This is a genomic window from Reichenbachiella sp. (assembly GCF_039944555.1).
In the GTDB taxonomy this organism is placed as follows: Bacteria; Bacteroidota; Bacteroidia; order Cytophagales; family Cyclobacteriaceae; genus Reichenbachiella.
In genome coordinates this window covers 980,415-1,038,085 of the sequence record NZ_JBDUYN010000007.1, presented here as the reverse complement: position 1 = coordinate 1,038,085, position 57,671 = coordinate 980,415, and the positions used below count along the sequence as shown (strand labels likewise).

The window sequence follows — 57,671 nt, the reverse complement described above, 5'->3', positions numbered from 1 at the left end:
ACTTTATCCGACTTTTTAATAAATTCTTCTTCCTTTTTCTTCCAAAAAGAGGGGTGGATTAGTACTTTGCCTAACGCACTTTTCAAGTGGGGGTAGTGCTTCATGATTTCAGGCAAGTTTTCATGAAGATCCAGAACAATCGGTAGTTTATTTTTTTTGTTGAGGTCGAAAAGAGGTTGTGCCAGATACATGTTGTGAAGATGCAACACGTCGATCTTGTTGTCTCTAACAAAGCTCCCAAGTTTGGGTTTCATTATCAAGTGATATAGAGAAATTGAGTAAGCGAGGGCAGATAACTGATACATCCAGGAAGGTAAATAGTGACGGTGTACATGAATCCCTTTGTATAATTGATGACGCGGCTCATTTTTTTTATAGGTTACACAAAACAGATGGACTTCCATGCCCAAATTGATCAGATGCAATGCCTGATTTTCAATCCGTGGATGAGTAGGGTACTCCCCATGAAAAACCATTCCTAGTACTGTCTTATTCGCCATTTATGATTTTGTTGTCAACAAAGTTTCTATCCGTTTATAAACTCGCTTAGAACTATGGTTATCCGGGTATTTGTGGAATCTGGCTTTTACTTTTTGTCTCAGTTCAGAGTCTTTGCTTGGATCATCCAAATATCGGTTGATTTGAAATAGAAAGTCCTGGAAGTCATATACTTTGGGGCCGGGAGTCACTTCCTCATAGTCGAAATTAAATCCACGAAACTCATTGTACCATTCCAAATCATAAGGTAAAAAGATACTTGGACCATCCTTAATGAGCCAATCTATGTATGAACTACTGTAGTCAGTAATGAGAATATCCATTACAGGCATGAGTTCATTCAGCTCCTCTACTAAGTTTCCATCACACACTCTAAGCCATTCATTCTCCTCCAATTTATGCTTTGCTAGTTCATTTTTATGCATGCGCATAAGCATAACAGCGTTTTTGGAAGCAAGGAATTCAATAAGACTTGGCTGGTCAAAATCTTCGAAAGGAAATAATCTGGTTTTGCCGCTGTCCCTGAAAGTTGGAGCATATACCAGTACACGCTTTCCTTGTATAAATGGAATTTCGTCCATGATAGCTTTGTTTTTCACAAAAGCAAGGTCATTTCTTGGAAATCCGGTTACCCAGGTATTTTCAATCCTTGTTCTATAGCACCTGCTTATGATTTCACGTTCCTCCTCTGACATCACGATGAACCCGTCGAAATCATCCAGCATTTTATCTTTTGCCTTTTCAGTAGCATGATGGCTATCGATGCCAATTTTCTTGAGTGGAGTGCCGTGCCAAAGATTGATGAGTGGCTTACCTGTATTGGTTATTTTAAATGGAGTAATATCATAAGGACCATGCGTAATTACATAAGCCTTAGCCGTAAGGCAATAGTAGAGGGCCTTAAAAGAATATGCGTACAGAAAATGATTTGGGTGTTGCTCAATTTGCGATTTGTAACGTGAATAGTTGCGGGTAATAAAATAACCCTTAAGAGCAGTATTTGAAGCTTTCATGTAAAGAAATAGGGCCTTGCTATTCCCATTTATGTTAGTTCCTGCCGAACTACCAAGAATGATATGTGGTTTGGTTCCTTTGTAGAAAATTGAGGCGGTAATCTGAAGTGACCTTAAGAATAGACCATATACTTTGAGCGCTTTTTTTACTAATGCCATATTGGGGAAATTGCGAACAAAACTAAAATAATTTTGCCTTCCTTGAGTCTATGTGAGTTCGTTTTGTTCGTACAGCACCTTTTGAGAATTGATCATTCTAAATAGTTGATGAAATATGGCTCCGATATTTTTCATACTCATCTAAAAATTCCTCATTACTGATTTCATCAAGGATAGTATATCTCCCAACCCTGATCGATTTTCCAAGCTCAAATATTTCTGAAAGCTGATTTTCAATTTTTGCATTTAGATCATTCGGCAATAATGGAATGTCAGTTTTTTTGGCATATTCGAGATGTACCTTCTTAAGTTTTTTCTGAAGAAACAGACAAAAAAGACTCAAGGTACCCACCTGAATACCATGTAATAAATCTTCTGAATAGCCAAGATGATCGATAGCATGACTCAGTAGATGCTCGCTTCCACTACATGGCCGACTGGTGCCTGCCAATGACATGGCCAGCCCAGAATTGACCTGTCCATATATAATTTGGCGAATGAACGCTTTATTTTGAAAATTAGTGTCAGAAAAATTAATTAATCCACTGGCAGAACTACGGGATAGTTCATAGGCAATATCATTAATTGGTTCTCTTTGTTTTTTGTTGGCAATAACCCAGTCGTGGGTGGCAGAAATATTGGACAATATATCACCAGCTGCAGCTCTCATGAATTTTATGGGTGCACGATTGACGACGTCCAGATCAATGATAACACCCATCGGCATGGTAGCCGGTAAACTTTCTGTTTTACCCTGCTCATTTGTTAATACTGCTATTGGAGAGATGAGTCCATCATTGGATATTATGGTAGGAATAGAAAGGTGGTTAATGCTTGTCAACAAACTAAGGCGCTTTACCGTATCCAAAACTTTGCCACCGCCTACGGCTATTAAAAGGTCAAATCTATGTGATTGAATTATGTTGCGCAGTCTCTGAACTTCTTGTGTTGAGTTATTTTGAACAACCTCATGCTTACACTCCCTTTTATCAAAATTGGCAATCAATCTCTGAGATATTTGCTCAGAAAAAGAACTACCCGACAACACTAATATGCTTCCAAACGACAGATTGTGTTGTCGTAATATTGCGCCTATTTGGTCGAGAATGTTTTCGTCGACCTTAAAAATAATGGGTAAATGAGCCAGTTGCTTAAAAATCATAATGAATCTAGAAATTCAGAAAGCGTATCGGCCACGAAGGCTGGTTTATTGTTTGGGCTCGATTGATAGTTTTCTTTGGTAGTGGCACCACTAAAAACAAGTAATGTATCAATTTTCATCAGGTTGCCCAAGGCAATGTCCGTGTAAAGCCTATCACCAGCGAAAAGACATCTTTTTTGATCAATATTATGGATTACCTTATGCAAGTAATTGGCCATTAATAAGGAGGGTTTGCCGAAATGATCTTTGAAATCCTTTTGAGTAACAGCTTTGATCAACGTAGCTATAGATCCGCAGTCCGGAATGGGCCCTAATTCTGAAGGACATGCTAAGTCTACATGTGTGACATAGTAAGGAACTCCGCCATTGATCAGCTCACAAGCGCGCTGCAGTTTTTCGTACGTAACTTCTTTGTCAAAACCTATCAGTACAAAATTGGATTCATCGTAGTTATGCACAATTCCGTATGCATTACTTAGCTCCTCAATCAGGGCTTCAGTACCAACAATGTATCCTTTGCTACCCACATTTTTGGTAAGGTGTTCTCCAGCAACGATTGAAGGAGAAATAATTTGATCAATAGTTGTTTTAAGGCCTAACTTATTAAGCTTATGCAAATAGTCATATCTGCTTACGCTTGTGTTGTTAGATAAATAAAAGACTTCTCCTTTGTCCTCAACGAATGAATTTAGCTGGTTTACAATATTTCTGATCGGCTTACCATCTAAGTAAACAGTACCATCCAGGTCTAATATAAGGACGTCGTAATTTAAAGGCATACTTACATCAATGAGTTGGCTTTGGCTAAATCAGAGTGGTCATCTATTTCTACCCATTTTTTGTTTCCAATATCAAATGTAGTCACTTGGGTCGACAGATCGTGCACCAATGTATCGATAGCCACCTCCGTCCAATGGTTAAGCTCTCCGCTTTCAATAGTCTTACTTACGATATCATTAAGCTTTCGCTTGTGGACTGCATCGAAGGAATAAATATCAATGGAAACACAAGTATCAGGTTTGTTTTGGTACTTTTTGGAAATACCTCTTATCGCTTGGTCTTTTACTTCTACTTTCATTGATTCATCAAAGAAATTAGTCGTATCAACTGCGATTTTGGAATGTTCTGTTTCCAACATGGCATGGACGATCTCTTCATCATATACGCAATCAGCGTTAATAATTACCAAGCCATTTGAATCCTCAATTTCCGACAAGGCAAGGTGAAGTGAATACATGTTATTTGTAGTGGCGTAATTCTCGTTTACAATTAATTGACAACTATGCCCTTGTTCTTTAAGATGTTGATCAATCTGCTTATGTCTGTAGCCTACCACCACGTGTGTCTTACAGTCTTGTGAGCTACTTTTAATCTGACGCAATAGCCTATTGATGATGGTATCACCTTTTACGGAAACCATGGTTTTAGGTATTTTATCAGTTATTGGTCTCAACCTGGAACCTACGCCAGCAGCCAGTATGATTACGTCTTTCATGTGAGCGTTTAATATTGTTTTTATGCAATCGACAATTTCATCATGCGATATTCTTTATATTTTTCGAGATAGCCAAAGAAATACACTTACCATCTTCCGAATACTGTATTATTATTGGAGATAATACCTGGTTATTGGGGAATTAATCTCTTATCAACCAAGTAATTAAATGTCTCATTCTCCGCGGATCGCGTCCAGGGGTTTGCTGTGGAAGCCCAAAAGCTGTGATAAATCCTGCTGCCAATGTGCCTAGTCTTGTAATGGCAAATATATCCCAGCTAATTGCAATTAGTTGTACCATTCTGAACAATCAAGAAAGTTTGAAACTTAGCTTCATTATATTTAAGTATATGGATTTAAGCATTGTAATCCCGACTCTCAACGAAGCCGCATATATCGTAAAAACCGTTGATGAAATTTACAAAAAAAGATCAGAACAATTATCTATGGAAATTATTTTGATTGACGCTGGAAGCGCTGATCAAACCGTTTCAAAAGTCAAGGATAAAGTAGACATAATTCTTGAGGATGACAGTTTTAGAGGTGCCAAGTATAAATCCTTAAATAAAGGAGGTGAATTGGCTAAAGGGGATGCCATATTATTTTTAGATGCTGACTCATTGGTTCCCCCAAATTTTGACCTGAATATTAGAGATGGTTTAAAAAAAACTGAAATTTTAGGAGGAGCATTTGAGTTTCAAATGGACGGAAATGGATTAATCTATCGAATAATTGAATGGATCAATAGAATTCGGTATCGCATAGATCACAAATACTTTGGTGATCAGGGTATTTTTTGTACAAAGAAGGTATTTAGTCAGTTGAATGGCTATCCAGAACAACCCATTATGGAGGCTGCTTACTTCTGCAGGAAATTGAGAGGACAGGGGAAGTTGGTGTTGCTTCATTCATGTCTGCTCACATCTTCACGGCGATTTCAGCGCGGAAATGTTTTGCGTGTACTACTATTGGATACCTGGATCTGGATTCAATTCAGTCTGGGATTATCTATTCGCAGATATGCACGGAGTTATTGGCTTGAAAATGAGCAAAGAAGTTAAAGATTTGAATATTTATTTTTGAAAGCTTTTGAAAATTGTAGTAATTGAGGAAGGTATAAAAGAATTTACAATGACCGAGTCTATCTCGGTCATTAACCAATGATTTAATTATGTGTGAATGAGTGAGGAAACGATCAAAGAGGTGTTCGATATTATTGTCAATATGGAAGTAGTTAAAGCTCAGAAAGAATTGCTACAATTTGACGATGCAGACGCCAGCGCGTCGATCGTGGATGCCCTTAATATTGTAACCGTTGCACTGGAGGACAAACAGTCTGAAATTGATAATTTAAAAGAAACCAATAGTGAACTACTTCTTTCTTTGCAGGAGGTTAGTAGATATCAGTCTGCGCTTGATATTTCCTCAATAGTCAGCATATCTGATGGCAACGGCATCATCACTTATGTGAATGACATGTTTTGTGAAATTTCAGGCTATACTAAAGCTGAACTTATTGGTCAAAATCATAGTATTTTGAAATCAGATCAACACAAGCGAGTCTTTTGGGATGGAATGTGGCAAATAATCAGCCAGGGTAATATTTGGCAAAATGAGATTATGAATCTCAACAAAGAGGGGATAGGTTACTGGGTGGATACATCTATTGTTCCATTTTTTAATAGCCAGGGAGAAATAGTCAGTTATTTGTCAATGGGACATGATATCACCAAACGAAAACTGCAGGAAGAGGAGGCTAAAGAGTACCATCTTCAGCTTGAAAGTATCAATAAGAATTTAGAGTATTTTGCGCATACCGTTTCACATGACTTAAAATCACCACTAAATAATGCGAAAGGTCTAGTCTCAATTATTGAAAATTCATTGGGTGATGAACAACCTGATGAAGTACGCGAATATTTGGGATTACTTAATCAGACCAATGACAAAATGCGTTCCTTAATCGATGGAATTCTACAATATTCTAAGGCAAGTGGAAGAGAAGCCAAGTTAGAACGCATTAACCTTGAGCCATTCATCAATGAAGTAGCAGATACCTTAACCGCTAAGGGAGACGCAAAGATCGTATTTAAAAATGAGCTGCCGGAAATCAGTTACAATAACACAGTTCTCAAACAGGTAATATCTAATCTAATGAGTAACGCACTCAAGTTCAATGATAAAAATCAGTGCGTGATAGAATTTTCCAGCACAATGGATGATCATTATTATCATATCTCCATATCGGATAATGGGCCAGGTGTTGCCAAGGAGCACCAGGAAAACATGTTCAAATTGTTCAATAAGGTGAATCAGGATAAAACCAAGGACAGTTCAGGTGTAGGTCTGGCTACTGTGAAAAAGATAATAAACGAAGCTGGAGGAAATATCTGGGTCGACTCTACTCAAGGTTTCGGAACTAAATTCACATTTACTGTTAGAATCAAACCAAAGACTCAATGGTAAAGCATCACATCATCTATCCAAAATCGACGAGTACCACCGCCAGTTTGATAATCGACCCAACCAATCATTAATTCTTCAAAGACGGGAAAAACCCACTTACCTCCAAGATCATTTCCAAGGCAGCCTTGCCCTTTTTTTATTACAATCAGGTCTTTGACGAGTTCATCGTTGAGCCAAAATTTCATGGTTTCGTTTGTACCATCAAACAGCCATCCGACTTTCACCCATTGCCTCTCAGGCATGGCAGTTGTTGAATGATGCCAGCAGTCGGTGTTTTTTCCTTGGGTATCATAATTAGCCATGAGTTGTTTGTGGTGCTGCCCACCATAGCGAACCTCACTTTTATAGCCTTTGCCACTTACTGAGCCTCCGGCCTGAACCATAGTCCAGTGAATGCCATCAGGCGATGCTTCATCCAGCCAAATGTAAAAAGATCCCGAAATTCGATTGTATACGAATGGAAATAATGGATTGCCGATCAATTTAATAAATGCCCGATTGTCGAATCCTTCGTTCGATTCAAAATAAACGGATAATTCTCCGCTGTGACTTCTTGCCGAATCAACTCTAATGATTCCTTGGCCATCAATAGTCCAAGGACCTCGCGGAGCAAAGCCTACATCATAATATTCGAAACTGTCGTGAAAGATCACGTCGCCTTCTTCTTTACAAGTGGTAAATGTGACAAGTACCAAAAACACAAGAACGAGAGATGAAACTTTAAAACTAAAAATTTGAGTTTTAAATATTGAGCTTTGAATTTCGGATGAGGAGATCATCCCTTCTTACTCGCATTAAAAAGCTTTTGTTTCTCTTCCTTGCTCAGACTCTCATATCCCGACTGGGATATTTTGTCCAGTATCTTATCTATTTCTGCTTGATCTGCAATATTGTTAGCAGTGGATTGGTTACCACCTGAATACGAGGAAGTTGAAGAAGCTCTTGTTTTCTTCTGACTGGACACTTTCATTTTAGGTTGACGAACAAAAAAGCTCATGAAAAATCTCATTATACTATCGATCCAGGCACCCCAGTCAGTGCCAGACTGCAATTGCTTGATATAGAAAACACCAATAAACCCACCTCCCAGATGAGCTAGATTTCCTCCTATATTAGGCCCATTTAGACCAATTAAAGAAGTTGCTAAAACGAAAAGAGCGATGTACTTGATTTTCACAGGCCCAAAAAATAGCAGAAAAAAGGTGTAATTCGGAATCAGAGTAGCTGCGGCAAGCACTACCGCATAAACGGCTCCTGACGCCCCTACCATTGTAGCTCTATGGTCTGTAAGTCCAGGCACAATATTGTAAGCTAATAGATACAGTGTGGCGCCTGTGATTGCTCCAAGTACATAGATGTTAATCAGTTTCTGATTACCTAAGTATTCGACAATCAATTTCCCAAACCAGTACAAAAAGAGCATATTAAATAGGATATGCATAATCCCATTTAAACTATGAGAAAAGGCATAGGTAATAATCGTCCATGGCCTGAAGATGAATTCAGAAAACTGTGAGGGAATTGAAAACTGTCTTTGGACAAAAGAATTTATTCCTGAAAGAGCGTCTATATTACCAAAGAGATTGAGTATCACAAGCACCAAAAAAACCACCACATTGATGATAATGATCTGTGGAAGGGCATTATTGGGTCTCTGCCAGGCGTCTTTAAACTCATGTAACAAATTGTCCATCATATTCTTACTACAAATAACGTATTAATAAAAATTACCGCGCTGTCTTTGCCAATATTTTAAGATAATGAATGCAATTAACATTCCACTCAGGTGGGTGAAGTGAGCCACATTGTCTCCGCCCGTTCGATTAATTTCTGAATAAAGTTCGTAAGCGCCATAGAAAAACACTAAATATTTTGCCTTAATTGGTATTGGGGGAAACAGCAGCATCAGTTCAGTATTAGGAAAGAGCATAGCAAACGCAAGCAGGATACCGAATACAGCACCGGATGCTCCTATCATGGGAATACTTGTCAAATCTTTATAGATAGCATTTACAATCTCAATGGCTTGGCTCGTATAACTGGGATTATCTGCCTGATCATAGTATTCGTCTGCAAAATCTCCAACTTTCACCATATCAAATCTCCTTGACTTATAGTTGTGTGTGTAGATGTAGAAATCGTCAGGATTTGGATTTGCAATAAAGGTTTCTGTGTCTCCACTCAAGTCGCCTTTTCCTATGGTGTCTACAACGCCATAAAGAACACCTGCACCAATACCAGTAATCAGATAAAAGGTAAGGAAGCGCTTAGAACCCCAGATTCGTTCGAGCATCGGGCCGAACACCAATACGGCGAACATATTGCTAAACAGATGCCACATTCCACCATGCAGCCACATGTAAGTGATGTATTGAAATATGTAAAAGTGGTCTGAGAAAATATAATGCACTCCGAAAATAGGAGCAAAACTCACTTTTAGGATGTATTCCAGGAACAACAGTATTCCATTAATAATAAGAATATTCTTGACAATTGGTGTCAGTTGAAACATGTGCTATTGATTAAAAAACTCTGCAATTTTTTCAAGGCCCAATATAATAAATGTTGGGGTGCCATTTGGCGTATAGTTAGGTTGTTGGCAAGCGAACAGTCGGTCGATCAAAGTTCTTAGTTCTATACTGTCATTTGAAATTTTTGTTTTGCTGGCAGATCTTTTTGCGATCGACCTGGCCATATTTTCTTGAGTACTGAGCGAGAGCTCAGATTTGTTGTATTTGAACTGCTCTAAAAGTCCTTCAAATAGTTCCTTTTCATTGATGTTTTTGATATCTGCGGGGATTCCGTTGATAGCCACAGCATTTTTCCCAAACTCCTCAAATTCAAACCCAATGGCACCTATTTCTTCCTTCAATTCCATAACTAAAATGAAGTCCGTAGCACTCATTTCAAAAGTTACCGGAAACAAACTTCGCTGTGATGCACCAGATTTTTTGTGGAGGGTTTCCAGATACTTTTCGTAAAGAATGCGTTCATGAGCTAAAATCACATCTACGACCATTACCCCGGTCTTCACTTGCTTGAGTACATATTTCTCATGCATCAGCACGGGCTTAATATTGGTCTCTTCCAGATTTAGATCAGCAGATTGTTGAGCATTGACTTCACTCTGGAAAATCATTTGACTGCTGAGTCCGGCCAACTCTTCACGTCTAATTTCAGCTGGAGATGGTTTTGATTCATCAATGGCCTGTTCGTACATTTCATCCCAGCGTGTACTCTTTCCCTGTTTGTCCAGAGATTTGAAACTGCCATAGTTCCCTTCCGATCGGGTAGGGGCATTGAAATGCGAATTGTCGATAGCGAGATTTTTGAAATTGACATCTGAGCCAAAATCCAAACTAGGGGTTACGTTGTGTGTACCCAGTGCTTGTTTAACAGCGGCCTTCACAATTCCATAGACACTTCGTTCATCATCAAATTTTACTTCAGTTTTTGTGGGATGGACATTGATATCAATATGAATAGGATCCATCTCAATGAACAGCGCATAAAAAGGAAACTGACCCTCCTGAATCATGCCTTCATAGGCCCCTTGAACGGCGTGATTGAGATAGCTGCTTTTAATAAACCGATTATTGATGAAGAAAAATTGCTCACCACGTGTTTTCTTGCATAATTCAGGGATGCCAATGTACCCCTGTACTTTCAGCCAATGAGTTTCTTCCTCGCAGGTAATGAGTTGCTTTTGATAGTTTTTGCCGAATAGCGTAACGATACGCTGGCTCAATTTACCCGCCTGGAGTTGATAAATTTCTTTGTCATTTTGAGTTAACGTAAATGAAATGGTAGGATTTGACAGGGCCACTCGATGAAATTCATCCAGAATGTGCCGCATCTCAACCGGGTTACTCTTTAGGAAATTACGTCGTGCAGGTACATTGTAGAAAAGATTTTTTACTGATATAGAAGTACCTTGGCTAATCGACACAGGTTCCTGTTTCTTAATTTCAGAGGCTTCTATATGAATGAAAGTTCCCAATTCGGACTCGGCAGTTTTGGATTTGAGCTCGACTCGTGCCACCGCAGCAATCGAAGCCAATGCTTCACCTCTGAAACCCATGGTTTTGATTTTGAACAGATCTTCTGAGGAAGCAATCTTAGATGTGGCATGCCGTTCAAAGCACATACGTGCGTCCGTCTCTGACATACCTAAGCCATTATCAATGACCTGAATAAGAACCTTCCCGGCATCACTAATGTTCAGCTGGATACTTGCACTGCCAGCGTCAACACTATTTTCGAGCAATTCTTTTACCACAGACGCAGGTCTTTGCACTACTTCACCTGCGGCTATTTGGTTGGCGATAGCATCTGGTAGCAGATTGATGATGTCGGGCATTAATCTCTGGGTTTATTTCTTCCTTTTAGTCTAAAATAAAAGTAAAGAGGGGAAAGTATCAGATAAATGTAGAACACATCATTACCATAAAATATCCAACCTACAAAGGTGGTCAACATCGCTGCGGCGATTAGCATTTGGACAATAGACGTCTGACTGGATTTTCTTTCTCTTTTGCGGAAAGCTGCACTTATACTGGACGCATGGCCACCTGATAAACTTTGTTTCCCTTTGTTAGTCCTTGCAGCTTTCAATTTACCTTCAATCTCCTCTTTGATAGGATCATAATAGCGAGGTTCGTAATGAAACTGACTAAACTTGTTCGTACGAATCAATGAAGGGAATTTCATAGCGTCATGTTCTTTATTCTCAACAAATCAAATCATAAATTACCATTTATCGAAAAAATGGCACTCTTTATGTAAGCTATTCGTTGGTTAATTATAATATGAATAATTTTCGACTTGACTACTTGTATCCTCCTGTAGCAAATACTTTGATTATTCTGTATGCAAACTTACTTAGTTTCTCATTTATTACGGACAAACGTGGGTAGAGTTGGTCTTATTTTAAGTCTATTTCTGATCAACCCATGCGCATGGGCAGCTGATGTACCACTCTCAAATACTATAGAGAAAGACAGTCTTTTTTCTCGATGGATGAAAAGCAAGCAAACGCTTCCAACCCTCATTTATCGACTAGGTGATTTTAATGACTTACATGACCGCGTTGAGGTTGAGAGTATGATTCGTACCTATGGAATAGGTGGAGTCATTGTTCCAAATGGAGATCAGGAAGAGGTGAAGCAGTGGATTTCGCAAAATCAAAAAAGGCGAACTGAGCCATTACTGCATATTGTAGAAATAACTAATATTTTTGAATTACCATTTGACAACCTCCAGGTGTTTCCCGGTCGATTTTCTATAGAATGCCTGACAGATGAAGATTTGGTTTTTAAGCTTGGACTGGCTCATGCTGATCATTTACGCAAAATGGGAATTGGTCTAATTCAATTTTCCGAATTACCCAATTACTACACGAATCATGAAATAAAAAAAGTGGTTAATTATCTGAATGGCCTATCTGCCGGAAATATTTCTCACTATCTGACTGGTCAAAACCCGATTGGTTTGGCAAACGGCGTAGGCACTGGTATTCAAATGACTATCCAAATTGTAGATGTAAATAAGGTTGCAGAAAATGGAATACTCGCTAAGAAAACTTTTAAGAATTATAGAAAAAAGAATAACGATGGTCAGATTCTCATTGATCAATCCAGGCAGATTGAAACAACTATCGCTCAGATCGAAAGAGGGGCGGGTCTAATTACTGTTTCTAAGGAATCGAAACCACAAGAATTGATTAATGCTCTATTACTCAAAGACATTCAAAATAAAGGAAGTTTTAAACGACATGTAAAGGACTATTATCAATTGTTGAATCATGTAGAAATGCAATTGAAAATGCCTACTGACGAAGCTACATCATGGGAAAACGTAAGCAGAAAATTCAGTAATACGGACATTACGTTGGTTCAAGACAAGAATCATTTGGTTCCCATAATTAATTTAGAAAACAAAAAAATATTAACGATATCAGATAATAAAGCAGTTTTTGAACTAACGGTGGATAAATATAAAACGGCAACGCATTTGCCATTGTCGGTATTGGATAGCCCAATTGATTCCCTATTCACTATGCTTCCTTCTGAGGCAATAATTTTAATCGATTTGACCTCGTTTGAGAATGAGGCAGATTTTATTCAGGCTCAGAGCATATGTGATTCACTCAATACCAGAAGCCCGATAATTACATTTTACAGTCAGAATGGAAGTTTTATCAATAATAGTCAATTCACTACGCTAATATGGAGCCCGGAAATTTCTTCGAAAAATCTTGCCGTAATGGTGGAAATGACTTTTGGAGCCCGACCAATAATTGGGGCCTTGCCGGGATATCTCCAGAATAACGGTTCTCGTAAAGGAATCTTCAGGAAGGCCATTAATAGGTTAACTTATCTAAGTGACGATGAGTTGACAGTAGATGACAAAGTACTAAGTCGAATTGACTCGCTGGTGGAAGGCGCTATTGCGGAGAAAGCGATGCCTGGCTGCCAGATCATGATGGTTAAAGATGGGAAGGTGGTATACGATAAGAGTTTTGGATATCTTACCTATGATAGTTTATCGTCTGTGAGATGGGATCATTTGTACGATGTCGCTTCTCTTACGAAAACAGTGGCTACGGTACCAGCTGTTATGGAAAGGATGTCTGAAGGAAAAATTTCTCTGCAAAGCCATTTGGGTGATTATCTGTCTGCTTACCATTCAACTGATAATACAAATCTTACAATAGAAAATATTCTAACTCATCAGTCGGGTTTGAAGTCTTACATTCCTTTTTGGCGGTATGCTAAATATGCTGCTGATAGTGCAGTTTTTCTCTATAAGAAGAAGAAATGGCGGAGAAAATATAGCTACCATTCAATCAATTGGAATGATTCTATCCAATCATGGATTGCGGATTCAAAGTACAACAGCCTTTCAAACAATGATGGGAGCTATAGATATTTATATAGTGACCTGGGTTTTATGGTTATGAAAGAGGTCGTTGAAGATGATTGTACCTGTCACTTTGATCAATCAGTCCGTGAGCTGATCTATAAGCCTCTTGGTATGGACTACACAACTTTTAATCCACTTGAAAGATTTCAGAGCACACAGATTGCTCCAACCGAACAGGATATTGGCTTCAGGTCAACTTTACTTCAAGGTGTTGTGCATGACAAAAATGCAGCACTTCTTGGTGGAGTTAGCGGGCACGCAGGGCTCTTTTCGAATGCCAATGACTTGGCTAAGTACATGCAAATGCTACTTCAGAATGGATATTATGGCGGTGTGCAGTTCTTCCCTGATTCCATTGTTCAAGTATTCACTTCAAAGAAAAATCTGGATGACAGGAGAGCTTTGGGTTGGGATAAACCCGATTTCTCCGTCGGTAATGCTTCCAGGTATGCTTCAGAACGGTCATTTGGCCATTCGGGATTTACAGGTACTCTGATTTGGGCGGACCCTGAATACGATTTAATTTATATTTTCCTTTCAAACAGGATATACCCCGATCCTCAGAATTATAAACTAATAGAAAGCAATACACGTACTAAAATTCACGACCTGATGTATGAGTCATTTTTAAAATCAGGAAAGGAAGCGAACCAAGGGATTTGATTTAATGTTGAGGTTCTTTGTTGTTGTTATAGTCAACAAGTCTAATTTTGCGCCTAATCAACCAAGACCTTAAACACGATTAAAATATTGAGCAATAGATGAATATAGGAGTAGTTTGTTATCCGACCTATGGTGGATCGGGAGTTGTGGCAACAGAGCTCGGAAAGGCAATGGCACTGGAAGGTCATAAAGTCCACTTTATTACCTATTCGCAACCCACCCGACTAGATTTTTTTAATGAAAATCTTTTTTACCATGAAGTAGATATTAAACCCTATCCTCTGTTTCAATACCCACCTTATGAAATCGCTTTGGCAAGTAAAATGGTTGATGTTGCCAAGCGAGAAGAATTGGATCTGTTTCATGTGCATTATGCAGTCCCACATGCTTCTGCAGCCTACATGGCAAGAGAAATTTTAAAAGCTGAGAATTTGCACGTGCCTTTTATAACAACGCTGCACGGTACGGATATTACCATTGTAGGTAAAGATGCCTCTCTTGAGCCGGTAGTTACTTTCTCGATCAATCAATCTGATGGGATCACAGCAGTGTCAAATGATTTAAAAAAGGATACCTATAATCATTTCAAGGTATCCAAAGAGATTCAGGTCATTCCCAATTTCATAGACCTGGATCGATTTAAAAAACAAAAGAAAGACCATTTTAAAAAAGCCATTTGTCCGAATGATGAGAAGCTTATTGTTCATACCTCAAACTTCAGGAAGGTAAAGCGGGTGGAAGACGTGGTTAAGGTATTTAATGAAATTAGAAAAACGGTCCCAGCCAAACTTCTTTTGGTAGGAGACGGACCGGAACGATCGGCTATTGAGAAGTTGGCTGAACAGTCCTGCAGTATTGACGACGTAAGGTTTTTAGGAAAGCTAGAAGCCGTAGAAGAAGTGTTAAGCGTATCAGATTTGTTTTTGATGACATCGGAAAAGGAAAGCTTTGGTTTGGCGGCTTTAGAAGCTATGGCCTGCGAGGTGCCGCTGATATCGACTAACGCCGGTGGACTGCCTGAATTGAATCAAGACGAGGTCACAGGTTTTATATGTGACGTTGGAGATATTAAAACTATGGCCGACAAAGCCCTTCTAATCTTAGATAAGGACAACTTGCCAAAATTCAAAAAGGCTGCGTTGAAAAGAGCGCAAGAATTTGAGCTTTCCAATATACTCCCCATGTATGAAAATATGTATAGAAAAGTTGTAGAGGAGTTCCGAGAGAAAATATCTGTGAAACGCTAAGATTCCTTCAATATCCTCCCTTTTAAGTACTTAGCCTTTACCAAGAAGTAAATTATCTGGAACTTTAATCTAAAAGTCGGTTTTTGCAATTCATTTTATTATGACTTAACATTGCAAACGAATCCAGTCTATAGCTCAGCTAAGGTTTCAGTCTTGCTGGAAAAGATTTAGCTAGAGCATTTATGGTATTTGCCTGCAGCAACGTACGATTAAAGTAATCCTGACATCTTTTAGCGCAATTCATGATCTAAGTTAATTATGATCACCGCTCAGTCTGTTTATTTATACACCTAGTTTCAAGTAATTGAATTAATTAAGCTTAAAGTTGCTAATTCATCAAGCAATAACAGTAGCCCAATAGAGATGATGTTGTTACATAATTAATTAAATCTTTTAATATTAAAACTATGAAAAAATAACCCTATCATTTGTTTTTTCTTTGATAATGAGCCCCATATTTTCACAGGGATTCATTGAAAGTTTGGACCAAAATGCCATTGCCTTTATTACAGGGAAACCTACTAAGGTAATACCGGCATCCGGTGAAGAGTTTGAAGGAAAGTTAGTTGCTGCTGGTGTGATCAATGGCTACCTCAACAAGATTACTATTAAGAAAGAAGACGGAACTAAGATTAAACTCGAACCAGAAAATGTCAAAAGGTTGTCGGTGAAGATCAGTAAACTTGCCAAATTATCAATGATGGCAGAGTCCACGCAAAGCATCAAAACAGTTGCTAATTCAAATTTTAGCGAAATAGCGAATCGGGAATATATCATTTTTGAATCTGGTCTTAGGGATAAAAAGAAAGATAAGCCAAGGCTAATGCAATTGCTCAATCCTGGTTTCGATAGTAAAATCAAGGTATTTGCGGATCCCAATGCCAAAGAGACCAGGGGCATAGGTGTAGCAGGAGTCAAATTGACAGGTGGTGTGGATAAGTCCTATATGTTTGTGGTCAATGGTGAGAAGGCTGTGAAAGTCAAAAAAGGCAATTATTAAGAGTAATTTTGACGAGTTATATCTGGGATGCCCAAAGATGGTTGAAACATTTTCTGGTGAGAAAACAAAATGGAATGATGTGGCTGGACATGTTTTTGTCTATGATCAGGTTTGCGAATAGTTAACTTTGATTATTAATTATGCATTTTCAATGAATTTATTCTAGTTTGAGGCTTTGGTGATTACTAGAGCCTCATTCACATTTAATGAGACATTTCAGGTTCATAGCTCATTAGCAGTTATGATTTAACCCGATTTCTTAATCGTAACAGAGAATTGATAATTGGAGCTTCGTGATTTTGCCTGATTTTGCTCATAACATTTAAAATGAATTGCTCGTTATTGCAATTGTTTTAGGTTTATGGATATGTTTGCATTTCAATACTTGGTTTAAATCGATAGTCTACTTGTTTCATGGAAAACAAAGCAAAAAATTCAGGGTCAGGAAGGGTATTTAATAACCCTCTCTTAGAAAAACTCACCAGAACGCATATTTCATTGCCTCTGATTGCATTTTCTATTGTGTCCACTTATTTGATTTACACCGGAGCAACGGAATATGGATTGACGGCAATTACCCTCATCCTCTTATTTTTGGCAGGTGCGTTGGCATTCACGTTTGTGGAATACTTGATGCACAGATTTCTGTTTCATATGCCAGAAACAACTCCTGCCAGAAAAAAAGTGGTCTATACCATGCATGGTGTACATCATGACCATCCTAAAGACAAAGACAGGTTGGCCATGCCGGTACCGTTAAGTCTGACGATTTCATTTGTTTTCTTTTTGGTCTTTAGATTAATCATAGGGAATTTAGTTTGGGGCTTTTTACCAGGCTTTCTTATGGGATACGCAGGTTATCTTTGGATTCATTTTATGATTCATGCATTTCAGCCTCCTAAAAACTTCTTCAAGTTCTTCTGGGTACATCATGGTATCCATCACTACAAACAACCTGAACGTGCATTTGGTGTAACAACCCCAATATGGGATTTGATATTCCGAACTATGCCACTTAAGTAGATTTAATATTCAAAGTTTGAACTTCTTTCGGAATAACTTACTTATGGTATGTAAGGAGAGAGAATTGGCATCTAATTAATCTTAGAGTTATCCTTTTTGGGTTTTTTGGCTTTGGGCTCGAGCAATAGTTTGAATGTTGAGTCCCTAATAAAGAGAATCATATCCTGCACTAGAGTAGCTAATATAGGTTTTCGTCCCGGCATTTTCTCAAGCTTATTTTTTCTTCCTGTGAAGGCTCATTAAATTTATTAAAATAATACCAACATTAAATGATTTATCCAGTTTAATGTTAAGTGTTTACTTGAACTGAAGCAGCATGATAGGCTATAGATTTACTGAATTCATTCCCGACAAAAAGGAGTCAAGTGACACTTTCGATAATTTATGGAGTATATTCAGAGAACTACTTCTTATTACTTCTGGTGACCCCAATGAGGCGTTGAGCTGGCTGACCAACTTGGATAAACAGTACAATATTTCGAGTGAAAACTATGGAATAGGAGACTTCATAGAGGAGCTTAAGGAAAAAGGCTATCTCGACGAGGAGCAAAATACAGGGAAGCTGAAAATTACTGCCAAGACAGAGAATGACTTTCGAAAAAGTGCTTTGGAAGAGATATTTGGAAAATTACGAAAGTCAGGAAAGGGAGATCACAATACCTTTATATCAGGAAGAGGAGAGGAGAAGGGTGTAGATATCAGGGATTTTCAATTTGGGGATTCTCCGGATCATATTTCTATAACCGATAGCTTAAGAAATGCTCAGATCAATCATGGATTTGGTGAATTCATGTTGACTGAAGATGACCTTGAGGTAGTAGATAATGAATTCAAAACACAGACCTCAACTGTACTGATGATCGATATCAGCCATTCCATGATTTTATATGGTGAAGATCGAATTACTCCTGCCAAAAAGGTGGCTATGGCACTTTCTGAGTTGATCTTGAGCAAATACAAAAAAGACACGCTCGATGTGATTGTCTTTGGTAATGATGCCTGGCAAATCAGCATCAAAGATTTGCCTTATCTTAGTGTGGGACCCTATCATACTAATACTGTGGCAGGACTTGAGTTAGCTATGGATATTTTGCGCAAGCAAAAAAACCAGAACAAGCAAATTTTTATGATTACTGACGGTAAACCAACTTGCATGAAAGTTGGAATTAAATATTATAAAAACAGCTTTGGTCTTGATCCTAAAATATTGAAAAAAACGATGAATTTGGGCGCAGCCTGTCGCAGATTGAACATCCCAATAACTACTTTTATGATTGCCTCGGATCCATATTTAAAACAGTTTGTTAAAGAATTCACAGCCGTGAACAATGGCAACGCTTATTACAGCGATCTTCAGGGATTAGGGCACTTGGTATTTGAAGACTTTAAGAAAAATAGAAGAAAGAATTTATAAATGACAAAAGCATACGGAGACCTAACTGCCGAGGAGAAATTGTCTGTGACCACACTAGGTCAACTCCAATCCATCGGTTATCAACCGCGATCGATAAAAGACGAACTCAGAAATAACTTGATTACCTCTATTCAGGAAGGAAATCAGGTTTTTGAGGGTATTTGGGGATATGAGGATACAGTGATTCCAGACATTGAAAGAGCTATTCTTTCCCGGCACAATATTAATTTGTTGGGATTGCGGGGACAGGCTAAGACGAAAATCGCACGCTTGATGGTAGGCCTGCTCGATGAATGGATACCGGTAGTTACTGGTAGTGATTTAAGTGATGACCCTATGTCGCCACTTTCTAAGTATGCCATAGATTTAATTAAGGAAAAGGGAGACGAAACTCCAGTAAGCTGGCTGAGCCGAGAGGACCGTTTCACCGAAAAACTGGCCACACCGGATGTGTCTATTGCTGATTTAATAGGAGACGTAGACCCTATCAAGGCTGCTACCTTGAAATTGCCATACTCCGATGAAAGAGTCATTCATTATGGCCTGGTTCCACGGTCTCATCGAGGTATTTTTGTTATCAACGAGTTGCCGGATTTACAACCACGTATACAAGTAGCACTTTTTAATATTCTCCAGGAAGGAGATATTCAGATTCGAGGATTCAGACTCAGGTTACCATTGGATATACAGTTTGTATTCACAGCCAATCCTGAAGACTACACCAACAGAGGTAGTATTGTGACCCCTCTAAAAGATAGATTGGGCAGTCAGATCATCACGCACTACCCCAAGACAGTTGAAATCGGTTTGAAGATCACGCAGCAAGAAGCTGCATTAGCAAAAAATAGTTCAGGTGATATTGTAATAAACGAGCTGGCCAAGCTACTCATAGAACAAATTGCCATAGAGGCCAGAAGTAGCGAATATGTGGATGTGAAAAGTGGCGTTTCTGCGAGACTGACGATTTCATCTTACGAAAATCTGGTAAGTGCAGTAGAACGTCGAATGTTGAAAAATAAAGAGGTGAAAGGACATGTTCGTATCGCGGACTTTATTGGCATTATACCTTCGATCACAGGAAAGATTGAGTTGGTGTATGAAGGTGAACAAGAAGGGGCTGGAATAGTCGCCCAGAATTTGATCGGTAAGGCCGTTCGAAGCTTGTTTGTTGATTATTTCACTGACCCTGATCAGGTTAGGAAAAATCGCGAGATGCGAGATCCATTCAAGCCGATTGCTGATTGGTTTGGTAATGGCAATATGATTGACTTGCTCCATGATTATTCGAATAAAGAATATCAAAAGGAACTGAATAAAGTGCCTGGTTTATCGGAGTTGGTTAAAGAGCAGATTAAAGAGAACAAGGACGAAGATTTTAGGTTGTTCCTAATGGAATTTGTCCTGTTCGGATTGGTTGAATATAGTTATCTGAGCAAGCATCCTCTGGAGAATGGTATGCGAATAGATGATTTGCTCGGTAGTATGATATCCGGATTTACTGATCCGGATGATGAAATCAACGATATGCAGTAACGGAACTGAAATAGGCTCGTCCTATAGGAAATAGTAAAATATGTCTGAAATAATAAAAACCAGAGAAATTGCCAGAAAGTATGTGATGGGAGCGGAGACCATTCACGCACTAAAGTCTATCAGTATTTCCATTGACAAAGGGGAGTATGTAGCATTTATGGGGCCTTCTGGTTCTGGTAAGTCTACTCTGATGAACATTATAGGCTGTTTAGATACGCCAAGTTTGGGTACCTATATACTCAACAATCATGATGTTTCTGATTTAGATGAAAATGAACTTGCAGAAATCAGAAATAAAGAGATTGGTTTTGTGTTTCAAACATTCAATCTGTTGCCTCGTTCTACAGCGTTAGAAAATGTGGCCCTTCCTCTGGTATATGCGGGTATGGGTAAATCGGATCGCGAAGAACGAGCCCATGAAGTATTAAAAGGCGTAGGCTTGGGAGACCGGGCTACCCATAGACCCAATGAGCTCTCTGGAGGGCAAAGACAGCGCGTTGCGATTGCCAGGGCGTTGGTGAATAATCCGAGTATCATTTTGGCCGATGAACCCACAGGTAATCTGGATTCCAAAACCTCATATGATATCATGGAACTATTTGAACAGTTGCATTCACAGGGAAATACCATCATTATGGTGACTCACGAAGAGGATATAGCACAATATGCCCATCGAGTCATCCGCCTTCGCGATGGCATGATAGAAAGCGATGAAGTGAACCAGGAAGTAAAAAGAGTGGCCTCGAGCGTGAGCGCTTGATTTTGGTTGGCGGATACTGCTTTAATCGTTTTAATAATGCGTCATTAGGCCGTTCTTTCCTACAATTCGTCTACAAATTGTGTAATCAGCCTGAAGTAATCTTCAAACTCGGTCAATGGCAATGTTTCTGATTTGTCGTAGATATCGTGGTAGGCTTGGATGCCTCCGAGGGTATAGATGAAAAAACAGGGTACCTTCTTCATGTGAAACATACAATGATCACTGTTACATGCTTCACCTCTTATTTTTACTTGTGCTAACAAGTTCTTTTCAGAATTAATACGAACCAGACGATCAAACTCTTCTTTATAAAGCTTCCCGTTTACAACTTGTATTCCTTCATCACCGGTACCTGAAATATCAAAATTCACTAGAAACTTGATTCTAGAGAGCTCAAACAATGGATTTTCAACGAAGTGTTTGGCTCCGAGTAGACCAAGTTCTTCTCCTCCAAAAGCTATGAATACGGTATTGTATTTGGGTTTATTTGATTGATAATGTTTCGCTAGGTTCAGTAGCATCGCTACACCGCTTGCATTGTCGTTAGCACCAGGAAACAGGGCTTCTGAACCCATCATGCCGAGGTGATCGTAGTGAGCGATTAATACGATCAACGAATCTGATTTTTCACCCTCCAGATAACCAATCACATTTTGAGATTTGTACTGTTCGAAGTATTTGTTTTCAACATGCACTGTTACCTTTTCAATATTCCTGGTACTACTGTCATTGTCCACAATAAATGACGGTTTCGTAAAACGCGTAGTTGAGCCTCCCCAGGTTAGTTTATCATTCGTTAAAATAATGGAACCAGAAGCTGGGTTATCCGGGTGATATTTAATGAAATTGATTACTTCGGTAATTCGCTTTTGTTGTTCATTCGTATAGTCTTTTCTATTGAACGTAGGAATGACAAGAAACTGCCCTTCAGAACTTCTCAATTTGCCTGACAATAAGTGTTGGTTGAGCATATCCTCAATGGGAAGGGTTACAGTATTAAATTCACCCTTGACACCCGGTGACCCTGCTTCGATTAAGTAATCAATTCCGGCAGATTTTTTTGTTCCATTCAACGCTAAGTTCATGGCTGATGGAAAGGTATTGACCGATGTTGTGAACTTTTGAAAATAATTTTTCTTGAAAGATTTAAGCCCTAGTTTTCTAAATTCGGCCCCGATATATTTTGCTGCAATTTGGTCTCCTTGCCCAACATAGCCTCTTCCTTTGAATTCATCAGAAGCCAAAGTCTTCACCACATTTTTGGCGTAGTTGAGGTCCTGGCTAATAGACAGGTGAGAAACAAGGATAGCAATAAGGACGGCCGGAATTTTTCTTTTCATATTAAGGCTATTGAGATACTTTCCAATTTGGAAATAGTTTATTGCTTGAGATTAAAATTGATGGTGGAAACTTATCTGTAATTGATCTTTACTCCAATTGTTCGTCGTTTGCTTCATAGCACCGAGCTGAACTCTTAGTCCTTTTCTAATGATATAGCCAATTGCCGCGTAGAATCTATTCCGATCAAATAGCTCCACCTGGTTTTCATTACCGATATCTCGTTGTCCGTTAATGAAGAGTTCATTGTACAATGAAAGGTATATTGTTCTGTCCTCCATGTCAGCGTTATTTAAAGGAATGTTCAGAAAGAGGTTGTACCTGAATCGTGTTCTGAAATTTTGACCCTCTACAAATCGTTGTTCAAAACGAAACCGATGGTTCAAATGAAAACGTTGACCAATTCGAACCGGATACAGCGCTTCCTGGTAAATTCTACTTTCGGCCGAGGTGGACTGATCAGAACCATAGGTCCCGGTGGTTATATTGCCATACCCTAGCGTAAGCTTTATGTTGGCATTTTGTGGTTTATAGGTGATGCCGCCTCGAATTAATAATTGTTCAAGATCACCGGCAAGGTTCCAATTACGGTATTGAATATCTCCCTGCACTCCCCATGAACTCTCTTTGAAGGTGGTGTTGAAGAAATACATATACCAAGCACCCAATTCACTCTCATTGATTTGTGCTTTGCCTGTATGTGAGATGAGAATGGTAATAATTATAAATCTAAAAATAGTCTTCTTCTTCATTTTGTAAATAATTTTCCACCAATACGCTACCTGTTACGTTTGCATGGAGGATTCAACGTTTCAATCTTTATTTCGGCTGTAAATTTAATCTTGCATTCTGAAAAATAAAGGATTTAACCATTTCCTCTGCTGGATTTTATCGTCTTTCTCTCCAATTAATTTGGAAATGAGTGTGTCATTTCCAGTCAAATTTCACGACAGCTTGCCCTTCGAGCAGCCGTCCGGGAATGACCTTTTGTATGGTGTCTTTTAACCTATTGATGACGGATTCTTTTATGTAGCTGCTGTGAACAACAATGCTCACTTCCCGTACCGGTTCCGGATTGGTAAACCTACGAACATGGACTGAATCGAGATCGTCTCTAACTGAGAGCTCTGGTACCAGTGTATAACCTACTCCATTTTGTACCAGACTTTTCAATGCTTCGATAGATCCACTTTGATAATCAAAACCTATGGATGAGCCGTATTTGGCTTCTTTACAAATAGCCAGCGCTTGCTCTCTGAAGCAATGCCCTTCTTCTAATACCAAAACTTCGCTGGGATCAAGGTCTTCAGCTAACATGAGTTTTTCATTGAGAAATCGATGATTTTCGGGTAAGTAAAGCAGAAAGGGTTCGTAGAAAACAGGTATTTCCTTAATTGCACTTTCGTTAAGTGGAGTGACCAAAAATCCTATATCTATGGTTCCGTTTTCGAGTTGGGAAATAATCTGACTCGTTTGAAGTTCTTGTATTTTCAAATGAACACTCGGGTTTTCCTTCATAAACAAAGGAAGGAACTGAGGAAGTAGGTAAGGAGCCAGTGTTGGGATTATGCCTATGGTGAATTCTCCTTCCATAGACTCTTTCTCATGGTTGACGAACTCTTTCAACTGCTTTGATTCACGAAGTATTTGTCGTGCACGGATAATAACTTCTTTCCCAATTTCAGTCGGTTGAAGGGGTTTCTTATCCCGGTCAAAAATTCTAACCCCGATTTCGTCTTCCAATTTTTTTACCTGCATGGTAAGATTAGGTTGTGAAACAAAACAATGCTCAGCGGCCGTCACATAATGGCGATATTCATCTAGTGATACGATGTATTCAAGTTGTTGTAAAGTCATATAACTTATTATTATACAAGTATAATAATTATTGATTTGAATAATAAGAAATATCTTCTCACCTTTAAATAGAACTTAATCGAAAAATATAAATTCTATAAAAAATGGGAAACAATGATAATAACGGTGCAGGCAAGTGTCCTTTTCACGGTGGAGAGCTCAATCACGGTGCAGGCAGCGGAACATCAAACCTTGATTGGTGGCCAAATCAGTTGAAATTGAATATCCTTCGTCAGCATTCTAGTGCAATCAATCCAATGGACGAGACATTTGATTATGCAAAAGAGTTCAAGACACTTGACCTAGCTGCAATAAAAAAGGATCTCGTAAATCTGATGACAGATTCTCAAGACTGGTGGCCGGCTGACTACGGTCATTATGGTGGTCTTTTTATCAGAATGGCCTGGCATAGTGCGGGTACCTACCGTATTTCTGACGGCCGAGGTGGCGGAGGTTCCGGCGCACAGCGTTTTGCTCCTCTCAACAGCTGGCCGGACAATGGTAACTTGGATAAGGCCCGTTTACTGCTGTGGCCGATTAAAAAGAAGTATGGTAAGAAAATCTCCTGGGCCGACCTCATGATCCTGGCTGGAAATTGTGCCCTTGAATCTATGGGATTCAAAACTTTTGGTTTCGCCGGAGGTCGCGAAGATGTTTGGCAACCTTTGGAAGACATTTATTGGGGCTCTGAAGTCGAATGGCTGGGAGACAAAAGATACACCGGTGATCGAGAATTGGAAAATCCATTGGGTGCGGTACAAATGGGTTTGATCTATGTGAATCCGGAAGGACCCAATGGCAAGCCCGATCCGGTGGCGTCGGGTCAAGACATCCGAGAGACCTTTGGTCGAATGGCCATGAACGATGAAGAAACTGTAGCCCTTGTAGCTGGCGGTCATACTTTTGGCAAAGCACACGGTGCCGCCGACCCCGGAAAATACGTAGGTAGAGAGCCAGCAGGTGCGTCTATCGAAGAGCAAAATTTAGGTTGGAAAAATACCTTTGGTAGCGGACATGGAGATGATACGATTACCAGCGGCATAGAGGGTGCATGGACACCGAATCCAACGCAATGGGATAATGATTATTTTGAAGTGTTACTTGGTTATGATTGGGAGTTAACAAAAAGTCCGGCTGGAGCACATCAGTGGACACCTACAGCAGCATCAAATGCAAGGATGGCACCTGCTGCAGGCGATTCATCTAAAACCCAAGCCCTGATGATGACCACTGCGGATATGGCACTGAAGATGGACCCGATCTACGAACCTATCTCCCGACGCTTTCATGAGAATCCTAACGAGTTTGCAGATGCATTCGCTCGAGCCTGGTTCAAGTTGACCCATCGCGATATGGGGCCTAGAACTTTATATTTAGGACCAGAAGTTCCAAAAGAGGAACTGATCTGGCAGGACCCTATTCCAGCGGTTTCTCATGAGTTGATCAATGATCAGGATATTGCGGAGCTGAAGCGTAAAATATTGGATTCCGGACTCTCTGTGTCTGAATTGGTTTCTACGGCCTGGGCATCGGCATCAACTTTTCGTGGTTCAGACAAGCGTGGTGGTGCCAATGGCGGTCGTATTCGTCTGGAGCCTCAGAAAGACTGGGAAGTTAATAACCCAGCTCAGTTAGGAAAAGTCCTGGAAACATTGGAAGGTATCCAAAACGATTTTGGAAAGGAAGTTACGATGGCTGACCTGATCGTTCTTGGCGGATGTGCGGGTATTGAGCAGGCGGCCAAAAATGCAGCTCAAGACCTGACCGTGCCTTTCACACCCGGGCGTGCGGACGCCTCGCAAGAGCAAACGGATGTTGACTCATTTATGGCACTGAAGCCGACGGCAGATGGATTCCGCAATTACAGGAAGAGCCTTTACAAAGCGTCAGCAGAGGAGATGTTGATAGACAAAGCACAACTTTTGACTCTTACAGCACCTGAAATGACGGTTCTTGTTGGAGGTATGCGCGTCCTGAATACCAATTTTGATCAGTCTCGGCACGGCGTTTTCACTGATCGCCCAGAGGCGCTTACTCGTGACTTCTTCGTAAATCTATTGGACATGAGCACAACCTGGAGGGCAACTTCTGATGAGCAAAATTTGTTTGAGGGAAGTGATCGTACAACAGGTAAGGTGAAGTGGACAGGAACACGTGTCGATCTCATTTTTGGATCGAACTCCGAGCTGAGAGCACTCGCCGAAGTGTATGCCTGTGAGGACGCTCAGGAGAAATTTTTGCAAGACTTTGTGGCGGCGTGGACCAAGGTGATGAACCTTGACCGCTTCGACTTGGCTTAATTTCGAAGTAACGAAGCTGTCTCCATAGTTTGATTTTCAAATTATGGAGATGGCTTTTATCTATAATCTTTTGTGGTATGATACATCTGCTAACTGTTGTAGGAAAAAGTGCTCAGACCTTCTATCTGGAACAACAGGTTATTTCAGATTTCAAATCACTGATGAGGACCCTCACATCCGGGAGAGTGATGATCATCTCAACAAAATTTCGGTCTGATTTATTCTATAGTGCCGAAAAGTCTGAAAATGAGTCCATCTTGAAATCCTGGATTCTCTATGCAAACACAAGTATGGATAGCCTTGACGGGACGGACTTTATTACTTCTATCGGAGATGAAGAGTCATTGACCAGGTACTTTCAATCCATAAATGCATTGTCTGCCAATCGATATCATTATCAGCGCTATCAGGAGGCCTTTTATAGTGCTTTTAGCAACGATGACCAAAATCCAATGGCCAGGACCATCGTTCAGTGTGATCAGCATCTCATCGAGCACCCCAGTATAAAAAGAGCACCCTTGATTGACATTGGGGAAACGATCAATTCTAAGGTGATGAAGGATACGTTTCCACTGGCTATGCGAATTATCAACAACGACAACAGCTCAAATTAGGGAGATGTAAATATTGCTGATCTTTTTTAGGATAGGGCTACAACTGTTTCAATGTTTGTCAGCGTCTGGCTATGATGAGTGAGGATTAGAAAGCTCTAATCTTTCCTTTTCCACATGGTCACGTCTTTTTTAAAATTTATTAATTGTGGCTGATTTTTCAATTCCAATGAAAATATCCTGACTGATGAAACAGCATTCTTTCATAGGTTTTGTCATATTCTGTTAGTTTGACATTTGTTGCAATTTCTTTTTTACATCTTGTAGTTCGGAGTTCTGCTGTTCCAACTTTTCCATCAGTTCGATCTGATAAAGTGTTAACTCTTCGATCTTCTTCAAAAGCAGCATATTCATATCCCCTAGTTCTATTCCATTTGTTTCCATTTCTTTAGCCGATGGAATTTCAGGTAGGTGTTTGTTTTCGGATATGTATTTCTTGGTTTCTTGTAGAGTTAAAAGTTGGTAATCTGATTCAAAAACGTAATCTGGACCAGGAACATTCAAATCTACTTTTACTTCCTCTGAGTGAATAATACCTTTCACAGTAAGTTTTTCATCGGCAAGATATGAACCAGTACCTATTCCTACATTGCCATTGCTTTGGATTCTCATCACAATGTTTTCAGGTGTTGAATTAGATGTAAAATCATTGTTACCTCCTACTACTATATCTATTGATCTAAGTCCGCTTTGTTGTGAAGTTAAATTATGTAAAACTAACCCTCCATACATTTGATTGTTATTGCCATTACCTGTAATACCAGCTATATAAAATCTTCTATCTCCGAAATATAGATTGTTACCTTCTCCGTTATTGTTAGTTTTTATATCAAGTGGAAATCTAGCTGAGTTTGTTCCAATTCCAAGATTACCTCCCAATGTTCCAATATAGGAATGACCTCCATTCGCACTTAAGTAAGTGTTATAGTTATTTGACTGGTTTAAAAGGTGAAAGCCGCCATCTGTTTTGATTTGAAAATGCTTATTAGGGCCGGCATGATTATGAAGTTGAAGATGTGTTGAAGCACCGCTTCCAATTTGTTTTAAAACCCAAGGCCTTTCTATGTTAAAAGTTAACAAAGTTGCCCCTTCTCCAGAATTGTTGAGATTCACAGATTGATAGTTACCAACTTGTGCGAACGAGGATAGAGCTAGTAATAATGAAAGAATAGTTAGCTTAATTTTTTTCATAGTATATAATTTGAATTGGGACGGGTCAAAGTTGAATATAACGTCTGGCTAAGATGAGTGAGGATTAGAAATCATCGTCCTGTAATCTACCCCAAGCTACACAGTTTTTAAATTTGTTTTAATGCCCTTCAACAATCTGATATGGCGATTGTGCACACGCGGCTTTTTAAAGCACGAAAGTAGCTGAATCGCTCCAATCCGCCAAAGTCGGTTTAGTCATTCAGTTTGATCAGGAGCGCTCTGGAATGGAATGACCATTTCACGGTATTCTAGAAATTCCTGTGTGAATCGGTAGAGCATTTTCAGGCATTGACTCGGTGGGAGAGAAGGCGCATTCGCTATTCACTTTTTTACCAGCATTCAGAATCCCATGAATCTTCGGATTGCAGATAAGGCTTATGTTTTTTAATCTTTTGTTAAAGCACTTTGCTTCTTTGCCCACCAAGTCCCATAATGAGGTAAAGTTTTTCTTACTTGCCCCTCATGTTCAAAAATGGAAGTGTCACTTTCCCATGAACCAAATAGTATATCCCCTTTAGCCAAACATCCTTTGAATTTTACTTTTGTCAAAATATTGTCACTCAGGCTAATCATTTCCTTTTCCGTTTGATCTGTATAGAAATAGAACTTTGAATATCGTATTTCAAACATAATGTTGTTGTTCTCCGATAACTCTCCAACCATATTTGCATGTTCATTTATCTCTGAAACCTCAGGGTCTAACATGAACATTCCGTTAAAAGTCATGGTGTTTGTGTCATACTTTACTCTAAAAAGAAATTTCGTAATTTTTTCTTCGGATGTGATTGTTAGTTGACTTGGAAGAATTATATCCCCTTTCCAAGTACCACCAAGAATATCTCTGATCATTTATTTCTGGCTCCTAATGTGCTCTAACGCTTGGCAATACTCCCTATGCAAAGAGTTTGATTAAAAATATTAAACTATCTGATTCAAGCACTAATTTTAAATAGCTCAAATGCATATGGAGTATAGGTTTTGTTATGATATTTTTAGTTCTTGATTACTGCTTTTAATTCCTCTATTTCTTTCTGCTGAGCATCAAGTCTTTTGTTCTGCTCGATGAGATAAAGGGTCAATTCCTCGATCTTCTGGAGCAGTTTAGCGTTCATCTGTCCTAGGTTGATTCCATTTTCGATTACGTCTGATTCACTCGGTATCTCGGGTAAATGGAAATTATTAGAAATGAATTTCTCGGTTTCCTCTAGACTTCTAAGTTCATATTCTTCTCGAAAGACTCGATCTTCCCATAATGTCATTTCAACTTTGATTTCTCTAGCGCCAATTGAGCCATCAACTGCAAGTTTATGAGAACCTGTAGCTGTCGTACCAATGCCAATGCTGCCATTAGGCGTAATTACCATATCCGGGTTACCTATGGAACCGCTTCCTTTTGTTGCAAATTCCATTGTTGATTGTGGTGTATTTACAGTAGATTGAATTGTATTTACTCTAATAAATGCAACTTGCCTATGTGCGTCTGACTGGCCGTTGGCTTTAGTAAATGCAATTCCTCCAAGTGTGCCATTATCTATACTAGAACCGGTGGAAATCCAACCCATGCGACTTCCACCTTGAATATCTAAAACCACATCATTTGAATTGTAAATTTGATGAGTAGCGTTTGAATTATGAATTCCTGGATTGGTTGTTCCTATCCCAATATTGCCATTATCCTTAATAACCATTCTTGGAATTGCACCACCAGATTGGTTTGTAGTCTTAAAAATAATATTGCTTGATTGCGAGTTATTATTGTCAATTTCAATTTCACCTCGTGTATAGGAGTCATTCGATACTCCGAATCTTAGTGTTCGAGAACCTGTGTTGTTAGACAAAATATAATTACCCCAATCTCCTTCTGCAACATTTCCTTCTGAAGGTAAATTGTCCTCCAATCCTACTTTGAGTTTGCCAATTGCGACGTTCCCTAGATAATCAATTCTCATTCGCTCCTGAAGAGACCCTCCTGAAGCAGGCAGCGTGTAAAATGCCAGTTCACCTCTGCCGGCTGCTCCGGGACCTCTTGTTCCTGCAATTCGTGAAGAAATAGCCTGATCATAGGCACCGTCATAAAAATCCAATTGCCCAAGAGGAGCCAAAGAACCATGACCACTAGTCCTTGACAATTGAATAATGGATTGACTGCCCTTTCTTAATTCGAGCTTGCCACTAGGAGAACTTGATATGCTGTTAGTTCCATTTGGAAGGTATAAAATCTGTGCATTCAGAAAGTTGGAGGAATACAATATTGAAATAAGTAAACAAATCTTTTTCATTTTATTTAGTTTGGTGATTAATCATAAGACCGGTATAGGAATTGAAGTGATTGATGCGCTCGGCTGATTTAGATACAAAATAGACAAATCTTCCATTTGGTCTATACTTTTTCAGTTTTCACTATAGAACAAGTCAAAGATTTGTCGGTGCTAGTGGGTCAATCGAAGCTTCAAACTAGAAGCTCCCACTATAATTTTCCTATACAATGTTATATTCTTTTAATTCTTCAATGTTTGTAGTTCTTCCTCTACCTTCTCAAGCCGTTCCAGTAATTCAATCTGATAGAGTGTCAATTCTTCGATCTTCTTCAAAAGCATCATGTTCATTTTTCCTACATTAAAACCGCCATTTACTTCAATTTCTGAGGCTGAAGGAATTTCAGGAAGGTGTTTATTCTCCTGAATATACTCCTTGGTTTCATGAAGTGTTCTGAGATCGTAATCTTCTTCGAAGACATAATCAGGAACTCCTGCATTTGCTAATACTTTTATTTCTGTAGAATGTATAGCACCTTTCACGGTTAACAATGCATCAGAATCAGGGTTTGAAGTTCCAATGCCAACGTTACCAGTTGAACCTTTTAAATAAATCGCATCAGGAAAACTATGAACACCTAGTGCTAAGTTCGAATTGGTATCAGTGATTTTGAGTCTTCCTACAGGACTTGACTGAGTTGGTGAAATGATCTCTATTGCTCTTCCTACTTGGTCTTTGATTTTGAGATTATATGTAATCAATTCCTTACCTCCAATCGTTAAGTTAGCATCTGGTGAAGTGTTACCTATTCCAATATTGCCATCGGCTCTTATGAAGAATAGACTTTTTGATTGTTGTTGATTATAAAATTCGAAACCTTCAGACATATTTACAGAGCTGTAATTGAATCTTAGTGTTCGGTTATCACTGCCAACTGTAGCATCAGATTGGATAGAATGGACATTGATGCTACCTTTGGAAATCGTAAGTAGGCCGTTGACGTCTAGATTGGAACTAGAAGTAGATGTGCCAATTCCAACATGGCCATCAATTCCTGAAATACGAAAAACGTCTGGAAAATCACGAACCCCTAGTCTCAGACTTGAGTTAGTCCCCGAAATTTTCAACCTGCCTACGGCACTTCCAATGGTTGGTGAAATCATTTCAATAGATCTTCCCGCTTGGTCTTTAATTTTCAGGTTGTACGTGATTAATTCATTACCTCCAATAGTTAGGTTTGCATCAGGATTAGAAGTAATAATCCCCACCTTATCAGGCGTTGTAATTTTCGTTCCATCGGTACTCTCAGTCCACTGAGCTAGACAAGTGTTCACAATGGTTGTTGTAAACAAAACAAAAAGAGTTCTTTTCATGTTTTTCTGAATTTAGTTTTGTTGGTAATTGAATATAGCGCCTGTGTAGGACGAGTGTCCTCACAGTCTGATTAAAGCAGAAAGATAACCGATCCGCGCACAAGCACAAAAGCCTGTTTATCCACTAGCCCAAGTTTAGACCACCAAGAAAACCACGAATTAGTTATCCATATACTAGAGATTCCGCGTGGAGCGGTGGTGCTGATTCTGGCATTGATTCGAATAGCTCGCAAGGGCATTCGTGGCTACACCATGTTGTGAGTCATTTTTTTATTATATGAAGTCATTTTCCCACCAAATTACCCAGTTTTCGTTGAGTTCTAAAACGTTGATGTTAGAGTTAGTACTGTCCATTTCTAGTTGGCATTCACTGTGATTCAGTTGAATGTTCGATTCAAATATTAGTTCAAACTGAAGGGTGGTTATGGTGTCGCACATGTTGATTTGAGAAAACAAATAATTTACCTTCATCGGCAGTTGCTGAATTAGTTTGTTGACTTGTTCATTATGGTCTTGAGGTTTCGTCAATTGTCCAAGATTGATCCATCCACTTTCTTCATTTTGAACTTCGTATTTCAATTGTTCATATAACTCATAGTTATTCAAGAAGTGTTTCCGTAAGATTGTTGGCTTGTCTGAACATGCAGAAAGCCCAAAGACTAAAAAAGGAAGGATTAGGTGTCTCATTCTATAAAGAAGTCCAGCATGATTCACAACGTTTAGTATATGGCAAGTAGGGCAGTGGAAAGCGATAAACTTTCGAGTTTGCTCTGAGCCAAAACGTTGTATTTTGTTTTTAATTTATTCATTCTTAAAAGCCAAACGTAAGTTCATTAGCACCGTTGGAAATCAAAATAAAAGCGAACTAAATCAACGATTTGGTGGATCTGCTATGAAAACCAACTTTTCAATTTAGCAATGAACCCCTCGTTGGGTATAGCCATTGTTGCATGCTTTTTTTCTTTTTTCTGTAATGTTGCTGGGAGTTTATTAAAGAAGTATTCTGCCCATTTATCTCCTTCGATTCCGTTTTGTTCAGCATGAATCCAAGCTCCTTTAGCATGCTCTTGAAAAACTCCAAATTGCTTTAAATCAATAATTCCATCTCATATACAGATGGAATTATCAATGTTTTTGATTCTTATTTCGTCTCCATTTTCGGGAATATGTAAGCCGTTATAATCCCACTGTTCAACCAATAGAGTATCAGATTTACGATTTTTCTCACTTACACCATCCTCCCAGGTAATCGTTGCTCTAGTTATGGAATTTTGCGGTATACCATAAGGTCTACTTGGCTCAGATGATGGTGAGTCTCCAAAATGAACTCTACTACCATCTTTTAATATGACATTTGATAAACTTCCTTCAATTTTCCAATTACCCATACCAAAGTTTTCATTAAGTCTTTCTTCAGCATATTTAATTTGGAAATTGTATTTATCCATCAATCGTTCATCAGCTGATAAATCTCCTTGTTCTTCTCCTTTGTACAAAGATGAAATTTGGTAGTCAGGGTCATTGGTTATGGGGTCAGGTAGTGGTAACCAACCGCCATTTAAAAGAATCTCACTATTTGAAGCAATACCATGTCTGGATGTATTTTGATTATCATAAACTGTTTGTTCATTTGATACACCAAAAGTAGGAGCTATAAGATTGATGTGTTTGCTTTCTTGAAAAGCCCAATAGCCTCCTTCGGTTCCAGTTTCTGAATAAAAGCAAAGTCTACCTTCTAATTTCATTTCTTTAATTGCATACAACGATCAAACCAGACGAGTGGCGATTTATTTTTGTTCGTTTCGGATACTAATATAGCCGAATCTGGAATTCAGTCGGGCGACGTTCGCTCATAACTTTATGATTCTAATGAGGCGCAGCGCAGAATCAGTGGACCTGTAAAAACCTCAGGCGCTTCCTGTTTCCACGAAGAAGGTAAGCGCGTTCATTTTTATCTATTGTCATGATCTTTTATTCGTTTTTCAAGGCAGAAACCTCTTTTTGAAGTTCTTGGATTTCTTTGTTCTGTTCGATCAGATACAATGTTAACTCTTCGATCTTCTGGAGCAGTTTAGCGTTCATCTCTCCTAGGTTGATGCCGTTTTCAGTTACTTCTGCTTTATTTGGGATTTCGGGAAGATGACCTTTTTTGGCAATGTGTTCTTCTACCTCTTCGAGAGTTCGAAGTTCATAGTCGTTCTCAAAAACAAAGTCTGACCATCCGGTTGCCTCTACTTTGATCTCTCGGGCACCAATTGTTCCTTCAACAGCGAGTTTATGGGTTCCAGTGTTCTCGGTGCCAACTCCTACACTTCCAGAAGAATTTAGAACCAAGTTCTTTCTCCAATTCCATGCTCCATTACCATGATATCTTGTTTGAAGATACATTCTTCCTGAGGCGTTAGCGTTATTGGTGTTCTCAGGAGTTACCAAAATCCTCCCCTGTTGCCAAAAGTTACTTCCATCGATATCAGCAGGAACAACAAAACCAAGAGCAGCACCTTCCGAAGTACTTCTGGTTGAACTTGTGCCTTGAATTATAAGATTGGCATCACTAGAATTGGTAGATGTTAATGAAATCGAAGAATTAGCAACGTGCAATTTGGCCAAAGAACTACTAGTGCCTATTCCGACATTTCCCTGAAAAAAGGCATTATTGATATTGCTTAAACTAATAGTTGCTTCTGATGTTGATATATCTCTGATGCCCCAGGCCACCCATCCATTAGATGCTTTATTTAGCGTATGATAATTTTGTCTTACATATAAAGGCCCTTGAACATCGAAATGTGGGCTACCGACAGTTGCAATTTGAGCTTCACCAGAAGCTGCTACCAATAGTAATAGGTTGATTATCAAAACTTTTTTCATGTTTATTATTTTTTGGTTAGGAATTGATCATAACGACCAGCTATGATGAGTGGGGATTAGAAAGCACCAATCTCTTGTCTTGCTCATAGCCACTCATTATTTAAATTTAGTAATTGTGACTGACTTTCCAATCCCCACGATAATATCCTGAACTACAAACTCCCCATTCATTCATAGCATTTGTTAGGGCGATGTTATTCTTCGTTCCACTTGCCATAAAAGTCCATTTTGTTCAGTTGGAGTTCGTATTCAATATCTCGATCTGCGAACCCTGCTGTTGATCCGTCCTTGGTGTTCATCTTGTAAGTTGATTTAAGGTTTCGAATGAGTTCACCTTCCGAATTAAAATATAGTCTTTTCTCAATTGTTAAGGGTTCGTCAGCTTGATAGGTGTTCATCCGCCAATAGACGAAGTAAAGTTTGTCGTTGGTGTCGAAATAGTAGTCAACTGCAATGTACCAATCTCCTGACATGGAGTAGTTGTCATAGTAGACGAAGGTTCCGAGGTTTGACTTTTCAATTAATCGGACTTTTTGAAATAGAAATTTGCCTTCAGAAGCTTGTTCGTTCGTATACCATTCATCTTCTTGATAGCTCTCTCCCCAGGCATAATGAAAAAGTTGAGTTGAGCCGTTAAGTTCGCTCTCAATAATTGGTTGCCATATCTGGAAGTTCTCCCGGATTTGGAGAATTTCTGGATTTTCTTGTGTTCTTCCCATCAGACAGTTTAGGAAGAAGATTAAGAGAAGTATCGACTTTTTCATAAAGTTTGATTCTGGCGGAAATTCGCCCTAACGTCCAGATATGGTGAGTGGAGATTAGCAAGCACTAACCTCTTCTCTTGCACATAGCCACACCGTTGTCTAAATTTAAAACTTGTGGCAGGCTTTCCAATCCCCACGAAAATATCCTTACAAATAAAACCCCATTCAGTCATAGTGTCTGCTGCATGCTTTTAATCTATGCATTCAGTCATGTTCTGCCTTATATAACTGACTCTAATCTTCGAAAGGGGTTGATTCTTCTCAAGCTCGTAGAACTCGTCATCCAAAGTTGACAAGTCTACCTCTTCACAGGCTTCAACAAATGACTCAATTGAGTTGTCATTTCTTAGTTTCTCAAATGTATCTTCCTTGAGCTCCAAAAGTACTAATACTTTTCTGAGTAGGTTCGCATGCTCAGATGCTCTGAGGTGTTCTAATCCGCAAAGTGCCATGTATGCAAATTTTCCAGTTGAGTTGAAGAAATATTGGATGAATCCACCGTTGTTGACTTCTGCCTCCAGACACCAAGAAGTGTAAATCCATTTCCGTCCGTTTGATAGTTCAGATACTATTTCAAATTCATTTGAGAAGTCCTTGTCAAACTTCTCCATAATGTTGTCAACTACAGTTTGTTCGAGTTCATCATCACTGACATTATCAAGTATTTGCTTAGTTAAGACTTTATGGATCTTACGGTTTAGGAATTCGTTCACCCAGTCTAATTCATTATCCATCGTGAAGTAATTGCATGTAACGCCACTGTATGCAGCGTCCGTTTTGGTGAAGATAAAGTATCGTCTACTAAATAGCCAAAACGCAGTTTTGGCGGGCTTCCACAAATCTCAATTCTATCTTCTGGCAGCTCCCACGGATGATGTTATCGCAGAATGTTACCTCACGTCTTTCATTTTGGTCAACTCGATCACTCCGCTATAAAACTCTTCGGACACAGCAAATTTAGGGATTAAGATGTTCATTGTGGGCTCTCCAATTAAAAGCATGAAGTGGTCATCTCGATAATCGACACTGGTTAGTTCTTCCCATGAATGAGTTGATATGTGCGAATTATTTTCGAAATACTCGATTTCATTTTCGGTTATCTTGAGCCCCATTGTTTCCGTGTTCTGATGTTTGTTTAGGTATTCTGATAGTTGATCATGGAAGTTGCTAATCGCAGCGTTAAAACGTTTTGTCACTAGGAACAATATAATCAAATGATAAATTCCAACTCCGGATAGCAAAATGCTTAAAAAAACAAGTTGAATTGCGTGGTTCTTTGATGATATGATCAGTAAGGCAATCACTAGAGTTATCATAGCTGTTAGTAAGTGAGTTCTCTTGACCTTCTTTCTTTCAGGCTCGGATTTAGTAATCCATCCTTCGTAAAAGTTGCGAAATTCTTTAGGATCATATTTCAGAGTTGTTTCGTACTTCATCACCATCAATCAAATCCAGTTGTTGAAAAGTACCACCTAGAGTTTAGTTGTTCAATCTTGTATGAAGCGTTCGGTGTTTCGTTGTTACCAAAGTTCCTTGGTTTGGTAGCAAAATCATAGATTATTCTTCGTTCGGATTGGAATAGATTTTGGCTCTTTTTTATGAAAATTATCAAGCTGTCACTTTCTTCAATGAATCCAGAAAAGTCTTCATTTCTTGTTTGGTTCTTGACAATGTAATGAATTCCCATGCTTCGCATTTCTGCTGCAATTCGATCATCTTCATTTGCATCAAGAACCACGTTCCCATAATCTGCCATGAATTCAATTATCTCAGTTAGTTCAGGTTCATACTTAGCTACTCGTTCACTGTCAAAAGGGTTACAGCCAACAATCAGAATAAATACAATAAAATATGGAGTTATTTTAATTATCTCATTGACCATTTTGCAGCTTGTATGCATCTGTTAGGTAGTCACCAAAAATTAAGGTGTCGCCATGATAAATCATGAAATCTTCAACTAAAGTTGGCGAAAAAACAATAGTATCAAGGTATGAAACATGAGTTACTTCTTGTGGAACATTATCCAAGATTCCTTTAATTGTTGGCTCTACCTGAAACACATTTATCCACATGTGTTCGGTAGTTTGGCTGTTCTGAATTCCATATTTCACATAATACGACCAAGTTGAGTCAGCAGAATTCTCATTATAATGACTTAGAAAGCTTGATATATTTTCTTGAGCAAGTTCCATTGCTCGTTTGACCTCCGTAGAGTTGAATTCCAGCGATCTTGTGTTCTGTTCATCCCAAGATTTGGAGTTGGGGCTTGAGCAGCTAAAAATTAACAATAAGGGTATGATTATGCGCATCGAGTATGTGAGGTAACGCCTGTGTAGGACGAGTACCCTCACAGCCTCATTAAAGCAGAAAGATAACCGATCCGCGCACAAGCACAAAAGCCTGTTTATCCACTAGCCCAAGTTTAGACCACCAAGAAAACCACGAATTTGTTATCCATATACTAGTGATTCCGCATGGAGCGGTGGTGCTGATTCTGGCATTGATTCGAATAGCTCGCAAGGGCATTCGTGCCTACACCATGTTAGCCACATTTTTATTGTTCGAAATGTAATGATTTCAGCATTACTTTAGCATCCGTTTGAAGGAAATCTTCTGTTGAATTGATTTCGGTCAAGTATTCTATAGTTTGAATTTGAAGTTGTCTATCCTCCAAATTTATAACTCCCCATGAATGACCCTCATCATAATTACTGGATTTGTAGGCTAAATGAAGAAATTCAATATCAAGCGTATCCAGCTTAAAAGTTGTTCTGCCAATAGTTCTTGCTGTTGGGTAGTTCTTCAAAAATGTTTCCTTCGAATCGGTGAAAAAATCATTAGTCGGCCAGCCATTCTTAACTCTAGTCATCTCATGAAGTGAGAAGCTGTCGTAAGGTTCTGCTGTTCGATTGATCCATGCATACATTTGACGTTGTCCAGTTTGGCTAAGTGGAGTGTTATCAATATAGTCGGAAGGATATTTTAATGAGAATTCAATTGGGTAGAGTGATGTTGGGGTATCGAATTCAGTTTTTGAAACATGAAGTTCTTTGTATGATTCGCATGAAAACAATACGATTGAAAGAATGCAAATTAAGAGAGTTCTCATAAGGTTGTGGCTAACATCTATGCAACACTCATCATGCGTGTCACCTTCTTTCAAATATACCCTAAATCATAAAATCAAATGCTTGGTCGCAGCGGAGGCTAGGGCCAATGTGGGGACTTATCTCAATAAAAGCTAAGTTATTACAGATGTTTAATCCAGTTTTTTATAACTTAAGTTTTCACTTATTAAAACATATCTATGGAAAATCAAGAAAAACCACCAAAAAAAACAACTGACATTGGAGCTTATGCTGAGGAGAACTACTTCTTGCAGCATACAGAAAAATTTTCGAGACTTTTACCGAATTTAAAATCCTCTTTTAGTATTAAATCATCGCTCATAAAAAAAGTGCTCAATGCAGGTAATGATATTAAAGGGATAAGGTTTATGTTTGGATTGGAAGATGAATTTAATCCGAATAGTGTAAGAATTTTGTTGGTTCCTGCTGGTAGTAGCAATGATTACGCAGAACCACGTTTCACCTTCTTAACAGAGCAAGGTTACCTTGACCATTTGGGAGTTAGCCATAACATATTTAATACATGTGAGTTGGTTTCATCATTTGTTAAAAATGTTAAAAAGGAGCTGCCGGAATTAAACTACAAAGAAATAACAAGAGGTGGATTTTTAGGAAAAAATTCACTTTTAGATCTTGTGGAGAGACATGACTGTAAAGAGGTTGCGCTTCATTTTGGCTATAAAAATTCCAATGAGATCATTCCAATCTTTGAGCCATGTAATGAACTAGATGGACCATATATGAATTTTTCACAACCATGTCCTAGTGCCTGCGATGGCTACGATCCAGAAACTGGAGAGGACTGGTGCATTGATACCAATGCTGTCTATTCCAATTCTGAGCATAAAGAACTCGACAATCACAGATTCTTTAGAGACAACTACCTCTTGGATTTAAACGATGGAGAGATATTTTATGAAATGTACTACTTTGTTTCGCCTATGGTAAGTTATCTGATTTCTAAAGAGGAAAACAGCGACTTGATTTTAAAGAAGATTTATAAAGAAAAGATCAGACCATTCAATGAACTATTGAATAAGGAAGCATATGATGAAGCCTTGGTTGTTTTGAAAGATACCCTTGCTGAATGGGTTAACATCTATCAGTCGAGAGATTTTCATTATTCGGAAGTATGATTTATGTTTTTAGAAATAGGAGTGATTGTTTTCGCTCCTATTTTTTTATGTATCGTGATTTAACTAATGAGCGATGCTAATGCTATAGAATGTAATGCCGCTGTTATTAATAGTTCCCACTGTGACAGTAGGTGTTTTTCTCCTAAATCAGCAATTACAAAAGAATCTTATTGGACAAAACTACTACTATCATTTGAAGTCCTTCATGGACCATAATGCACAGCTATGATGAGTGGGCATTAGAAAGCACTAAACTCTCATCTCGCATTTAGCCACACTTTATTTCAAATTTATTACTTGTGGCAGACTTTCTCCACATAGGGATCCCTTTCGGGGCAATCCCCGCGATAAAATCCTTACCGATGAAACCCCATTCATTCATAGCATCTGTTATGCATAGTCTTTTATCTTTTCAATTTGCTCGTTGATCTTGTCTCGTTCAATCAAGTTATTGCTAAAAGAAACCTTTTGTATAGTCTTCTTCCAGTATGGATAAAGCCAAGTCATGCCTGTTCCAACGTTCTCCAGTTCACCGTTGGGAAGTTCAAGGTCAATTCTATGTTTAAACGTGAAAGCCCCTTTCAGAAAGTTGGTCTTTTTGATTCTGCAAGTTAGTAAGTTGAATAGCCTGTCTATTGCAGCTTTTATACCTTCGAATTCTGGATCATAGTGGTTATGGACTATGCCATATCCAACTGTAAATTCATGTTCATCTGCGGAAAACCAGATGTTCGTTTCGTTGATTTCAATGTAGGTCCCCCGTTCATGTTCGGTAATATTACCACCCAACTCTTCAGTTAGAAGGTTCTTAAGTTCCTCGAATACTTTCTGATGAATTTTCACTGTAAGCAATTATGGACAACAATTGTATAACGACCCATACACGATCGTCATTCTATCCTTCAAATTTACCGTTCTTTACCAGAACGTCAATTGGACTCACAATTTCGGATAAGTTGATAACACAGACATACGTATAAATCTCAGTAGTCCTACTGCCGCTTTCATTTTAATCAGTGAAAGCCAGGAAGTTAATTTGATTTGTTTTATCATAGTCGGATGAACCGATCGCTGACGCTTCTTTTCCTGGTGCTGACCATGCTCTTTTGGGCCATCAATTTTCACATCACAAAAGTTGCACTGGTTTATTATTCTCCCATGGCAGTGGCTTTTTGGCGGTTTTTGTTTGGGGCGGTAGTTTTACTAGGAGTGATCTTAGCAAAATACGGCAAAGGCCTGGCCAAGGTAAGAATTACATTCAGAACTCTTTGGTACGTCAGCCTGGTATCCTTCTTCGGAATTTTCCTGACCATCTATTTTTTTAATAAAGGTCTTCAAACTGCCAGCGCGGTCAATGGTTCTTTGATATTGGCTACAAGCCCGATTATAACAGCTATTTTGGCCTACTTTTTTCTGAATCGAAAGTTCAATCCGATGCAGTTGTTGGCCATTGGACTCAGTATCATTGGAGTAGTTATCCTGTTGGTCAAAGGTGACCTCAGTGCACTCTTTGATATGAATCTAGAAATAGGAGATCTTTTTATTCTCGGTATGGCGTTGGTTTTTTCACTCTCGCAGATCATTGTAGACAAATACCTCTCATCTGTCAATTCGGTCTTGATGACAACGATCAGCGCGCTACTCGGCCTCTTGATGTTTACCGCTATTGCTATGCCTGAGCTGATGGAGACTGCCGTACCGATGGATTGGCAATTTTGGGCAAGTGTTGGGTTTATGGGCGTGTTGGGTACCGGAGTTGGGTATGTGGCTTTCTATTATGCAGTGGTCAAACTCGGAGCAACTACTACAGCGCTTTATGGCAACCTGATCCCGTTGTTTACTGTCCTGTTGGCTTTTCCTTTTGGCGAGGAAGTTTATCCGGCACAATTGATAGGCGGGTTTGTAATCATCATGGGCCTATTGCTTTTTGGCCAATCCAAAAAAGGGTAGCAGCCAAACGTTGTACGTCATATTCTCAGTCATTTACACGCTAAGGGTTACCATCCCAACAGCTCCTTGAGCTTAGCATAACCAGTGGCGCTTACGACGACTTCATCACCATTTTTGAGCAGAGCCAAATGAGTCTCCTTGCCATATTTATCGATTTTGGCAATTTGCGATACCTGAATGATGGACGATCGGTGTACGCGGACAAACTTCTTTGGGTCGAGCACCTGTTCGAGATGCTTCATGGTCTGTTTTTTTAGATGTTTGCTTTTAGCGGTTATGATTTCTGAGTAATCATCCTGTGCTGCTATCCGAATAATTTCTTCCGCAGGAATAATGTCGATTTTGGTGCCGTCTTTCACCACTATTCTATGCGTGGGTTCTTGCAGGTACTCTTGTACCAAAGCCTCAGCCGCCAGTGAAGGGGTAGCCTTGCCTATCAACGTGCGGGCTTTAGCCAATCCCTCTTCGAACCGCTCATTATTGTAGGGTTTCAAAAGGTAATCAGCCGCATGCAGCTCAAAAGCCTTGAGTGCATATTGGTCATAGGCTGTGGAAAAGATAATGGCTGGCGGCTGATCGATCAATTCAAGCAGCTCGAATCCGGTGAGCTTGGGCATTTGAATGTCGAGAAAGATCAAATCAGGCTGATGCGCCTGTATGAGTTTCAAACCGTCGAAACCATTCTCGGCTTCGCCCAGTAGTTCGAAATCTTCGTGCCCACGCAGGAAATGTTTGATGACCTCTCTGGCGGGAGGCTCGTCGTCGATGATGATTACTTTATATGCACACATAGTTTACTCTTAGTTGACCGGTTGAGGGATAGTAAGTTGTACTTTGTATTGATTTTGCTCTTTTGATGTTTGCAGCAGGTCAACACTTTCATAAATAAGCTGAAGTCTGCTACGGACATTTTTCAGTCCTATACCTTTTCCTTTTTTGGATACTCCGTCAGATTCAATACTGTTGACCATGGTGATTTGTAGTTGCCGGTTGACGAATGACAGATGCACATCAATTGTGCTGGCAGAAGTACTTTCATAGACCCCATATTTGATGGCATTTTCAATCAATGGCTGCAGTATGAGGTTGGGTATGCTTACAGTTTCAGGAAGGTCGTTGACACCATGAAATTGCACTTTCAGTTTTTTGCCAAAGCGTAATTTTTCAATATCGAGATACAACTGAATGGTCTCCAACTCCTTTTGTATGGACACAAGTTCGGTTTCCTCATGCCCGATGGTATATCGCAAGAAAGAAGAGAGTTTTACGATCATTTCGTGTGCATCTTCAGGTCTGGTGAGGGTCAGGGAGCTGATGGAATTGAGGCTGTTAAAAATAAAGTGAGGATTGATCTGAGCTTTCAGCATGCTCAGCTCTGTTTCTTTCAGTACAGATTGCATCTCAATTTCTCTGATCTGCTTTTCCTTAAAATTTTGATAGAAAATCAAAAGGTAATAGATGAGAGAAACTAAAAGGTAGTAGACCACACCCAATGCCACTCTCCACCAAAGATCATAGAGGGGTACAGAGGAAAGCGAGCCGGGGTAGTTGAGCACGTAGGCCGTAAGATAATAACAGCTGGCGATCCAGATAAAGATGAGTAGGGCAGCAGCGGCCATATGGCTACTCAGTGCATTCCAAAGATTTCCGGTTTCCAGCCCGGTAAACCTGACAATAAACCAAATACCCAGCCCGACCAGTGAAAATCCAAAACAATAGATGGCTGCTTCCACGAAAGCTTGTGACCACTGCAGATTCTGAGCCCAGTAGAGCAGCATCGTTTGGATGACGGTGAGCATGACCCAAAACAGAAAATAGGCCAGTACATGTTCTCTATTTTTTAAGATAGGGTTTACCATAGGGAAAGGTCAATAATTCTTGATTTCTCCACCGCCAAACAGTATAAACCCCTTGATGCGAAGCTGCTTGTTATTTGTTTCAACTGGTTTAATGTGCTTACGCTTATCACTCAGCGCACCAAATATGGCTGTAACCTCCAGCTGCACGTCCCAGTCTGAAGGCAGAATAAATGTAAACCCACCGAACACGGCAAAGACCTCCATGGTATGTCGACCTTCGGCCAATTTGGATCGGCTCATATCGTAGCTGGCACCACCAAATATGGCTGTAGCATTGCCTCCTTTAAAATTTTGTGACTGGACTTTTACTTCTCCACCTCCCATAATGTTGGAATCACTAAGGAACTCGAAAGACTGGCCTGAGTTTTTTCTTTTTGTCTCAATTTTTTTCTTCTTCAATAAGATATAGCCGGCGGCCATCATCATCGCGGGCCAAAAAATTCTACTAAGGCCAATGTTGATGCCATACTCCTGCCATACATATTCCCCTGCAATGAAATAGACCGCGATTGAAATCATAATCGTCCCTGGAAGCTTATTGGGCTTAGAAGCAAAGAGAATAATCCCGATCACCAAAATGATGCCTCTCCAGTTGAAGGCGAGGTTATTGATCACATAGGGTAGTACACCGAAGTTGCTCAATAAGAATAGGCCGCCAATTATCAACAGCAGAATGCCTACTAGGTTGGATCGATCTTCTATTTTGAAATGTCTCATTTGCTGTTTGGATTCTGATTTACAAGATACACCCAGATCTTTTTAATTTGAAACGAACTGTCAAGGTCTTGCCTTTCACACCACTCGGGCGTCGTTTCGATGAGTGAAGAGAATCACCCTGCTTGGGAAGTGCGATACTTTCAAGCAGGGTGACTGAGTAGCCTCTTATTTTGAGTTTATTTTTTTAGACATAATTTTTCACTTCGCCACCGCCAAAGATCACCGTCCCTTTGATGAGTAATTCTTTCGTGTTGTCTGTGGCTGTATCTGCATTTAGTTTTCTGCTGTCGCTAAACCCACCAAATATAGAAGTGACCTCGATACGCACGTTCCAGTCAGACGGAACGATGAAATTGGCTCCACCCATCAGAACCATGACGTCTATTTCTTGTGTGCCTTCTGCCAGCTCTGCAGCGCTGAGATCGTAGGTGCCACCACCCATGATGGTCGTGACCTTGCCTCCTTTGAAGTTTTTCGAATTGATGGACATATCACCTCCTCCAAGAGCAGCGGTTACATTTAGATGGTCGGCATCATCAGGCACACCCTTGTTAGTATCATCGGCTGTGAAGACATGTGCACTGACCAATGGCGATTTGCTTTTTCTGCTCAGGATGACCAGCCCGATGACGATAAGTAATACGGGCCAAAACAATTTGCGTGTGTCGTACCAATGCCAGTCGAATTCATAGGAGAGTACATCTGACATAATGAAAAAGCCGCCCACGGCCATCATGATGATACCAGGATTTTTGTTGTCTTTGGTAGAAAGGAAAACGGCTCCTACCAAAATCATAATACCCTTCCAGTTGAACAGGTAGTACGATATTTCGTAAGGGATCAGGTCAAGGTTGTCGAGCAGGAAAAGCGAGCCCAAAGCAATAAGTATAAGACCTAATGCTCCTGATCTTGAGCTTCCTGAAGTATGCGTTTTTTTTGTTGATCGTCGTGACATGGTGTATATGAGTTATTGATTATGTTACAATTTTACGAGGTATATCATACCAGATGTAGCATGAATCGGCGAAGCCGGAATTTCTGTCGGTAAATCCGGAATTAGTACTGCTTGGAGGGTTAAGGGAGTGGAGAGATTGATGTGTTTTTATCCAACACAACCTGAAATACTATGAACTCATCAACGCGTTTAACACTCATATGCTTCCTGTGTCTCTTGTGCTTCACTTTTCTGAGCATGGGACAGCCTACCGGACCTACTGGTTTTGATCAGATCTATAGCACACGGCTCCATGATGCACACAATGATTTCGATTTTTGGCTGGGCAACTGGGAGGTCACCTGGAAAAGGTGGGCAGGTAAGGACGACTACAATCCAACAAATATCAGTGAGCATCGTGTTTTTGCGGCCTTAGATGGAAAAGCCTTAATAGAAATGGCCTACGAAGACTCGGTCGTTCGAGGCAGTAAAACTGCCGGTTTCAGCATTCGCTATTTTGACGACAGACTTCAAAAATGGGTAATGTTTCAGAGTTGGCCCGGACTAAATATGACCAATTTCTCTTCTCTACAGGGAATCCATCATCACAAAAGAATTCAATTGTACAAGAAGGGTAAGACGCAACGTGTTTTCATGGGAAATCCTGTAGGAACGCCGTATGACAATCGTTATACCTTTTCGGATGCCCATCCTGAATCTTTTCGTTGGGAGAGTAGTGTGTCGCTCGACTCCATGCGCACCTGGGCTACTTTGAGCATTGCTGAAGGTACAAAAATTCCTGATTTCGAATCTCTGTTGGATGACAAGAAACAATGGTACACGCAAGGAGATGGTTACGACTGCAACGATAGCCTGTTAGCCCCGCTCAAACCATATCTGGGACAGTGGACAGGCGAAATCACTTATACTCAAGGGAAAAAGAAAAACAAATACAGAGTAGAACGGGTACTCAAACCCTTTCTCAGTGGATGCGCGGCATTGGGCTATCAAATCAATTACGTGGAAGGAGAGATCAGAAAGGAAATGATTTTCGTGAGTTACCTCACCGCATCCGATCAATGGATTTTTTATACGCTGAATGATCGAATGGGCGAGAGCCACAAAACTTTCTTTGCCACCCAGCTAGGAGAGGAGGTGACTTTCGTCAAAAAAGATACACTGGATGTAGTAAGTGCTGGAAACCTTCGTGCATTCAGTTGGAAATCTTCCAAACTCAATAAACAGACGATTGAAGGAACGATACCTGATAAGGATTGGGCTTTTAAAATTGATTTGGTTAGAAATGAGGAATAGGCAAACTAGTAAGCAGAGTCCTCAAGAATACATTTTAAATTTTCAAGGTCTTTGCTATTGGCTCTTTTAATTGCGGAGGCCATTAATGGAGCAAATAACCTTGAAAAGCCAGAAGGAATCCCTCGGTTTCTAAGCGTCATTCGTGTGGTCTGAGGGTCAATGGCTTCCCAAGTATAGATGGTTTCCATTGGAAATGGACCTTCGAAAGTTTTCATAACCAACCGTCTACTGAGTTCTAATTCTGAGAATTCATAAGTATAAGCCAGTGTGCGTCCAAGAAATTTCGCTTTGAAAGCTACTCGAGACCCTTCAATCAGTGGCTTCTTGGTTTTCCATTCCACAGATTTGATATTCACATACCATTCCTGAACATGGTCAGGGTTGGAGGCATATGCTGCTACTTTGTCAATCGGATGGTCAATTATTATTTCTGTTGATACGTCTAATGTCATATTGGTCCTTTGTGTTCTTGACTATGACGAATCGACTTGCTTGAAAAGGACAGTGAACAGTGAATATCTGAAAAGACCTTTAATGTTGGGTCACAATCAGCAGATTGGGGTTGAGAATTAATGATTGGGAGTTTTTCCCAAACTTTTGGTGGTCTCAACGCAAGAAAATGTTCGCTTCCTTTTTTAGGCGCTTAATAAGTTTCTGGTAGGTATTCGGACTTTCAATTGATGGAATTCAAAAAGGGTTTTTACAGGTAGTCTAATCTTTAATTATTGCCACACTTCCTGTTCCAACCATTGTACTGCATCTTCAAAATGGTCTGTATAATCACATGGTGCATAATGAGACAGTCCATCGGCAACTACGAATTCTATTTCACTTCCTACAGCAATGGTTTGGTTGACCCAGTCTTGGGTTTGAGCCAATGGAAAAAGCTCATCTGCCGAGCTATGAATTACATATAGTGGAGTTTCAATTTTGCGAGCTGAACCTTGTGTTGTCAACGTGTTGTACGAACTTGCGAGTGCAATTCCGGCAGAAAACACATTAGGGTAATTTTCCGCTAAAAACCAAGTGCCGTTTCCCCCGTCACTATATCCTGTCGCCACCATCTTGGCAGTATCTATTGGCCAATTTCTTACAGCGAGAGTTATGATTCTAGCCATCTTATTTTGATTGTGAAAAGTATACCATTGTGCTTTATCAGCATTTGGGCTTATTACGAAAGCATTAATGCTCTCCAGAGCTGCCTCAATGCATTGAGTACTTTTATGAGCTTCTCTACCAGCACCTCCAACTCCTCCGTGCATCGAAAATACCAAGGGATTACCATTTACCTCGTCGATTACCTTGGGCGCAATCACTCTAAATGCATATTCATATGGCGGATCAGGAATTTCCAAAACAACATCTGTGGTTGTACCTGGTGTTATATCGATTTCTCCGAATGATCTTGCGGTATCGTTCCATGACCATGTAAATGGAGATATCTCATCCTGCTGCTCATCACACCCACTGAATAACAAAGTATATGTTATAATCACCAATAGTAGTTTAATCGCTCTCATCTTCGTTTGTTGTTTTTGGCTCTCTTTCAAATCAATTTCCTATCCACCAACTAGGTTCAGTCAATGTTGCAGTCTCTCTTTTTTCATATGATAGACAACTCAAACATTCCTCTGCAGGATCCGGCGGATCTTGAGGTCTATTAAATTTCGCAAGACAATTCTCCCTAAGAGGGTTTTCCACGAAATAGGATAGTTCGTCTTTGTTAAAGTACCATCGTCTTGTCGTTTCGCTTACGACTCCGAAATAGCCAACAGGTTTTTTAGAGGGATCGTTTATGCAGGTAAAATTGGTCGGCAGATTTGCTGGTGGCGTGTCGAAAATTCCGTTCGGTTTATTTTGTTCTTGCATCAATTGAGAAAAATAGAAATAGTCCTTAGAAGTGCTTTGTTGATATACCAATACTGAAAAGTTTGTATATAGCCTATCATTTTTTTCAATGTCTATACTGAATAGCACTTGTTCGGTACCTCCTACAACATCCTCTTGCAACGCGTATTCATTGAGATACAAAGAATTGGTAATCCAGCATTTTCTAAACGGACTAAATGCACCAACTGCCAAAGGGGCTTCATAAACCCACATGGGATAATATTCCCATTTGTAGTACCGGACTTGTCCATCTGGATTAGTTGGGATGGTGGTTGATACATTGATGATCTTTTTATCTCTAATTTTTTCTTCACCTGCAGGGTAGTAGTACGTTTTTATGTCATCTTCTTCAAACCATATATCTTCAACCGGACTTGAAGTTAATGATGGTAATTTCTCCCAAGCTGATTCATAGATGAAATCATCTTGTGTTGTGACTTGAAGCTTGTACATTCTATCATCGCATGCCTTGAAATCCTGGTCAAATAAAATATAAGTTCCCCACTTATTGATATTTTCATGATACGTCCATTCGGTGTTCTGGTCATCTATTAATTTGACGTCAGCAAAGGGCGTGATCCTGTCATCAACTATTTTGCTAACAGGTCGGGTCCATTTCAATTTAACCTCAAAATATCTTCCATTAGATGGGGCTGCCAGGGATTCGTTATAGGAAATGTCAGAAACATAGGCCTCTATTACCAGCTGTGGATCAAGGTTGTTTCGATTGAAGTCAAACGGTTCCACACACGAGGCCAATAACAGTAGAAAAATTAAAACTCTATTCATTCCTTTAAAACTTAAAATTATATGACAATGACGGGAACATGTTACCAACTATTGAAACTTTACTTGCTCGGCCAAATTCATCAAAAGACACCGCAAATACATTGTTTCTTCCATAGACGTTAAAAATCGAAAGCACCCATTCTCCTTGAAATCTTTTTTCGGGATGTTCTCCTTTTAATGTTACAGACAAATCCAACCTATGATAACCAGGAACCCTAAACTCGTTTCTTTGTGAATATGAATTCACAGTAGGGTATCCACCATATGAAAATTTGGAGATTGGCACCGTAATCGGCCGGCCCGTTGCATAACTAAAGTTTGCTGAAATCGATAAGATTTTAGAAGCAGTATAGTTCAGTACCACTGACAAATTATGTGGCTGATCATACTGCGATGGATATAAATCTCCATCGTTCACAGTTAAGATATCATAGGCCGAGTTAAACCGTAATAAACTTCTTGAATAGGTATAGGATAACCATCCGTTTAGTTGCCCGGTATTTTTTCTGGCTAAAAATTCCACTCCATATGCAATCCCATTTCCTTGAATTAAATTTCCTTCTATTGATTCGCTGAGTTTGACTTCAGCTCCTTCTATATAGTCAATGGTGTTTTTAACATCTTTATAATATCCCTCTGCAGATAATTCATACTTGTCTTCTTGGAAATTCTTAAAAACTCCAAGTGAAAACTGGTCTCCAATTTGGGGATCTAGATTTGGTCCACCGGATAACCAATAGTCAAGCGGACTTGACGAAGTCGTATTTGAGATTAAATGGATGTATTGATAGGTGCGGTAATAACTTGCCTTTAAAGATGTAGAATTATTTAATTTGTATCTCAGCGAAACCCTGGGCTCAAGACCATGCTGAAATTCGATCAATTCATTAGCTCCATAATTAACTGAATCACGTTTTTCCGGAAATTGAGAATTGGTCAGGTTATAATCATATTCATATACCAAGCCTTTACCAAATCTGTAAAATTGGGAATATCTCAATCCGGCCGAGACGGCAAAGTTGGTGGTGATGTCCCAACTGTATTGCGCGAATAAGGCAGTTTCTAAAGATTTATGGTCATCAATATCGAATTCCAATACATTACTTAATTCAACGGTATTCCGTGATTCTCCAGGGTTTATCTTGGAGTAATTAGCTTCTAACCCGTAATTAATTTGTTTATTCTCTGAAATTTTTGATTCTACATTGTAGATAAGGTTGGTACTGGTAATTCCATTCTTATAAATAAATCCCTCAATTCCATCTTTATTATGCAACTCAGAGTTGTATTTACTTACTGCTAGCGTCAATTGCGAATCTGTATTGGAATTAAAATTGTGACCCCACTTAAGGGCTAGGCTTCTATTGCCCCAAGAAAAAAGCGAATCGCTGGCTAATGAAAAACTGTCAAAACTTGCATAACCGGATAGTGAAATAAAGTTATTTTCATCTATCATCTGAAATAGCTTTGCTGTTACATCACCAAAGTCGGCCGAGCTTTGAGTAAGCTGAACATCTTTAGTTATATCCAGGGCCCAGTCGGCATAAGATATGCGTCCTCCCAAAATAAATGAGGACTTATTTTTGATCAACGGGCCTTCAACCGATATTCGACTGGATACCATGCCTAACCCACCGTTGATATGATAATTTCTTGTTTCACCATTTCGTAACGTAACGTCCATTATGGATGAAACCCTGGAGCCAAATCGAGCATTTCCCCCTCCTTTGATAAGGGTAACATCATCAACTATATCTGGATTGAACGCTGAATAAAAGCCAAAAAGATGAGAGGGGTTATAAATTATCGCACCGTCCTGGCGAATTAGATTTTGGCCCAAATTCCCACCTCGAACATTGAATCCTGATGCCAGTTCACCTACGGTACTTACTCCTGGTAATGTGGTTAATCCATTTATTAGATCGACTTCACCCATAAATGTTGGTAGTGATTTTATGCTTTCAATACCTAGATTCTCAATACCAGTTAATTTGCCACTTACATTACGATCAATGCTATGAGCCCGAATAATAACATCTTCCAATTTCGTTATAGAAGGATAAAGTGATGTTCGAGGCATCTTATCATCACCATATTCACTGTAAGCTACGAGTTGTAAATATGAATCAAAACCCTTGTATTGGGTACGGACAATGTTGTATTTGTCATTCGTGTTATAATTGATAGAAAAATTCCCGTCGAGGTTAGTGATGCCTCCAACATTCACAGATTCAACCACAATTTGAGCGCCGATTAAGGGTTCATTTAAATCAATATCATATATTTCACCAGTAAGGTTAATTTTCCCCGGTATGGGTTGCTTTAGTGCTAAAAATCCGTTTTTTGGGCTGAATTTATTTACGAGGTCGCTCGGTATTATTACGGCGACGTTAGGTTTTATCAATACCAGCTTTAGTTCGAACGCATCAAAATATATATGCAGATAGTCAAGCAACTTTCGTCGAAAGACCAAGCCATTCATGCCAAAGTTTCCAAATTTATCCTCATCAAAAATAAAATCGACATTGTAATCCTTTTCGACCTGAGACAAATAGTCTTTAATACCTACACCATTGGCAGATGGGTCAATGTAAACAGACTTTAAATCTTGTGAGAATAATGGTCCCAGGTATAAAAAAAAGCATAGAAATAATGTTAATCGTTTTAAACGATAGAACGAGGGGAAATCAGAATTGACCATAAAGGCTATGAGTCTACGAATTTGGTTTTTTTTTGTTGGCCGTGCTAACCGGCCAAAAATCTAACAACTAATAATCAGAAGACCCCTAAAAAGCCCCCAAAATAATTACAACTATCAGAGCAATTGTTGCTAACGATCAGTTGAGGTAAGTATGCTCAGTAGGAGTGAATGGTACTAAACTAGTTAAAATCTGTCGAAGCTTGCAGCGGTTCCAAATGGCAAGGCGGTCATATTGGATGATAAGCCCTTCCCGATAACATTCCAGATATGGCATGTACCTCTGGATTGATTAATATCTATAATCTAGCGGATATGAAGATCAGTTTCAAATGCTCTTTGCACGTAGCTCATTGGTCTATGGGATTTTAGCATCTGTTAGTTATTTGTGGTCATCTATTCCACCTAGCTTTATTTCCTCTGCTGTCAAAATGAACCATCTGACGGTTCCATATCAAATATTCCATCTTGTAGGTTCCAATTCCTCCCTTAGAGCCAATTAGCCCTTCTAATATACTGACTACAACGTTCACATCCTTATCGTTCATTCTCCCATCTTCATTTACGTCAAGTACCATAATGTCAATTGCAGTTCCTGTTAGATGTTGACTGTTTGAAGCAGCTCCGAAAGAAGTTAGTAATGAGTTATGCCAATTCGCTCTTTTGGCACTAATCACTACTAAACTCGGTTTGAATCCCTTGTTTTTTAGCTCACCTTTTAGTTGTTCGTAATAGCCAAGTGTCGTATGATTAACCCCATTCAGTGAGTTGGAATAGGAGAAAAAGAAAATAATTCCGCTTACAATTAGAATTAAATTGAGTAATAGGATTCTTCTAATTAACTTTTTCAAACTAATGAATTTCTTCTCACACAGAATGATAACTTACGTTTATTATAAGAGCAGGAGTGAAATAGAACGCTCTTACTTTTTGGAAATTAATATACTGAATTAAATACAAAAGTCGGTTCGGATGCAAATTCGAATCACTATTGATTTTAGACCTCGTTGTGTCTTTGCGTTTTTCTTAAATCAATTCGAGGAATTTAATCCCATTTTATTTCCTTCCGAATCAATAAACAATGCAAAATATCCGTTTTCATCAGCATGCTGAGTTTTAGGAACCATAATTTTCCCACCATTTTTCTCCACCTTGTTTAATATGATTTGAAGATTTTCGCCAGCATTGAGATATATGGTTATTCCGTTAGACGAAGGTTGGTATCCCTCTCCTTGAATAATAACTCCTGTAACCAATTGTCCTTCATAAGGTAAAACACCCATTTGCATTCCAGGAATATCCATTTTTTCAATTTTAAGGTCCAATATTGCCTGATAAAATTTAATAGCCCGTGAAATGTCTGTGGCTGGAATTTCGAAAATGGAAATATAACTGTTCATATTTTTTACATTTTGATTTAAGGTTGAATCCATCTTAAGTGCTTCTGAATTTGAGTTGTTTTTGTTTGTACAAGCAACAAAGCATAAAGCTCCTATTACTATATAAAGACTTAGAATTGTTTTCCTCATGGTTCATAATTGTGGTGTCAGGACAAAATTAGATGACTAATGAAAAACGAAATTGTAAAAATGCGACACGCATAATCTATTGGTAGAAAATTGTAGAAAGGGCCATGTTTTCATTTTCTAAAAACTCGCTTGGATTAGTTTTCGTGAATTCTTTAAAGTCTTTTATGAAATGTGCCTGGTCATAGTATCCACTTTCATAGGCAATATGAGTTAGGCTCTCCGGCCCTTTATTGAGTAGCATGTTCAACGCAGCTTGCAAGCGAATTACTTTACCTAACTGTTTGGGACTGATTCCGATTTGATTTGAAAACTTTCTTTCAAGTTGTCTTCTTTTTGATAAATCGTTTTTCAAGATGCTGTTTATTGAAGAGTTACCCCTGGTTTCTAAAAGGGTGTCAATCGTGGTTTTCACGATATTATCGATAGTGTTTTTATCATTGAGTTTGTTAAATAGAAACTCCTCAATAATTTCAATTCGGAGCTGAGTATTGGTGGCACGAATAATTTTTTGTTCCAATTCCTTTGCTGGAATTTTCCCAAAAAGATCTTCAACTGGCGTTTCTTTGTCTGTCAAACTTTTGATAGGAGTGTTTAAAAAGTTGGCAAAACCGTATGGATAAAAACAGATGGCAAATGATCGAACATCTCCCGTTGGTTCGATGTAATATGATTTTGTTCTTTGCCCCATAACCATGGCACAGGGGTGTAGTATAAATTCGCTTTTAGATGTATATCGCTTAATCTTATCTCCAAGATTAAACGTCATTTCAATACAACCGTCAGGAATGAGTTTTTGTTTTTGGTTACTTGGATCAAACGGGACCTCTAAAGTCCAATAATATTTGACTAAAGCTCTTAAGTCTGGGTGTGGTTGAAATGTTTGATAATTCATTGACTATTTAGTTTTTTTAGAGTGATGTACATCGTGTGACCATCAAGAATATAGAGTAGAACGCACTGGACATTCCAAAAGCCAGTAATCACGGATCCAGGACAAAAAGATAAGGAATGAATAGCACTATGCTTTCTTTCACCTAAGAGCCAAGACCGATTTCTAAATTTAAATTATACTGGGTTGATTTTCCATAAACCAATGAACTTTCGAATTGAATCAAAGGAGCTTTTTTATCTATTGTTGAGTGCCGTTCTGTCGCGATAGATGGTACTGCTACCAACTACATCTTGTTTTAAAGTACGATTTTGATCATTGAAAATACGAAATACGCTTTTCTGACATATGATAAGAATATTTCGTTCGGTGAATAAGACTCGTTGGTCACAAGACCCGTAAGGGCATGAAGAATCACTTATTATTCAAGTTCAGAATATACTCAGTGGCGGCTTTTGAGTGAATCTCAGTTGTATTAAATATCGGAATAGATATATCAGCTTGAGTAATTAAAAGAGGAAACTCCGTGCAACCCAAAATTACACCTTCAGCACCAGAGTTGATCATTGACTTAATGAAGTCCAATACAAACTTTTTAGACGACATGATAATTTCTCCATAGGTCAACTCCTTCTGAATAATTCTATGCAATTCCTCAATAGTTTTACTGTCAGGAGGTACCAAAACATCAATATCGTATTTTGAAATTCTGCTGGTAATAAACTCTTCTTCCATCGAAAATTTTGTACCTAAGAAACAAACGCTACTGAGGTTCTGGCGCTTAATGACCCTGGCAGTTGCGTCTGCAATATGAATAATGGGTATACTCAATTGATCTTCCACTATTTCGAAGACTTTATGCGGAGTATTGGCACATAATAGGAGAGATTCAGCACCCGCTTTTTGCAGTCGCAAACCGCCATCAACAATCAGGTCGGCTATCTTCTCCCATTTATCTTCTATTTGATAGCGATGTACCAATGACTGATTAAGATTAAAAAGCAATAATGGAGGGTTGGTGTTGTCTCCGAAATAATCATTTACAGACTGATTTATATTTCGATAATATTCAGCAGTAGAATGCCATGAAGTTCCGCCGATTAAACCAAGTATTCGCATTTTTGTTTTATCCGTCATTCTTTGGCCTTCTTTAGTTTTCTTAAAAGTATCGTAGAGCGTAAATTCAAATCCGTTGTCCCCGAGTTGTAATTTCTTAATAAAATCACGCCATATTCAGATTCCTTTTCAAAAAGAAAATTGGCTCTATAGCCTGCGGTTCCACCTTGATGCCCGACTGTAGAAATAATACTGTCTTGGTATAGCGTAAATCCAATACCATAGTTTTCATGCCATTTTCCTTGAGGAGTTTGAGATGTTTGCATCAATACTAAATTATCATTATTCAATAGCTCGGAATAACCAATATTGCAGTGCATGAATTTGGCCAAGTCATTCGCGGTTGAAAAAATCCCTCCGTTAGGAACCGACCAACCTCTGCCAGAAAGCCGCTCTCTGGGTTTTCGATCATCAAAACCACCCATAGGTCCGCCCGACCTTCCATGAGCCAATTTATCCATTCTACCCTCTGGGATTAGATAGAAACTGCTATTCATGTTCAAGGGTTTGAATATTCTGTTTTCCATTAATTCTACAAATGGTTTGTTCGCTGCATTCGAAATGGCTAACCCAAGAATTCCAAAGCCAATATTTGAATAAGAATATTGCTGATTCGGAATTGACACGAAATGAGTCGCAGGAAGACATTCCATCAGCATAGATTCCCAATCATCGACATGACCTTTTCGAAAAGGTAATTTTGGCAGATGAGCTAATCCCGAAGTATGGCTGGCCAATTGACGGAATGTAAATTTAGTGGAGTCTGAGTACCCTTTTATTTTCTTAACCTCAGGTAGATATTTCTCAATGGGTTCATCTAACCCTATGATGCTATCTTGTACCAATTGCATCATAAGGAATGCAGTGAATGATTTAGAGATCGATCCAATGCGGTAAATATTACTTGTGTCAGCCTCTAAGTCTTGTAAATCGGATTTCCCAAATGCTTTCGAACGAATAACCTTATCCCCTTTGATAATTGCCATGGAAAAACTTCCATTAAGATTGTCATCTCGAAGATCTTTTTGCAGCTGCCATTCAAATTCATCAAGAATTAAATCTACGGTATTGACTATTTCCTTATCGGGAGTTGATGAGCTATTGCACCCATATAGGTTAAGGAACAATATCGATAATAAGATATTTTTCATGTATTAGAATTGATCATAACTATAAGATGATCACCTTTAATGCTTATCCCACTAATATATAGAGATAATAGCCATTTATGCCGGTTACTCCCTTTTTGGATTTGTACAAACGTAAGGTTTGTTGAGCGTCGATGAGGACGAAATGGCTTATGTAAAAGCCGTTTCAATACATTTTTACACCTTGTTGTGTGGCGTTTGTTTTATTTTTCAGTCAAAGGTGACGGGTATTGAATACCTGGCCTTAGTTGTCGTATCGCTCATATTTGTAAGTTTCCATAGGGGCATACTTTTTTCAAATTCAACTTTTAACTTTTCGAGATAAACTGTATCTATTTCGCAATCATCTTGGTCGTATTGTGAGGGTCTAAAATCGGGGTCAGAAATTTTTCCAATTGTGTCGACAGAGAAAATAACATGCAGTTTAACAGGGTTACACAGCTTTTTTAATTCCATAGTTTGTATAAACTCTGATAACGAAGTGGAAAAGGTTAGGTCGGAAATATCCTTGTTCAAAGAATGGGATGCATTATTATTTGTCAGATTTGGATCTGTCTTTTGATCTTTCGTTGATACACAGGACACTAATGTGCTGATGAATAAGAGAATTAGTAATGATTTCATATTTGGTGTCT

55 protein-coding genes (1 of these 55 only partly in view) are annotated in these 57,671 nt (G+C 39.1%); 14 read left to right on the top strand and 41 right to left on the bottom strand.

Annotated features, from left to right (window positions below):
- From ABJD64_RS12985 to ABJD64_RS12965, 5 genes are all read right to left on the bottom strand, one after another.
- Positions 1–500 carry the start of a glycosyltransferase family 4 protein gene (locus ABJD64_RS12985; RefSeq protein ID WP_348179316.1) on the bottom strand. Its footprint begins 703 nt before the window's first position, so only the first 500 of its 1,203 coding nucleotides appear in the window; its start codon is at positions 498–500; its stop codon lies beyond the left edge, outside the window.
- On the bottom strand, positions 501–1,670 hold the full coding sequence (locus ABJD64_RS12980) for a CDP-glycerol glycerophosphotransferase family protein (RefSeq protein WP_348179315.1): 1,170 nt from the start codon (positions 1,668–1,670) through the stop codon (positions 501–503). It abuts the gene before it with no gap.
- 97 nt (positions 1,671–1,767) lie between these two features.
- On the bottom strand, positions 1,768–2,832 hold the full coding sequence (locus ABJD64_RS12975) for an iron-containing alcohol dehydrogenase (protein ID WP_348179314.1): 1,065 nt from the start codon (positions 2,830–2,832) through the stop codon (positions 1,768–1,770).
- Positions 2,829–3,611, bottom strand: a complete 783-nt coding sequence (locus tag ABJD64_RS12970; protein ID WP_348179313.1) for an HAD-IIA family hydrolase — start codon at positions 3,609–3,611, stop codon at positions 2,829–2,831. Before ABJD64_RS12970 ends, ABJD64_RS12975 begins: the two co-directional genes overlap by 4 nt.
- Before the next feature lie 2 nt (positions 3,612–3,613).
- On the bottom strand, positions 3,614–4,327 hold the full coding sequence (locus tag ABJD64_RS12965; protein WP_348179312.1) for a phosphocholine cytidylyltransferase family protein: 714 nt from the start codon (positions 4,325–4,327) through the stop codon (positions 3,614–3,616).
- 350 nt (positions 4,328–4,677) lie between these two features.
- On the opposite strand from ABJD64_RS12965, the gene ABJD64_RS12960 reads away from it, so the two are divergent.
- Positions 4,678–5,388, top strand: coding sequence for a glycosyltransferase family 2 protein (locus ABJD64_RS12960; RefSeq protein ID WP_348179311.1), 711 nt, complete (start codon positions 4,678–4,680; stop codon positions 5,386–5,388).
- 118 nt (positions 5,389–5,506) lie between these two features.
- The gene (locus ABJD64_RS12955; protein WP_348179310.1) at positions 5,507–6,793 is read left to right on the top strand and encodes a PAS domain-containing sensor histidine kinase; all 1,287 of its coding nucleotides are present in this window, start codon (positions 5,507–5,509) and stop codon (positions 6,791–6,793) included.
- Here the strand turns inward: ABJD64_RS12955 and ABJD64_RS12950 are convergent.
- The 5 genes from ABJD64_RS12950 to ABJD64_RS12930 form a co-directional block, all read right to left on the bottom strand.
- The gene (locus tag ABJD64_RS12950) at positions 6,784–7,494 is read right to left on the bottom strand and encodes a hypothetical protein (protein WP_348179309.1); all 711 of its coding nucleotides are present in this window, start codon (positions 7,492–7,494) and stop codon (positions 6,784–6,786) included. The genes ABJD64_RS12955 and ABJD64_RS12950 overlap by 10 nt on opposite strands.
- Positions 7,495–7,568: 74 nt before the next feature.
- Complete coding sequence (locus ABJD64_RS12945) at positions 7,569–8,489, bottom strand: rhomboid family intramembrane serine protease (RefSeq protein ID WP_348179308.1); 921 nt, start codon at positions 8,487–8,489, stop codon at positions 7,569–7,571.
- 21 nt (positions 8,490–8,510) lie between these two features.
- Positions 8,511–9,305 carry a rhomboid family intramembrane serine protease gene (locus ABJD64_RS12940; RefSeq protein ID WP_348179307.1) on the bottom strand — a complete coding sequence of 265 codons (795 nt, stop codon included), beginning with the start codon at positions 9,303–9,305 and terminating at the stop codon, positions 8,511–8,513.
- A 3-nt stretch (positions 9,306–9,308) separates the two neighbouring features.
- Entirely contained in the window at positions 9,309–11,153 is a 1,845-nt protein-coding gene (gene mutL / locus ABJD64_RS12935) for a DNA mismatch repair endonuclease MutL (RefSeq protein WP_348179306.1), read from the bottom strand.
- Positions 11,153–11,503 (bottom strand): hypothetical protein, encoded by a 351-nt coding sequence (locus ABJD64_RS12930; RefSeq protein ID WP_348179305.1) that lies wholly within the window; start codon positions 11,501–11,503, stop codon positions 11,153–11,155. Before ABJD64_RS12930 ends, mutL begins: the two co-directional genes overlap by 1 nt.
- Positions 11,504–11,662: 159 nt before the next feature.
- On the opposite strand from ABJD64_RS12930, the gene ABJD64_RS12925 reads away from it, so the two are divergent.
- From ABJD64_RS12925 to ABJD64_RS12895, 7 genes are all read left to right on the top strand, one after another.
- Positions 11,663–14,380: a serine hydrolase gene (locus ABJD64_RS12925; protein ID WP_348179304.1), complete on the top strand. Its 2,718-nt coding sequence runs from the start codon at positions 11,663–11,665 to the stop codon at positions 14,378–14,380.
- A gap of 98 nt (positions 14,381–14,478) precedes the next feature.
- The gene (bshA, locus tag ABJD64_RS12920) at positions 14,479–15,627 is read left to right on the top strand and encodes an N-acetyl-alpha-D-glucosaminyl L-malate synthase BshA (protein WP_348179303.1); all 1,149 of its coding nucleotides are present in this window, start codon (positions 14,479–14,481) and stop codon (positions 15,625–15,627) included.
- 445 nt (positions 15,628–16,072) lie between these two features.
- Positions 16,073–16,627 carry a hypothetical protein gene (locus tag ABJD64_RS12915; protein WP_348179302.1) on the top strand — a complete coding sequence of 185 codons (555 nt, stop codon included), beginning with the start codon at positions 16,073–16,075 and terminating at the stop codon, positions 16,625–16,627.
- 414 nt (positions 16,628–17,041) lie between these two features.
- On the top strand, positions 17,042–17,650 hold the full coding sequence (locus tag ABJD64_RS12910) for a sterol desaturase family protein (RefSeq protein WP_348179301.1): 609 nt from the start codon (positions 17,042–17,044) through the stop codon (positions 17,648–17,650).
- Between the two features lie 316 nt (positions 17,651–17,966).
- Complete coding sequence (locus ABJD64_RS12905; protein ID WP_348179300.1) at positions 17,967–19,064, top strand: VWA domain-containing protein; 1,098 nt, start codon at positions 17,967–17,969, stop codon at positions 19,062–19,064.
- Positions 19,065–20,597 (top strand): magnesium chelatase, encoded by a 1,533-nt coding sequence (locus tag ABJD64_RS12900; protein WP_348179299.1) that lies wholly within the window; start codon positions 19,065–19,067, stop codon positions 20,595–20,597.
- Positions 20,598–20,637: 40 nt separating this feature from the next.
- Positions 20,638–21,357: an ABC transporter ATP-binding protein gene (locus ABJD64_RS12895; RefSeq protein WP_348179298.1), complete on the top strand. Its 720-nt coding sequence runs from the start codon at positions 20,638–20,640 to the stop codon at positions 21,355–21,357.
- Between the two features lie 59 nt (positions 21,358–21,416).
- Here the strand turns inward: ABJD64_RS12895 and ABJD64_RS12890 are convergent, their stop codons facing one another.
- The 3 genes from ABJD64_RS12890 to ABJD64_RS12880 all read right to left on the bottom strand — a co-directional run bounded on the left by ABJD64_RS12890 (position 21,417) and on the right by ABJD64_RS12880 (position 24,552).
- A complete protein-coding gene (locus tag ABJD64_RS12890; protein WP_348179297.1) occupies positions 21,417–22,697 on the bottom strand; it encodes a M20/M25/M40 family metallo-hydrolase in 1,281 nt (426 codons plus the stop codon).
- A gap of 51 nt (positions 22,698–22,748) precedes the next feature.
- Complete coding sequence (locus ABJD64_RS12885; protein ID WP_348179296.1) at positions 22,749–23,447, bottom strand: DUF2490 domain-containing protein; 699 nt, start codon at positions 23,445–23,447, stop codon at positions 22,749–22,751.
- A gap of 175 nt (positions 23,448–23,622) precedes the next feature.
- Entirely contained in the window at positions 23,623–24,552 is a 930-nt protein-coding gene (locus tag ABJD64_RS12880) for a LysR substrate-binding domain-containing protein (RefSeq protein ID WP_348179295.1), read from the bottom strand.
- A gap of 104 nt (positions 24,553–24,656) precedes the next feature.
- On the opposite strand from ABJD64_RS12880, the gene katG reads away from it, so the two are divergent.
- Complete coding sequence (gene katG, locus ABJD64_RS12875; RefSeq protein WP_348179294.1) at positions 24,657–26,852, top strand: catalase/peroxidase HPI; 2,196 nt, start codon at positions 24,657–24,659, stop codon at positions 26,850–26,852.
- A gap of 77 nt (positions 26,853–26,929) precedes the next feature.
- Positions 26,930–27,466 (top strand): hypothetical protein, encoded by a 537-nt coding sequence (locus tag ABJD64_RS12870; RefSeq protein WP_348179293.1) that lies wholly within the window; start codon positions 26,930–26,932, stop codon positions 27,464–27,466.
- A gap of 222 nt (positions 27,467–27,688) precedes the next feature.
- Here the strand turns inward: ABJD64_RS12870 and ABJD64_RS12865 are convergent, their stop codons facing one another.
- The 13 genes from ABJD64_RS12865 to ABJD64_RS12805 form a co-directional block, all read right to left on the bottom strand.
- A complete protein-coding gene (locus tag ABJD64_RS12865) occupies positions 27,689–28,654 on the bottom strand; it encodes a hypothetical protein (RefSeq protein WP_348179292.1) in 966 nt (321 codons plus the stop codon).
- A 405-nt stretch (positions 28,655–29,059) separates the two neighbouring features.
- Positions 29,060–29,524: a hypothetical protein gene (locus ABJD64_RS12860; protein ID WP_348179291.1), complete on the bottom strand. Its 465-nt coding sequence runs from the start codon at positions 29,522–29,524 to the stop codon at positions 29,060–29,062.
- A gap of 143 nt (positions 29,525–29,667) precedes the next feature.
- A complete protein-coding gene (locus ABJD64_RS12855; RefSeq protein WP_348179290.1) occupies positions 29,668–30,954 on the bottom strand; it encodes a hypothetical protein in 1,287 nt (428 codons plus the stop codon).
- A 219-nt stretch (positions 30,955–31,173) separates the two neighbouring features.
- Positions 31,174–32,304, bottom strand: coding sequence for a hypothetical protein (locus ABJD64_RS12850; RefSeq protein ID WP_348179289.1), 1,131 nt, complete (start codon positions 32,302–32,304; stop codon positions 31,174–31,176).
- Between the two features lie 273 nt (positions 32,305–32,577).
- Positions 32,578–32,991 carry a hypothetical protein gene (locus tag ABJD64_RS12845; protein ID WP_348179288.1) on the bottom strand — a complete coding sequence of 138 codons (414 nt, stop codon included), beginning with the start codon at positions 32,989–32,991 and terminating at the stop codon, positions 32,578–32,580.
- A gap of 419 nt (positions 32,992–33,410) precedes the next feature.
- On the bottom strand, positions 33,411–34,049 hold the full coding sequence (locus ABJD64_RS12840; protein ID WP_348179287.1) for a hypothetical protein: 639 nt from the start codon (positions 34,047–34,049) through the stop codon (positions 33,411–33,413).
- Positions 34,050–34,275: 226 nt separating this feature from the next.
- Positions 34,276–35,175: a hypothetical protein gene (locus ABJD64_RS12835; protein ID WP_348179286.1), complete on the bottom strand. Its 900-nt coding sequence runs from the start codon at positions 35,173–35,175 to the stop codon at positions 34,276–34,278.
- A gap of 194 nt (positions 35,176–35,369) precedes the next feature.
- Entirely contained in the window at positions 35,370–35,939 is a 570-nt protein-coding gene (locus tag ABJD64_RS12830; protein WP_348195129.1) for a hypothetical protein, read from the bottom strand.
- A gap of 191 nt (positions 35,940–36,130) precedes the next feature.
- The gene (locus ABJD64_RS12825) at positions 36,131–36,673 is read right to left on the bottom strand and encodes a DUF4375 domain-containing protein (protein WP_348179284.1); all 543 of its coding nucleotides are present in this window, start codon (positions 36,671–36,673) and stop codon (positions 36,131–36,133) included.
- A gap of 156 nt (positions 36,674–36,829) precedes the next feature.
- Complete coding sequence (locus ABJD64_RS12820; protein WP_348179283.1) at positions 36,830–37,375, bottom strand: hypothetical protein; 546 nt, start codon at positions 37,373–37,375, stop codon at positions 36,830–36,832.
- 5 nt (positions 37,376–37,380) lie between these two features.
- Positions 37,381–37,839: a hypothetical protein gene (locus tag ABJD64_RS12815; RefSeq protein WP_348179282.1), complete on the bottom strand. Its 459-nt coding sequence runs from the start codon at positions 37,837–37,839 to the stop codon at positions 37,381–37,383.
- Positions 37,811–38,248 carry a DUF2314 domain-containing protein gene (locus ABJD64_RS12810; RefSeq protein ID WP_348179281.1) on the bottom strand — a complete coding sequence of 146 codons (438 nt, stop codon included), beginning with the start codon at positions 38,246–38,248 and terminating at the stop codon, positions 37,811–37,813. Before ABJD64_RS12810 ends, ABJD64_RS12815 begins: the two co-directional genes overlap by 29 nt.
- 245 nt (positions 38,249–38,493) lie before the next feature.
- Positions 38,494–39,048 carry a hypothetical protein gene (locus tag ABJD64_RS12805; RefSeq protein WP_348179280.1) on the bottom strand — a complete coding sequence of 185 codons (555 nt, stop codon included), beginning with the start codon at positions 39,046–39,048 and terminating at the stop codon, positions 38,494–38,496.
- A 198-nt stretch (positions 39,049–39,246) separates the two neighbouring features.
- Between ABJD64_RS12805 and ABJD64_RS12800 the strand changes: the two genes are divergently transcribed.
- Complete coding sequence (locus ABJD64_RS12800; RefSeq protein WP_348179279.1) at positions 39,247–40,203, top strand: hypothetical protein; 957 nt, start codon at positions 39,247–39,249, stop codon at positions 40,201–40,203.
- Positions 40,204–40,593: 390 nt separating this feature from the next.
- Here ABJD64_RS12800 and ABJD64_RS12795 read toward each other — a convergent pair whose 3' ends face one another.
- On the bottom strand, positions 40,594–41,046 hold the full coding sequence (locus ABJD64_RS12795) for a hypothetical protein (protein WP_348179278.1): 453 nt from the start codon (positions 41,044–41,046) through the stop codon (positions 40,594–40,596).
- Between the two features lie 216 nt (positions 41,047–41,262).
- Between ABJD64_RS12795 and ABJD64_RS12790 the strand changes: the two genes are divergently transcribed.
- On the top strand, positions 41,263–42,153 hold the full coding sequence (locus tag ABJD64_RS12790) for a DMT family transporter (RefSeq protein ID WP_348179277.1): 891 nt from the start codon (positions 41,263–41,265) through the stop codon (positions 42,151–42,153).
- A gap of 47 nt (positions 42,154–42,200) precedes the next feature.
- Here the strand turns inward: ABJD64_RS12790 and ABJD64_RS12785 are convergent, their stop codons facing one another.
- The 4 genes from ABJD64_RS12785 to ABJD64_RS12770 all read right to left on the bottom strand — a co-directional run bounded on the left by ABJD64_RS12785 (position 42,201) and on the right by ABJD64_RS12770 (position 45,684).
- Positions 42,201–42,944, bottom strand: a complete 744-nt coding sequence (locus tag ABJD64_RS12785; protein WP_348179276.1) for a LytTR family DNA-binding domain-containing protein — start codon at positions 42,942–42,944, stop codon at positions 42,201–42,203.
- Between the two features lie 9 nt (positions 42,945–42,953).
- A complete protein-coding gene (locus ABJD64_RS12780) occupies positions 42,954–44,012 on the bottom strand; it encodes a histidine kinase (protein WP_348179275.1) in 1,059 nt (352 codons plus the stop codon).
- Between the two features lie 9 nt (positions 44,013–44,021).
- Positions 44,022–44,729, bottom strand: coding sequence for a LiaF domain-containing protein (locus ABJD64_RS12775; protein WP_348179274.1), 708 nt, complete (start codon positions 44,727–44,729; stop codon positions 44,022–44,024).
- Positions 44,730–44,913: 184 nt separating this feature from the next.
- The gene (locus ABJD64_RS12770) at positions 44,914–45,684 is read right to left on the bottom strand and encodes a DUF5668 domain-containing protein (RefSeq protein WP_348179273.1); all 771 of its coding nucleotides are present in this window, start codon (positions 45,682–45,684) and stop codon (positions 44,914–44,916) included.
- Between the two features lie 237 nt (positions 45,685–45,921).
- Between ABJD64_RS12770 and ABJD64_RS12765 the strand changes: the two genes are divergently transcribed.
- Complete coding sequence (locus ABJD64_RS12765; RefSeq protein ID WP_348179272.1) at positions 45,922–46,977, top strand: hypothetical protein; 1,056 nt, start codon at positions 45,922–45,924, stop codon at positions 46,975–46,977.
- 5 nt (positions 46,978–46,982) lie between these two features.
- Here the strand turns inward: ABJD64_RS12765 and ABJD64_RS12760 are convergent, their stop codons facing one another.
- The 10 genes from ABJD64_RS12760 to ABJD64_RS12715 form a co-directional block, all read right to left on the bottom strand.
- Positions 46,983–47,429, bottom strand: a complete 447-nt coding sequence (locus ABJD64_RS12760; RefSeq protein ID WP_348179271.1) for an SRPBCC family protein — start codon at positions 47,427–47,429, stop codon at positions 46,983–46,985.
- 270 nt (positions 47,430–47,699) lie between these two features.
- Positions 47,700–48,497, bottom strand: coding sequence for a hypothetical protein (locus ABJD64_RS12755; RefSeq protein ID WP_348179270.1), 798 nt, complete (start codon positions 48,495–48,497; stop codon positions 47,700–47,702).
- A gap of 31 nt (positions 48,498–48,528) precedes the next feature.
- Positions 48,529–49,656 (bottom strand): DUF4249 domain-containing protein, encoded by a 1,128-nt coding sequence (locus ABJD64_RS12750; protein ID WP_348179269.1) that lies wholly within the window; start codon positions 49,654–49,656, stop codon positions 48,529–48,531.
- Positions 49,657–49,660: 4 nt separating this feature from the next.
- Positions 49,661–52,357 carry a TonB-dependent receptor gene (locus ABJD64_RS12745; RefSeq protein WP_348179268.1) on the bottom strand — a complete coding sequence of 899 codons (2,697 nt, stop codon included), beginning with the start codon at positions 52,355–52,357 and terminating at the stop codon, positions 49,661–49,663.
- A 389-nt stretch (positions 52,358–52,746) separates the two neighbouring features.
- Entirely contained in the window at positions 52,747–53,205 is a 459-nt protein-coding gene (locus ABJD64_RS12740) for a D-Ala-D-Ala carboxypeptidase family metallohydrolase (protein WP_348179267.1), read from the bottom strand.
- A gap of 180 nt (positions 53,206–53,385) precedes the next feature.
- Entirely contained in the window at positions 53,386–53,883 is a 498-nt protein-coding gene (locus ABJD64_RS12735) for a VOC family protein (protein WP_348179266.1), read from the bottom strand.
- 76 nt (positions 53,884–53,959) lie between these two features.
- Positions 53,960–54,775 carry a helix-turn-helix domain-containing protein gene (locus ABJD64_RS12730; RefSeq protein ID WP_348179265.1) on the bottom strand — a complete coding sequence of 272 codons (816 nt, stop codon included), beginning with the start codon at positions 54,773–54,775 and terminating at the stop codon, positions 53,960–53,962.
- A gap of 411 nt (positions 54,776–55,186) precedes the next feature.
- Entirely contained in the window at positions 55,187–55,909 is a 723-nt protein-coding gene (locus ABJD64_RS12725; protein WP_348179264.1) for an amino acid racemase, read from the bottom strand.
- The gene (locus ABJD64_RS12720; protein WP_348179263.1) at positions 55,906–57,039 is read right to left on the bottom strand and encodes a serine hydrolase domain-containing protein; all 1,134 of its coding nucleotides are present in this window, start codon (positions 57,037–57,039) and stop codon (positions 55,906–55,908) included. The genes ABJD64_RS12725 and ABJD64_RS12720 overlap by 4 nt, the downstream gene beginning before the upstream one ends.
- A 207-nt stretch (positions 57,040–57,246) precedes the next feature.
- Positions 57,247–57,660, bottom strand: a complete 414-nt coding sequence (locus ABJD64_RS12715; RefSeq protein ID WP_348179262.1) for a hypothetical protein — start codon at positions 57,658–57,660, stop codon at positions 57,247–57,249.
- Positions 57,661–57,671 lie beyond the last annotated feature (11 nt).

Excerpts from the sequence above, each read along its gene's own strand:
- ABJD64_RS12845 (WP_348179288.1), bottom strand. The coding sequence starts at position 32,991 with ATGAGACACCTAATCCTTCCTTTTTTAGTCTTTGGGCTTTCTGCATGT.
- ABJD64_RS12975 (WP_348179314.1), bottom strand. The coding sequence starts at position 2,832 with ATGATTTTTAAGCAACTGGCTCATTTACCCATTATTTTTAAGGTCGAC.
- ABJD64_RS12965 (WP_348179312.1), bottom strand. The coding sequence starts at position 4,327 with ATGAAAGACGTAATCATACTGGCTGCTGGCGTAGGTTCCAGGTTGAGA.
- ABJD64_RS12970 (WP_348179313.1), bottom strand. The coding sequence starts at position 3,611 with ATGCCTTTAAATTACGACGTCCTTATATTAGACCTGGATGGTACTGTT.
- ABJD64_RS12825 (WP_348179284.1), bottom strand. The coding sequence starts at position 36,673 with ATGGATAATGAATTAGACTGGGTGAACGAATTCCTAAACCGTAAGATC.
- ABJD64_RS12925 (WP_348179304.1), top strand. The coding sequence starts at position 11,663 with ATGCAAACTTACTTAGTTTCTCATTTATTACGGACAAACGTGGGTAGA.
- ABJD64_RS12905 (WP_348179300.1), top strand. The coding sequence starts at position 17,967 with ATGATAGGCTATAGATTTACTGAATTCATTCCCGACAAAAAGGAGTCA.
- ABJD64_RS12775 (WP_348179274.1), bottom strand. The coding sequence starts at position 44,729 with ATGAGACATTTCAAAATAGAAGATCGATCCAACCTAGTAGGCATTCTG.
- ABJD64_RS12765 (WP_348179272.1), top strand. The coding sequence starts at position 45,922 with ATGGGACAGCCTACCGGACCTACTGGTTTTGATCAGATCTATAGCACA.
- ABJD64_RS12805 (WP_348179280.1), bottom strand. The coding sequence starts at position 39,048 with ATGAGAACTCTCTTAATTTGCATTCTTTCAATCGTATTGTTTTCATGC.
- ABJD64_RS12810 (WP_348179281.1), bottom strand. The coding sequence starts at position 38,248 with ATGCGCATAATCATACCCTTATTGTTAATTTTTAGCTGCTCAAGCCCC.
- ABJD64_RS12720 (WP_348179263.1), bottom strand. The coding sequence starts at position 57,039 with ATGAAAAATATCTTATTATCGATATTGTTCCTTAACCTATATGGGTGC.
- ABJD64_RS12750 (WP_348179269.1), bottom strand. The coding sequence starts at position 49,656 with ATGAATAGAGTTTTAATTTTTCTACTGTTATTGGCCTCGTGTGTGGAA.
- ABJD64_RS12855 (WP_348179290.1), bottom strand. The coding sequence starts at position 30,954 with ATGAAAAAGATTTGTTTACTTATTTCAATATTGTATTCCTCCAACTTT.
- ABJD64_RS12955 (WP_348179310.1), top strand. The coding sequence starts at position 5,507 with ATGAGTGAGGAAACGATCAAAGAGGTGTTCGATATTATTGTCAATATG.
- ABJD64_RS12840 (WP_348179287.1), bottom strand. The coding sequence starts at position 34,049 with ATGAAATTAGAAGGTAGACTTTGCTTTTATTCAGAAACTGGAACCGAA.
- ABJD64_RS12780 (WP_348179275.1), bottom strand. The coding sequence starts at position 44,012 with ATGGTAAACCCTATCTTAAAAAATAGAGAACATGTACTGGCCTATTTT.
- ABJD64_RS12725 (WP_348179264.1), bottom strand. The coding sequence starts at position 55,909 with ATGACGGATAAAACAAAAATGCGAATACTTGGTTTAATCGGCGGAACT.
- ABJD64_RS12940 (WP_348179307.1), bottom strand. The coding sequence starts at position 9,305 with ATGTTTCAACTGACACCAATTGTCAAGAATATTCTTATTATTAATGGA.
- ABJD64_RS12860 (WP_348179291.1), bottom strand. The coding sequence starts at position 29,524 with ATGATCAGAGATATTCTTGGTGGTACTTGGAAAGGGGATATAATTCTT.
- ABJD64_RS12735 (WP_348179266.1), bottom strand. The coding sequence starts at position 53,883 with ATGAGGAAAACAATTCTAAGTCTTTATATAGTAATAGGAGCTTTATGC.
- ABJD64_RS12730 (WP_348179265.1), bottom strand. The coding sequence starts at position 54,775 with ATGAATTATCAAACATTTCAACCACACCCAGACTTAAGAGCTTTAGTC.
- ABJD64_RS12770 (WP_348179273.1), bottom strand. The coding sequence starts at position 45,684 with ATGTCACGACGATCAACAAAAAAAACGCATACTTCAGGAAGCTCAAGA.
- ABJD64_RS12895 (WP_348179298.1), top strand. The coding sequence starts at position 20,638 with ATGTCTGAAATAATAAAAACCAGAGAAATTGCCAGAAAGTATGTGATG.
- ABJD64_RS12745 (WP_348179268.1), bottom strand. The coding sequence starts at position 52,357 with ATGGTCAATTCTGATTTCCCCTCGTTCTATCGTTTAAAACGATTAACA.
- ABJD64_RS12800 (WP_348179279.1), top strand. The coding sequence starts at position 39,247 with ATGGAAAATCAAGAAAAACCACCAAAAAAAACAACTGACATTGGAGCT.
- ABJD64_RS12760 (WP_348179271.1), bottom strand. The coding sequence starts at position 47,429 with ATGACATTAGACGTATCAACAGAAATAATAATTGACCATCCGATTGAC.
- ABJD64_RS12900 (WP_348179299.1), top strand. The coding sequence starts at position 19,065 with ATGACAAAAGCATACGGAGACCTAACTGCCGAGGAGAAATTGTCTGTG.
- ABJD64_RS12945 (WP_348179308.1), bottom strand. The coding sequence starts at position 8,489 with ATGATGGACAATTTGTTACATGAGTTTAAAGACGCCTGGCAGAGACCC.
- ABJD64_RS12790 (WP_348179277.1), top strand. The coding sequence starts at position 41,263 with ATGAACCGATCGCTGACGCTTCTTTTCCTGGTGCTGACCATGCTCTTT.
- ABJD64_RS12890 (WP_348179297.1), bottom strand. The coding sequence starts at position 22,697 with ATGAAAAGAAAAATTCCGGCCGTCCTTATTGCTATCCTTGTTTCTCAC.
- ABJD64_RS12820 (WP_348179283.1), bottom strand. The coding sequence starts at position 37,375 with ATGAAGTACGAAACAACTCTGAAATATGATCCTAAAGAATTTCGCAAC.
- ABJD64_RS12880 (WP_348179295.1), bottom strand. The coding sequence starts at position 24,552 with ATGACTTTACAACAACTTGAATACATCGTATCACTAGATGAATATCGC.
- ABJD64_RS12980 (WP_348179315.1), bottom strand. The coding sequence starts at position 1,670 with ATGGCATTAGTAAAAAAAGCGCTCAAAGTATATGGTCTATTCTTAAGG.
- ABJD64_RS12910 (WP_348179301.1), top strand. The coding sequence starts at position 17,042 with ATGGAAAACAAAGCAAAAAATTCAGGGTCAGGAAGGGTATTTAATAAC.
- ABJD64_RS12755 (WP_348179270.1), bottom strand. The coding sequence starts at position 48,497 with ATGAGAGCGATTAAACTACTATTGGTGATTATAACATATACTTTGTTA.
- ABJD64_RS12815 (WP_348179282.1), bottom strand. The coding sequence starts at position 37,839 with ATGCATACAAGCTGCAAAATGGTCAATGAGATAATTAAAATAACTCCA.
- ABJD64_RS12960 (WP_348179311.1), top strand. The coding sequence starts at position 4,678 with ATGGATTTAAGCATTGTAATCCCGACTCTCAACGAAGCCGCATATATC.
- ABJD64_RS12785 (WP_348179276.1), bottom strand. The coding sequence starts at position 42,944 with ATGTGTGCATATAAAGTAATCATCATCGACGACGAGCCTCCCGCCAGA.
- ABJD64_RS12930 (WP_348179305.1), bottom strand. The coding sequence starts at position 11,503 with ATGAAATTCCCTTCATTGATTCGTACGAACAAGTTTAGTCAGTTTCAT.
- ABJD64_RS12915 (WP_348179302.1), top strand. The coding sequence starts at position 16,073 with ATGAGCCCCATATTTTCACAGGGATTCATTGAAAGTTTGGACCAAAAT.
- ABJD64_RS12830 (WP_348195129.1), bottom strand. The coding sequence starts at position 35,939 with ATGAAAAAGTCGATACTTCTCTTAATCTTCTTCCTAAACTGTCTGATG.
- ABJD64_RS12715 (WP_348179262.1), bottom strand. The coding sequence starts at position 57,660 with ATGAAATCATTACTAATTCTCTTATTCATCAGCACATTAGTGTCCTGT.
- ABJD64_RS12870 (WP_348179293.1), top strand. The coding sequence starts at position 26,930 with ATGATACATCTGCTAACTGTTGTAGGAAAAAGTGCTCAGACCTTCTAT.
- ABJD64_RS12885 (WP_348179296.1), bottom strand. The coding sequence starts at position 23,447 with ATGAAGAAGAAGACTATTTTTAGATTTATAATTATTACCATTCTCATC.
- ABJD64_RS12865 (WP_348179292.1), bottom strand. The coding sequence starts at position 28,654 with ATGAAAAAAATTAAGCTAACTATTCTTTCATTATTACTAGCTCTATCC.
- bshA (WP_348179303.1), top strand. The coding sequence starts at position 14,479 with ATGAATATAGGAGTAGTTTGTTATCCGACCTATGGTGGATCGGGAGTT.
- ABJD64_RS12850 (WP_348179289.1), bottom strand. The coding sequence starts at position 32,304 with ATGAAAAGAACTCTTTTTGTTTTGTTTACAACAACCATTGTGAACACT.
- mutL (WP_348179306.1), bottom strand. The coding sequence starts at position 11,153 with ATGCCCGACATCATCAATCTGCTACCAGATGCTATCGCCAACCAAATA.
- katG (WP_348179294.1), top strand. The coding sequence starts at position 24,657 with ATGGGAAACAATGATAATAACGGTGCAGGCAAGTGTCCTTTTCACGGT.
- ABJD64_RS12835 (WP_348179286.1), bottom strand. The coding sequence starts at position 35,175 with ATGAAAAAAGTTTTGATAATCAACCTATTACTATTGGTAGCAGCTTCT.